The organism is Gordonia sp. UBA7860 (genome assembly GCF_002500165.1).
GTDB lineage: Bacteria > Actinomycetota > Actinomycetes > Mycobacteriales > Mycobacteriaceae > Gordonia > Gordonia sputi.
The window spans coordinates 1-51,080 of record NZ_DLSO01000204.1 but is presented as its reverse complement, the minus strand read 5'-3'; the positions used below and the strand labels follow the sequence as shown (position 1 = coordinate 51,080).

The window sequence follows — 51,080 nt, the reverse complement described above, 5'->3', positions numbered from 1 at the left end:
GCAGCTCGATCAACGGTGGGCGGCTCGATCAGCTGGGGCAGCTCGGTCAGCCGCGGGCGAGGCTGATCAGCGGGCCGCGGCGGGGGCGAGGCCAACTTTGCCCGCCAGCTTGGCCAGGTAGGCCGTGGCACGTTCGACGCTGTCGTCGGGCAGCCCGTAGAGCACCGTGGTGACGCCGAGGTCGCGGAACTCCTCGAGACGTTCGGGGATCGGCTTGAAGTCCAGGACGACGATTTGCGGCTCGCCGGAGCGTCCGGCGTCGGCCCAGAGCTGTCGCAGCAGTGCGACGGAACCGGCGATGTCGTCCTCGCCGGGCGTCGTGATCCAGCCGTCGGCGCTGCGCGCGATCCACCTGAAGTTCTTCTCGTTGCCTGCGGCACCGACGAGCGTCGGAATAGCTCCCTGCGGCGGCTTGGGCCACGCCCAGCTCGTGCCGAAATCGACGAACTCGCCGTGATACTCGGCCTCGTCGGCCGTCCACAGCTCGCGCATCGCCTCGAGATACTCCCGAAGCATCGTTCGACGACGCTTCGACGGAACGCCGTGATCGGCGAGCTCGTCGAGGTTCCACCCGAATCCGACGCCGAGAGTCAGCCGACCGTCGGAGATGTGGTCAAGTGTGGCAAGCGTTTTCGCGAGCGAGATGGGATCGGACTGCACCGGCAATGCAACGGCCGTGGCGAGCTTGATACGCGAGGTGACCGCGGCAGCGGCAGCCAGCGTCGTCCACGGGTCGAGGGTGCGCATGTAGCGGTCGTCGGGAAGTGACGAATCGCCGGTCTGCGGATGCGCGGCGTCGCGTCGGGTGGGGATGTGACCGTGCTCGGGAACGAAGTAGGAGGCGAATCCCGCCTCCTCGATGAGCGGTGCGAGCACCTGCGGCTTGAGCCCGCGATCACTGGTGAACTGAACGATCCCGAAATCCATACCGCAAGAATAGGCAGACCACTGGACACCTGTCTAGAACATGTTCTAATTTCTGCGGCACCGAGAACCGGCGCTCAGAGCACTCCCGCCTCGCGGAAGATTCCGTTGGCCTCACTGCTTCTCGTGACCGCGTCGACGGCGAGGACAACCGCCGCCGACGTCCAGCAACTCTTCTCGACCGGCCAGCGCTTGCCGTCGTCGAAGACGAGTCCGGTCCAGTACGAGCCGTCGGGGTCGCGCAGGTGTTGGATCGACGCAATGAGCTTCACGGCGTCCGCGGTATCACCCAGCGCGTCGAGTGCGATTGCCAACTCGCAGGTTTCGGCCCCGGTCACCCAGGGTCGGTGGTCGACGCACCGCGCGCCGAGACCGGGTACGACGAACTCGTCCCAGCGTCGAGCGATCATCTCCTGACCGGCACGGCCGCGCACCGCACCGCCGAGCACCGGGTAGTACCAGTCCATCGAATGCTCGGACGGCTTTTCGAAAACCTCTGGTCGACAAAGAAATGTGTCGCGCAGCGCGGCACGTGCGCGCACCCACTCGTCGTCGGGTTGCTCCACCTCGGCCGCGATGCGCACAGCACAGTCGAGCGCCTGAAAGATGCTGGCATTCCCCGTGATCAGCGCTTCGTCGAACATGGCGCCGGTCGCGTGGTCGCCCGCCCAGCGGAAGGCGCCGTCGGGACGCTGAAAACGCAGGACGAGGTTGATCGCCGACCAGACGACCGGCCACATGCGTTCGAGGAACACGACGTCGCCGGTGATCTGATAGTGATGCCACACGCCGACGGCGATGTAGGCGCAGAAATTGGAGTCGGTGCCGTGGTCGGTCACGACACCCGAGTCGAACCGCAGCGGCCACGATCCGTCGTCGCGTTGCGTGTGCAGACTCCAGGCGTACGCCGCCTCAGCTTCTGCGTGAAACCCGGTGACGCTCAGCGCCATTGCCGATTCGATGTGGTCCCAGGGGTCGGTACGTCCGCCGGGGAACCACGGCAGCGCGCCGGAATCCTCCTGCATGGCGGCGATGGCGGCGCCGGTGGCACGCATCTGCTCACCGGTGACAACACCGGCGATGGCGAGCGCACCGACGTGCGCCTGTGCGGTCATCGACCTGAGGATGGGTCGACGACGCTCGACGTCGGGGTCACGACGCCGCGCTCTCCGGCTTCCGCAGATACAACGCGACCGACTTGCCGATCACAGGGTTGAGAACCTGCTCACCCACGCGGGTGAGAGCCGGTGCCGACATCATGTCCCACACCAACAGCTTGTGGTACGCCTGTACCAGCGAGTTCTTGTTGTTCTCAACGCCCACAGCACATTTGAGCCACCAGTAGGGCGCGTGCAGGGCATGTGCGTGATCGGTTCCGGTCACCTCGAGGCCCGCCGCCCGCAGTTTGTCTGCAAGCTCGGAGGCCTTGTAGATCCGGACGTGACCACCCTCGACCTCGTGGTAGGCGTCCGAAAGCGCCCAGCACACCTTCTCGGGCCAGTACCGCGGCACCGTCACAGCACCGATGCCACCCGGCTTGAGAATGCGTGCCATCTCGGCGATGGCGGCCTCGTCGGACGGGATGTGCTCCAGAATCTCCGACATCAGCACAACGTCGAAGCTGTTGTCTGCGTAGGGAAGTCGCAGAGCGTCGCCGACCTCCGCGCGCGCCTTGGCGTCGGCGGGGACCTGCCCCTCTGCCATCATCGCGTCGAACATCTCGGCCACGTCGGCCATGTCGCTCTCGGACTGGTCGAACGCGATGACATCTGCACCACGACGGAACATCTCGAACGAGTGCCTGCCCTGCCCCGCACCGATGTCGATCACCTTCGTGTGCGACCCGACACCCAATCGGTCGAAATCAACTGTGAGCATGACTCCCCTTCTCCGAATCCATCGTTACCCCACGCGGTTTCGCGCCCTCACGATCCACCCGCGCGAGCACCGTCTCGTAATGCGCCGCCGTCTTCGCCGCAACGGCAGCCCAGCTATAGCGATCTTCGACCCGCTCACGCGCGGCCACACCCATTGCGGCACGGGCGGATTCGTCGTCGAGCAAGGCTCCGATGGCCTGCGCGAGTCGCTCGGAATCGCGTGGAGGCACCAGCGTAGCCGACCGGCCGTCGGTGCCGACGACCTCGGGGATCGCGCCCGCGTGCGTGGCGACGAGCGGCGTGCCGCAGCTCATGGCCTCCACGGCAGGTAGCGAGAATCCCTCGTACAGCGACGGCACGCAGGCAACCTCAGCCGACGCGAGCAGCTCCGCCATCTCCGAATCCTCGAGCCCGGACACCACGCGTACTCGCGACGAAATGGCGAGGTCGTCGATCATCTTCGCCGACGGTCCGTCGGGGTCGAGCTTGGAGACCAGCGTGAGCTCGACGTCACGCTCAGCACTCAGCTTGGCGATCGCCTCCAGCAGATACGACACGCCCTTGAGAGGGGCGTCGGCGCTGGCGACGCAGACCACGCGCCCCGGCACACGCGCCTGCGCGGCCTCGGGACGGAAGATCGCGGTGTCGACGCCGAGCGGGATGGTCGTGATCCGACCGGCCTCGATGTCGAAGGCCTTCCGGATGTCGACCTCGCTGCTCCGCGAGACCGTCAACAACTCCGGAATGCGACGCGAGACCCGACCCTGCATCCGCAGGAACGAATGCCACCGCCACGCGCTGACCTTGCGCCATCCCTTGGCCGCCTTGACCGCCAACGAACGATCACGCGTGATCGGATGGTGGATCGTCGCGATCAACGGATAGCCCTGCTTCTGGATCTGCAGCAGGCCGTAGCCGAGGCACTGGTTGTCGTGCACGATGTCGAAGTCGTCACGACGGTCGGCGAGCAGCCGCGCGACACGAAGGCTGAACGTCAGCGGCTCGCCGAAGCTCGCCGTCCACATCGCGCCCACCTCGAGGACGTCGATCCAGTCGCGGAACTCACTGGGCCGCGGAGTACGGAACGGGTCGGGTTCGTCGTAGAGACCGAGGCTCGGGACCTTGGTGAGCGTGACGCCTGCGTCTATCGCCGACTGGTCGAGCTCGGGATACGGCTGTCCCGAGAAGATCTCGACCTGATGCCCCAGCAGCGCCAATTCCCTGCTGAGATGGCGTACATAGACGCCTTGCCCACCGCAATGCGGCTTGCTGCGATACGACAGTAATGCCACGCGCACCTTGTGGTTCCACCTCTCCATTCACGGACCTTCGACGGCCCGATGCTGCTGCACGGCTCGCCGGCCAATCGACGACCGAGTGGTCTGACGACACGGGCCGAATCGGCACCGCCCTCACGATCGCGATTCTGCGGCCTCTCGGGACGCCGACTCGAGATCACCGATATGCACCAGTTTCACACGACGACGCCCAGCCGACTTGCCTGCGCTGCGTTCGGTGGCGTCGATGTTCTTCCATCCGGCGAGGTCGATGCGATGTGCGCCGTGGTCGGCCACCAGGTCGGCGACGTCATCCGCCGAGGTAGAGGACTGCGGCAGGACGCCCGCGACGAAGTCGGCGATCACCGATTCCGCGGTCTCCTGCCCGCACAGTCGGTTACGTCCGATGCCGCCGGTCGCACCGCGCTTGATCCATCCGGTCACGTACAGACCCCTGACGATCTCGCCGTCGACGCTCGACTGCACCCTGCCCTCGACGTTGGGCACCACGCAGCGCACCTCGTCGAACGGAACGTCGTTGATGGGCACGCCGCGATAGCCGATCGCACGCAATACGAGCCCGGTCTCGAGATCGAAGCCGTCGTCGGTTGGCACGATCGCGACGTTCTCACCGGCCTCGGTGTACACGTTGCGCACGGCGTGCAGTGCCTCGGCCTTCCCGTCGCCGGTCAGCTCGGTCGGTGAAGTCATGAAGCGGAAGACGATCCGCTTGTTGCCTTCGGTGGTCGGGCGTGCCGCGAATTCCTGCGCGAGCCGCAGTTTGGTCGCGATCGTCGAATCCAACTCATCGTCGGATTGTGCGGCCTCCGACACCGGGTCGAGCGTGAGCTCGGCCGGATCGATGATCACGTCCACACCGTCGACCTCACCCAGCGCGAGGAACTCGCTGTTGGTGTAGGCGGCCTGTGCGATTCCGCGTCGCGCGAGGAGCACAACCTCGCGGATGTTCGACTCGCGCAACGCGGCGAGGGCGTGATCGGCGATGTCGGTCTTCGCGAGATCGTCGGGATCGGTCACCAGTATGCGTGCGACGTCGAGCGCGACGTTGCCGTTGCCGACGACGACAGCGCGCTCCCCGGACAGGTCGAAGGTGAGGTCGGCGAAGTCGGGGTGGCCGTTGTACCAGGCGACGAATTCGGTGCCCGACACCGAACCGGACAGCCCCTCGCCGGGGATGCCGAGCCGCTTGTCGGTCGGCGCCCCGACGGCATAGATGACCGCGTTGTAGCGGGCGGTCAGTTCGTCGTGGCTGATGTGCTTGCCGACCTCGACGTTGAGGAAGTAGCGAAAATTGCGCTTGGCCGAGGTCGCCGCGAAGGTCGACTCGACACCCTTGGTTGCAGCGTGGTCGGGGGCGACCCCCGCGCGCACCAATCCGTATGGCGTCGGCAGACGGTCGAACATGTCGACCGAGATCTGCGGTTTGCGGACCAGTTCCTCCGCGGCATAGAACGCGGCAGGTCCGGCGCCGACGATGGCGACACGGACGTCTCCTTCGGGCAGCTTGGGGGCCTTCTTCGGGGGAACCAGACCACCTTCGACGTCGTGGTCCTTGTAGTAGTCGGCGTTGATCTGCAGGTAAGGCTCGTCGCGCTCCTCGAGCTGATCGTCGGGGATGATGGCCTCGACGGGGCATTCGTCGATACATGCCCCGCAGTCGATGCAGGTGTCCGGGTCGATGTAGAGGCTCTCGGCGGTGAAGAAGGTGGGCTCGTCGGGCGTCGGGTGGATACAGTTGACCGGGCACACCGCGACGCAGCTCGCATCGTTACAACAGGGGCGTGTGATCACATGGGCCATCGGCGCTGTCCTCGAAGTTCAACACGTAGAACGTGTTCTAGTTTTGTGGTGACTGTATCTTAACGACCGGTCCGTGAGCTACCCGATCGTAACCACAGCGTGTGAGCCAGCCGACACCGCCAACAGAGGACATCTATTGACCCGCGACAACAGCCAGGCCACCGGCACAGCCCTCCCCGAGCGCAAGGAGGGTGCGCGCTTCTTCGAGGCGACCTACCGCGTACGCACCGGCGACGTCGACCAGGACATGCGCGTGCGGCTTGACGCCGTCGCCCGGTACCTGCAGGACATCGCCAACGACAACATCGAAGCGACCGATCTCGGCGACTCAGACCCGTTCTGGATCGTGCGGCGAACCGTCGTCGACGTCATCGAGCCGATCTCGTGGCCTGCGACCGTCACAGCACAGCGGTGGTGCGGGTCACTCTCGACACGGTGGACCAACATGCGCGTGCGGCTGACCGCCGAGCACGAGACCAACCGGTTCAACCCCGAACCGCGCAAGTCGGGATTGATCGAGACCGAGGCGTTCTGGATCAACGTCAACGACCAGGGGATGCCGTCACGAATCTCCGACGACGCGTTCGAGCTGTTGTCGTCGATGACCGACGAGCACCGACTCCGCTGGAAGTCGATGAACCCGGAGAAGGCTCCCGACGCCGAGGGGGCGTCGGCCGACGACCGCGAACACGTGTTGCGCAGCACCGACTTCGATCCGTTCAAGCACCTCAACAACGCCGCGTACCTCGAGGCCGTCGAGGACGAACTCGTCGAGCACCTCGACCTGATCGACGGACCGCACCGGCTGGTGATCGAGTACCTGCGTCCGATCGTCCCCGGCACGCCGATCACGTTGCGGCGCGTCCGGGAGCCGCAGCGACTTCTGCTGTGGATGCTCATTCCCGGCGACGACGGCGAGCACCAGGTCGCGGCAACCGTATCGGTGACGAAGCGCCCAGCAGACCAGGTGGCCGGCGATCAGGAAGTCGGCGGTCAGGCCGTGGCGGATGAGTCAGTGACCGCCTGACACGCAGAACTCGTTACCCGCGGGATCGGTCAGCGTGGTCCACCCGAACCCGCCACCAGGGATCTCCCGGTCGCCGAGCTTGGTGGCTCCGTTCGCGACGAGAGTGTCGACGATGGCCGGATAGTCGGGCGACGCGAGGTCGAGGTGGATGCGATTCTTGCCGGGCGTCGGGTCGTCGACTTTCTGAAAACCGATCGCGGGCCCGCCGTCGCGAAGTGCGACGACGACGAAGAATCCGTCATTCTCCGCGACGATCGTGCCGCCGAGATTGGTCGCCCACCAATTGGCGAGCGTGGTTGGATCGAGCGTGTCGACCGTGATCATGGCTACCGAGAGAGTCATGGACTCACCCTAGCCACGATTCGGGCGATAGTCGAACATACGTTTGCCTTGTGTTCACCCGGCGAGGTGTACGTCAAGCAGGGCGCCGGTCTCCGACGCGACCACCAGCGCACGCGTATCCGAGGGTTGCACAGCGACGGCCGTCGCCGGCGCGCCGAGTGCGATGGTGCACCGCGCGCCCGTCCGCACATCGACGAGGGCGAGCGAGCCGAGCGTCGACGTGACGGCCACCGTGTGCGGATCCAGTGCGGTGAGGTCATCGAGCAAGCCGGGCAGTGGAGCCGTGAGGTCGGCGACGACCCGAATCGAGCCGGGATCGTCGAGCGGTAGTGCGACGACGCGGCCCGTCCGGCTTGCCGTGAAGGTCAGGTAGAGGTCGTTGCCGATGGCCACCGCGCCATTGGGGCTGATCCCATTGACAGCCGGCGACGCGGTGAGCGCGGCGCGGGCTCTATCCGTCCATTGCTGGTCGATGGCGCCACCCGGCGCGATCCTAACCACGCCGCGCACACTGTCGACGACATATCCGAACCCGCGCGCATCGAAAGCCAGACCGTTGGGCATCGCGAACCCTCGTGCGTAGACCGTCGGATTCGGTTGCGGCGCAAGCGGATCAAACTTCACGACGACGCCGTTGCGTTCGGCGCCGAACGACAATTGGTCGCCGGAGTTCACATACAGGTCGCCGCCAGGACTCATGCGCAGCGCGCCCGGCGCCCGCACCGGGACGGTCGCGGTGCGTCGGCCGGACCGGTCGTAGCGCTCCACCGAATTCCCGTAGAGACGTGAGACCCACAGGTTGCCCGAGTGATCGAACGTGAGGTTCTCAGCCCACCCCGTCGGAGACGGCGAGGCAGTCCTGGTGGTGACTGTCGCGCCGGCGCATCGGTTGCTCGGGGCCGCGTCGGCAACCGACCCGACCCCTACGATCGCAAGCGCCGCCAGCGCTGGAACGCATACCGCACGGAGGATTGGAAACCCGGAGTGTCCCATGGGCATAGATCATGCCCCGGCGCGCGCTGTAGTGCCCGGCAGCGACTATTGGCCACCGTCGCGGCAGCGACTATTGGCCACCGTCGCGGCAGCGACTATTGGCCACCGTCGCGGCAGCGACTATTGGCCACCGTTGAGGAGTAGCTCCATCAGCTTTGTCGGAGCGGTGCACGGGTCTGCCGCTGCGGCGCCGCCGATCGGTTCGACCCAGAACGTGTAGACGCCGCGGGTCGGCGCGCGGGTGGTCACACCGCACACAGCCGGGCGCTTGGGGTCGCGTTGTGTGAACGCCGCCTGACTCACGATCCGGACGTTCTCGGTGGTGTAGCCGAGCCGCTTGGCGGTGTCCTTCTCGACGTTGAAGTCGCCCCATTCGAACCAGTTGAACGTGACATTCGCGGTGACCGGCCCGTCGACGATCCACCGGCAGATCGCGCCGTTGAAGGTGCCCCGTGCCGATGTCCCGCCGACCGCCTTGGCGAGCTGGGCGGTTGAGAGCACCTGGCATTCGAGGGTCAGCTTGTCGAACCGGTCGGTGTCGACGTTGCCTGATTGATCGGCGTTGGCCTGCTCGGACGACACCGCCTGACCGTCGATGGTGCAGCCCGACAGCGCTCCGACAAGCAGTGCCAGAGCGACAAGCAGTGGCACGACGACGCGTCGCAGGCGCCTCATGATGCACGCTCGATCGACATCGTGGACAGTTGGCGCGTGGCGTCGCAGATCTGTTCGGTGTCGGGACCCTGCGCGTTCAGTGATGACGTCCCGGCGCTCACCGACCACTCGAAGAAGTCGGCGCCGAAAGCGATGCCGATCTCGCAGATGCCCGTGTCGGAGGCGATGAATCCCTTGTGGCCGTTGATCTCTATGTCTTTGGTCGACTCGCGGGAGAGTTGCTCGGTGGCGCGCTCACGTCCGATCGGTGATCCGCGATACCAGTTGAACGATGCCACCGGCCCGGTGCGATCGACGCTCGACGACCACTCACACACCGACGAATTGTTCACCGTGTTGGTCAGCGTTCCCAGCTTTGCGAGGCTGTTGACCTCCTCCGTGGTCACGCCTCCGCATTCACCGAAGAACGGACCCGACCCCGCCTTGGCCGGCGGCGCCGCAGCGTTGCCGTTGCTGTTGCCTCCCGAATCGTCGGAATCCGATGAGCACGCACTACCGATCAGCGCGATCACCACCGCCAACGACACGAGGAAGCCCCCGCGCATCAGCTTGTCGATCTCGCGTCGCTCGCGTTTCGTCGGCCGACCGGCACCACGATCGCGTCGTGGCTGACTCGCCAGGATCTCCTTGGCCGGCGGCGGTGGACTCTTGTCGATGTAGCAGGCCGACGCCGCGGCGGGCGAGACTCGCTTGGTGATCACCTGGGTCACCTCGACGATGCGTTCTCGACCACCCAACCTCAGCCGCACCTCGTCGCCGACGCTGACGTGCTGCGCGGGCTTCGCGGTCGCTCCGTTGACCCGAACGTGGCCACCTCGGCATGCGTCACCCGCAGCCGAACGTGTTTTTGTGAGCCGGATGGCCCAGATATAGGCGTCGACGCGTGCGCTCAACGTCGGGGCCTCGTTGCCCACGAGTGAACGTCACCCGTCCGCAGTCGTTCTCGCACCGGTTTATGCCCTGCTCACTTCTGTCGCGTCAGCATGTAGTACCCGCCCGCCACCATGACGACGCCGAGCACGATCGCCAGAAACCAGTTGGCGAAGAACCCCACCAGGAGGAAGACCACGATGCCTGGCGAGATCGCCACGAGGCTCATCCCCGGATGCTCGCGCACCACCTGTGAGACTGCCTTGCTCTTTGCGGGATCGATCGCCATGACTTCCTCCTAGCGCGCGCCGCCGTCGGCCGCTGGACTCCGATGAGAGAGCGGTCGGCGACACCATTGGGGCGAACCTGCGTCGGTGGCTCCACTGTAGCCAATCGGGCTCTGGGAGCTATCGGCGTTTCAGGGTCAACGCGCAGCATTTCTGGGCGCCGCATTTCCGGGCCGCCCCCGGCTCTTTCGGCCCGCGGTGGTTCTGGGGTCAGTCGTCGCGCCTGGGTGGTTCCACCTCGTCGACGTCAAGGTGCTGGTCGACGTAGTCCGCGCTCGGAACGTCGTCGGATTGTGGTGGTTCGACGCCCGCGAGCGGGTCAACGAATTCGTCGAGCGGCGCATCGTCGGCAAGCGATTCGCCCGGCTCGTCGTCGAGTGGCGCTTCGGGGTCGACGACGCCGTCGGGCAGGTCTTCGCCTGAGATCGGTTCGCTCATTGTCGTCTCCTCGCGTCGAGTGATCGGCCTCTTCCGTTGTAACAAACGCCTCAGTTCGTGCGGAAGGAACAGGCCGATCTCGTGGCGCGGAGCCGGGCCGGTACTACTGACTGCTCGCGGCGTTATCGGTCGAGTGCGCTGACTCCGACGAAGTCCCGGTGTCGTGTGTGTGGGTATCGGTGGTGTCGGTTGCGCCCTCGGTACTCGCGACGCCGTTGGACGCCGTGCCGGCTGGGCTCCCGGTGCCATCCGTCGAACGATGCTTACCGACGTAGTCATCGAGCGAGCGGTGTCTGCCCACGTACCCTGATGCGCTGGAATCGCGCGAATCTCTCTGCGCGGCAACGGCTGTCGATTTCGGTACTGATGTAGCGTCGACTTGTTTTGTCGCCGTGTCGGTTTCGGTCGTTGCCCTCGGTGCGTCAGCGGTGCTCGACGCCGCGGTCGTGTCGGTGTCGGTGTCCGCGGGAGCGATGGTCTCGCTGGCGTTGGCACGCAGAGCGCTCACCGACGATGAGGCCGTCGACCTGCTGACGGCGCTGGTAGACCCGTCGAACGGACCCAACGACGGCACCCCGAACGGGAACGTGATTTCGGGGATGTCGACGGTCGGGAGCAACTGCGCGGTGTCGACGTCGGCGAGGGTGACCACGGGAAGTCCCAGATGGTTCGGCTTGACCTTGCCGTTGACCGTCACCGTCGGATTGAACGTCACCGACGAGCCGAGCCAGTGCACCACGATGGGCGCCTGCGTGCCGTAATCGCTTGTGAGCGTGAACAACACGGGCAGACCGTACGCATCCGTCCGGTCGCCCCCGACGGTGAGCCTGGTGAAGTCCTTGCTGAGAGTAGGAGTCTCCCCCTCCAGCAGGTCGCTGATCACGTCCGCGAAAACGCCGGCCGGATCCGAGAGCACCGCGGTCGGGTCGGTGAGCGCGAACTGAACCTCGGGAGTCGACAGCTTGTGCTTGGACGCATCGAGCTCGGAGTAGCGGAAATCGAATGTTCCCAGGACATTGCTACAGGCGCCCACGCCTTCGGCGTAGGCAGCGGTCAACCCTCCGTAGCAGCCAACAGACTTCACGCCCGGGATGCTGGTCAATCGCAGTCCGTTGTGCCACGCCGTGACATCCGTGGCATCCGTCGTCCATGCGTTCGCCATTCCGAGCACGGCGAACGACCAGGCAGTGCGTCCATCTGTGGCTCCCGCTGTCGCGAGACTCACCGGCAGGTAGGCGATCGCCGTCGCCTTGCCTTCGCGGCCCGCCAAAGCGAACTCGTATCCCGACCCCTTGACGACGGCAGACCCATGCGCCGTGTTGGCGCTGCTGGGAATCACCGAAATCTCGTCGGGCAGGACAACTGCGACACCCAGCTTTGTCGCATCCTCGCAGTTGGCGCTTCCCTTCGTCCCGCCGGTGGCGCAGACGTCGATGTTCCACGTGCCCGCGACCGCTCCGGCCCCATCGACAATCGAGTTGACGATGTCGTCGGCGACCGCGGCCTCCGCGTGCCCCGCCCCGACCGTCTGCCCGAAGCCGAGCGTGGTTGCGGCGGCGACCGCCACGGCGCCGGCTGCGGCGCGCTGACCGGCCTTGCGCTTGCGGCGTCGATCCTGTTTCTCCGCTCGACGAACTCCACCGCGCCGCGCACCGTTCACCGCCGATTGAGCCATGTGGCTTACCCCTCCGAGACATCCGCCCGAGTACCGTCCCCGAGCTAGGAGGATTGAATCACCACAGTTCACCCAGAGCGGACGATTTCAGTAAAACGCTCGAATGCTGACCGTGTTGGGGAGTCCACTCAACGTCTTGCCAGAATGCGCCGGGAGAGAACATCTTTCAGCGCACGACCGTTCACAATTTAGCGCCGCGAACGTCCGCTCGTCGGCGATCACCACCGCGTGCGCTCGAGCGGGCGGCCCGATTCCCCGGCCTGAGCGTCACATCCGAATCCGACCACCCAGTCGCCGTCGGCGAGCTCGACCTTGCCGAGCATCATCGGCTGCGGCAGCGCGGCGAGGAACTCCCCGACGGCGGTCGGCGACAGCACCCAGCTCTCCCCCTCGATGACCCGCCCCGCATCGACGTCGCGAATCAATCCGGGCTTGGGCGGCGTCGTGTCCAGTGCCACAAGGCGATACGACGACGCAGTGCGTACTTCCCTACCCCAGCGCGCGCCACGACCGCTGAGCTCGTGCGTCAGCGGTCCACCCGCCATATGTGCACCGAATACGGCCAGCTCGACCGATGGCGCGACACGCTCGGGCCACGTCGGCATGGTCAATGATGCGCTATCACGAGTGTTGGTCGCCGAAACCCGCAGTCGCCGAGCAAGATTGATGAGAACGGCGTCCTCGTGTGCACCCGCGAGGAGCGTGATGCCGAACTGGGATTCGGTTCCGTCGGCCTCGTCGACGACGCCTGCCGGGACCGCCAGCCCGCACAGGTCGAACAGATTGCAGAAGTTGGTGTAGGTACCCATCCGACTGTTGACGCCGATCGGGTCTGCGGCGACCTCGTCGATTCGTGGATGGAACGGCGCCGTCGGCACCATCAGTGCTGTCGCATCGCCCCACTGGTCCATCGCCAGCGCCCTGAGTTCTGCGAGTCGACGTCGAGCACGGAGCAGATCGACCGCGGTGTAGCCGGATGCCTTCGACACGATCTGCGCCACAACGGGATCGAGACCGACCTTGTTGGAATCGGCTGAGTTGTCGGAATCGGCTGCGCTGTCGATGAACTCACCGACGGCGTCGTATCGCTGAGAAACGAGGGCGTCGTCGTAGAGCAGTCGTGCCGCGGCGAGGAAGGGCGTGAGGTCGACGGTCTTGATCGTGAAACCAGCAGCCTCGGCCGCGGCCACTGCATCGCTGAAGGCGACGCGCCAGCCGTCGTCGAGTTCGGGGAGTTCGGCGGGCACCGCAATGATCGGGGCCTCGGGCGCTGCGAACCTGGTTGCACTGTCAAAAGATCGCTCGCCATTTGCCTCTGCCATCACTCCGGTGGCCAGGTTCGCAAGCTCGAAATCGGCGGAAAAGATCGTCGGGACGTCGTAGTCGGCACACGCGGGCACGATCCCGACGGTGGAGATCGCACCGACGGTCGGCTTCACGCCGACGATCCCCTGCAGACCCGCCGGGACACGACCCGACCCGGCGGTGTCGGTACCGATCGCGATGTCGGCGAAACCGAGTGCGACGGCAACCGCCGACCCGGAACTCGACCCGCCGGAGATTCGATCAGCTCGCCGCGAATCACGCACGGCGCCATAGGGACTGCGGGTTCCGACGAGGCCGGTGGCGAACTGGTCGAGGTTGGTCTTTCCGATGACGACCGCACCCGCCTTGCGCAGCGCGGCAACAGTGGGCGCATCCGCGTCGGGCACGTAGGCGTAGCCGGGACATGCTGCCGTCGTGGGCAATCCCGCGACGTCGACGTTGTCCTTGACGGCGAGGGTCATCCCGGCCAGCGATCCACCGCTCGCCAGAGACTGCTGGTAGTCGCGTGCGACGTCGGCCTGCGGACGAAGCGTGATGAACACTTCCGGCCGATCGGCGTCGCGGATCGCGGCGTAGATATCGTCGATCTTCGTCATGCGACCTTCCCCTTCGGATTGGAGTTGCCGGCCTCGTTCTGCTCGGTCGTCGTGAACTCTCCTGCCAGAGACCATCGTTCACGCTCTTCGGCTCGCGCGTACTCCATCGTCGAGCGGGATGCGGCGATGGCGTCGGCGTTGTCGGCGAGGAAGCGCTCGTGTTCTGCCAGCGAGAAGGTGCCTTCGGTGATGCGCACGCTGTCGCCGCGGCCAGCCGCGACGTCGGCCCGCATGTCCAGCAGTTCGTCGGCGCCGACCGGGTACCACTTGATGCGGTCGAAGAAGCGCAGCAGCCAGGGATGTTCGGGATCGAATCCCGGAGCCTGCTGCGGATAGCGATGGTTCCAGACCTGCGTCGTGCGGCCGACGAACTGGTAGCCGCCGGGCCCCTCCATACCGTAGATGCAGAGGTAGGCACCCCCGATGCCGACAGCGTTCTCGGGGGTCCAGGTACGTGCCGGGTTGTACTTCGTGGTGACCAGTCGATGCCGCGGATCGAGCGGAACCGCCACGGGCGCACCGAGGTACACGTCTCCGAGACCGAGAACGAGGTAGTCGGCGTCGAACACGATCCGGTGTACGTCGTCGACCGAGTCGAGACCATTCATCCGTCGGATGAACTCGATGTTCCACGGACACCAGGGAGCATCGGAGCGGACGCCGAGCATGTACCGTTCGATCGCCTCACGCGTGGCTGGATCATCCCACGACAGCGGCAGATGCACTGTGCGGCTGGGTACCACGAGTTCCGACGCTGCCGGGAGCTGACTCTCACACTCGATGAGCCAGTCCCGCATGGCGTGCTGCGACCACTTCGTCGGATCTGCTTTCACCTGAAGCGATCTGATTCCGGGTGTCAGGTCGACAAGGCCCGCGGGGTTCTCCGCTTCAATCCGCTCGGCGAGCGCATGCACGCGGGCACGAAGCGCGAGGTCGAGGCGCATCTCGCCGTACTCGACGAGGATGTTGTCGTCGCCGCTGCGGCGGTAGGTCACCGATGTGGTGCCGTCGGCCGTCGTCGTGGTTCCCAGAATTCCGCTGTCGGGATCGCCTCCGCGAGAAAGGACATCGACGAAGCTCGCTCTGCGTGCGAGACCCAGTTCTGCGGGCGACGCCGCCTCTGCCGCCTTGACCGCGACGAACCGCACCGTGTCACCGGGCTTGAGCTGCCCCAGCTTCCATCGCTCCGCCGCCGTCACCGTCACCGGACAGACGAACCCGCCGAGACTCGGTCCGTCGGGGCCGAGCAGGATCGGGGTGTCGCCGGTGAAGTCCAGTGCTCCAACCGAATACGCGTTGTCGTGGATATTCGACGGATGCAGCCCCGCCTCGCCGCCGTCGGTCCGTGCCCACTGCGGTTTGGGGCCGACCAGGCGAATCCCCGTGCGGTCGGAGTTGAAGTGCACCTGATAGTCGGTGCCCATGATCTCGGCGATGTCGGTAGGAGTGAAGAACTCCGGGGCCGAGTGCGGTCCGACCGTCACCCCGAGCTGCCATGCGTTCGTGAACGCCGGCTGCTCCTCGGTGAGAATCCGCGTCGAGTTCACGGTCGGGAGACCCGCCCGCGCCAGAATGTCACCGTCGGAAAGGACGCGACCGTCGAGTCCGCCGAACTTGCCCATCGTGAACGTCGAACGGCTGCCCAAATACTCCTCCGCCTCGACACCCTCGGAGATCGCGATGTACACGCGCAGTCCGAGGGAACCCACGGCTCCGATGTCGAGCACGCCGCCCGCGGGCACCGTGAGTGGGACCCATTGGGGCACAACGACTCCGTCGAGAGTCAACTGGACCGGGGCGCCGGTCACGGCAACAGTTGCCGACGTCGAGAAACGCAGGCGTGGTCCGAGCATCGTCACCTCGAGTCCCGCGGCATCGACCGGATTTCCGACGGCCATGTTGGCCAACCTGAAGGACAGGTCGTCCATCGGACCCGACGGCGGGACACCGACCTTCCAGTAGCCGACGCGGCCAGGCCAATCCTGGATGGTGGTCATGGGTCCGGCGCGCAGCACCTCGATGCCGTCGAACTGTGTTGTCTGGCTGTTCATCTCGTCTCCTGGCGGTCGGTACTCGGTCAGCCCCGCGGCCGCGTGACGATCACGCGGACGGCAGTCGGGTCGAATCCGTTGCAGGGGTTGTTGATCTGGGGGCAGTTGGACACGAGCACGAGAGTGTCGACTTCGGCGCGCAGCGCGAGGCGCTTGCCGGGCGCGGACAGGCCGTCGACGATCCCGAGTGCGCCGTCGGGGTCGACGGGCACGTTCATGAAGAAGTTGACGTTGCCGACGAGATCCCGCTTGCCGAGGCCGTGTCGTGAGCCACCGATGAGGAAGTTCTCGACGCACGCGTGCTGGTGCTTGGTGTGATGGCCGTAGCGCAGCGTGTTGGACTCCTGCGAGCACGCGCCGCCGAGGGTGTCGTGATTGCCGACCTCGTCGGCGACGATCGTCATCATCGGCTGCGACTCCTGGTCGCGGATCACCGTGCCGGTGGTCAGGAAGATGTTCCCCTGCGCGGCAATGGTTGTCTGCGCCGAGTAGCGGACCGAGTGGTCGTGGCCGCCGAAGAACAGCGTGTCGACGGCCTGGTTGCCGTGGAGGTCGACGATGGTCGCAACATCGCCCGCGGCAACGACTTCCGACCAGGGAGCGCGCTCAGCGACGATGCCGTCGTAGATGACGTCGCCGGGCACGAGCGCGAGGTCGGCCGCCGGGGCGGTGGTGGGGTTGATCGTGGTGGTCATCAGTGGTCCTTGCGTTCGGATGTGTGTAGTTCGGGGATGGGTGGTGGTTTCGACACGCCGCTCGTTCCTCGCGGCTGCTCAACCAGCGAGAAACGGCTCGTTCCTCGTGGCTGCTCAACGGTTCCGCTGGTTGAGCCGGGCGCGAGCACCTTCCGCTGGTTGAGCCGGGCGCGAGCGCAGCGAGCACCCGAGTCGAAACCACTGGCATCCGCTGGTTGAGCCGGGCGCGAGCGCAGCGAGCACCCGAGTCGAAACCACTCGCCGTCAGAAGCGCGCTGCGCCGTAGACGTCTTCGCTGTTGGCCACGGCGCGCTGGTATTCGGGGTCGCGGTCGGCCACGCCGGCGAGCAGAGCATCGAGGTCGTCGGTGGCACGCCACGCGAGCACCTCGAGGGGCCCCGAGCGGAAGTCCGCGCTTGGGTCGAGCGGGTGTGCGGTGTTGGCGATTGCCACGATGCACGGCAGGTGCAGAAGCAGGTCGACGCTCTTGTCAGCGCCCGCGCTCCCCTGGAACTCGAACGATCCCTCGTCGTCGACCTTCACTCCCTCGAAGAGCGAGAGCGACGGCGCCACATCGGTGGGCGTCAAGCCGTTCTTGGCCGCGGCCAGCTTGAGAAGCTCACGCCCCGCGGGAGTCGTCGAATATGCCTCTCCGTGGCCGTATTTGGCGGCATTGTCGGCGAGTGTGGTTGTGCCCGTGAGCGCGTCGTGGTGCCCACTGGTGTCGTCGACGATGGTGGCGAGCACCCTGCCCTGATCGCTCAGCAGGGGGTGGCCGGTGGTGAGGTAGGCCTGCCAGGGCACCTTGACGGTGTCGGCGACGTTGAGGCGTTCCCACGGGGCGTCGACGCGCCACAGGAGCAGGTGTGCGCACGCGTCACCGGTGATGTCGCGCAATCGGATTCGGGTCCCGCGGGCGAGCACCTTGGTGGTGTACCTGCCGCCGGGAACCGTCTCTGCCCAGGTGAGCGTCGACGAATCAACGTCGGTGATCGTCGTCGGCCAGTCGGTGGCGGGCACCACGGGCATGGAGTCGGTGATGGCGCCGGCCTGCGAGCGCGCGTGGGCTTTGGCGCCTGCGGTCGAGGCAGTCGAGGTAGTTGTCGAGTTGGTCATGATGACCCCTTCCGGGAATGTGTCGATGAATGTGCCGTCGCAAGAAGCGATCACACGGGTGCGGTAACCGGCTTGGGATGCGCTTTGCCGCGCGGGTAGCACGCGATGCCCACCAGAACCGTGGCCACGATGCAGATGGGGCCGGCCCACCGCAGGATCGGCATCTCCCCGGTCGGGTCGAAGACCTCGGCGCGCGGCCACGCCAGATTGATCACCATGAGCGACCCATAGGCGACGGCGAGCAGGTTGACCACGATGCCAAACGGTCCGAGCCCGAACAGCTTCTTGCCCTCGGCGTCGACCTGCACGCCTCCGGAGGGCCAGCCCTTGAAGCGGCGGTAGAGCATCGGGGCGGTCACCGCGAGGTACGCGAGGTAGATCAGGATGATGCAGACACTCGCGAGTGTGGCGAAGATTGCCGAGTTGCCGACGTTGACGACCAGGATAGCGATGCACAGCACACCGATGAGGATCGACGGCAGAATCGGTGTCCCGGTTCGGCTGTTGACATAAGCGAGTCTGGCCGAGAACGGAAGTCGTCCGTCACGCGCCATCGAGAACATCAGCCGCGAGCACGCCGTCTGGATGGCAAGGGTGCAGATGAAGATGGCCACCGCGACGTCGCACAACAGCACCTTGCCCCAGAAACCGCCGAGGACCGAGTCGAGTACGTACGGCAGACCGCCCGTCGCGAGTTCGTCGTCGAGTGTCGGCGCGGCCATCAACGCACCGAGAAGCATGAGTCCGCCGCCGATCGCCGACACGGTCAGTGCCATTCGGATGGTGCGCGGCGCGACGCGGCGCGGGTTGCGGGTTTCCTCGGCAAGTTCGCCCGCCGAGCCGAATCCGACCATCACGTAGGCAGCCATGAGACCGGAAACGATGAACGCCCAGATGTAACCCGGTTGCTGTCCCGGCGCGCCGGTGTCGAAGACGACTCCCGGCCCACGCTTGGCGTGAGTGAACAAGGCGAGCACCACCGCGACGACACCCACCAGTTCACAGGTGACACCGATGCTGTTGACCCGGCTCATCCACCTGACGCCGATGCAGTTGATCGCGGTCACAGCGATCAACAGGACCGAGCCGAGCAGGACGGCGTTCGCCGCGCCCGACGTGGAGGTGAGGGTGGGGTCGTCGCCGAGGATCTGGAAGCCGCTCCACACACTGGGCAGCACCACCTGCAGCGCAATGGCCGCAGCCGAGGCGGTGACAATCTGAGCGATCATCATGAACCAGCCACCGAACCAGCCGATGACCTCGCCGCCCATCCTGCGCGACCACTGATAGATCGCCCCGGAGATCGGATACCGCGCAGCGATCTCAGCAAAGCAGAGCGCAACGAGGAACTGACCCGCGTAGACGATCGGCCAGGTCCAGAAGAAGGCGGGGCCGCCGAAGCCGAAACCAAGTCCGAAGAGCTGGAAGATCGTCGTCAGGATCGAGACGAAGGAGAACCCCGCCGCGAACGAGGCGAACTTGCCGAGCGAACGGTGCAGTTGTTGGTCGTAGCCGAACTCTGAGAGATCGTCGGCGTCGGCGCCTGATGTCGGGGTGGGAGCCACTGTGAATGTCGAATCCGCGGGCGGTTGTGCGGTGGAGGTCATCGATCCAGTCCTTTGCGGTGAGGCTCCACATTGAGCGGGTTTATCTGCCAGTTGATAGATAACGCCTGTGCTTTTTCTATCGGGTGACAGATATGTTGCCGGGATGGAAACTCACGCTACGAGCGTGTTACGCGGCCCAGGTCACTTCACTTCCGCGCAGCGCGGACCGCGTTTGACCGCGAGATTCCCGTGATTTGGGCGGACTAGACTTGATGACGAACTTGCCGCAACCCACGCCCCAGCACGAATGAAAGAGCGTCCGAATGAGCACTGCGTCCCGGTCGGGCCGAGTGGCGGCAGGCCCCGGCCGACCGCGCCTCGTCGAACAACGCAGACGGGGAGCCACCGCGCGTGAGGAAATCCTCGACGCCGCAGCCGAACTCTTCTGCCGCCACGGTTACACGGGGACGTCGACGCGCATGATCGCCGAGGCCGTCGGCATCCGCCAGGCATCGATGTATCACTACTTCAAGAACAAGGACGACATCCTCGCCGCGCTACTCGACGCCACCGTCGTCGGATCTCTCGAGCGCGCAAGAGAACTGCTCGACGACGACCGCGCCCCCCTCGACCGACTCCTCGACCTCGCCCGGTTCGACGCCGCACAACTCGTCGACGAGCGCTGGAACCTCGGTTCGCTGTACCTACTTCCGGAGGTGGGCGACGACCGCTACGCCCAATTCCGCACAGCGCGAAGCGAACTCGCCTCCGCCTACGAAACACTCGCCGCCGCCGTGCTCGACGACCCCTCAGACACCCGCAGCCTGCTCCCCTTCCGCCTCGTCGAATCGATGATCATGCTCCGCTCCGACGAACAGCGCGACGAACTCGACGGCCGCACCGCCGCCGACCTCGTCGACACGATTGTGGGCGCGATCGAGATGCTGCTCACGCACCGAAGCGGCGCCTGACGTTCACGAGCGTGGGCGCGATCGAGATGCTGCTCACGCACCGAAGCGGCGCCTGACGTTCACGACCGTGGGCGCGATCGACATGCCGCTCACGCACAGGAGCCGCGCCTGAAGTTCACGACCGTGGGCATGTGTTGGGTCGACGCGCATTCTCGGCGAGCCGGCCCCGCGCACTCGCGTGCGGACCATCAATCGGTCTGCCGCCGATGGCCTTGGCCAGACCCCACGGCGGCATCGCGTAGCTGATCGTCTCGTGATCACCGATGACGTAGGTCTCGTGCCAGATTCCGACGTCGTCTCGTCCACGGACAGTGGAATTGAACCACCGCCACGCCGGTAGATGCGGGGCAGCAGCATCGGCGGCGAAAGCCTGCAACGCTTCGGGAGACCGCCAGTAGGACAGCACCATCGGCGAGGGTCCGAGATACAACCGATAGAGCAGCATTCCAGAATCTCGGCGTCTACTCAGGTAGAGCAACATCCGGGGCATCGCGAAGAAGACGTACAACCACGACTTGAGCCTCAATGGATGGTTCACGCGCATGCCGATGAGGAACAGCGAAGTACCCTCCGGCGGCGGCATGTTGGTCATTCGCGAGATCTTGTGAGTCTTCGGCATGGTCGTCCCCTGTTTCGTAACGGTGTTACGAAACGATGTTATGAAACAATGAGCGGCATGGCAAGACCCAAAGTGCACACCGCAGATCTGCGCAGACGACTCCTCGACGTCGCCGTGGCCATCACCACGTCCGACGGATTCGGCGCGTTGACCGTCCGGACCGTCGCGCAGGCTGCCGGGACGTCGACCACCGCGGTCTACTCACTGTTCGGCAGCATGGCGGACCTGCAACTGGGCGTAGTCATTCGCGCGTTCAAGAGCTTCGCGTCGGCGCAGGAGTCGGTCGGATCGTCGGCCGATCCCGACCACGACATCGCAGGCCTCGGCATCATGTATGTGCAATGGGCACTGGATAATCCGCGGCTCTTCGAGGTCATGTTCTCCCCCACCGCCTCGGGACTGACACCCACACCGGAGTTCGAGCAGAGCGCCGCGCGCGCGATGACTCCCCTGGCCGACGCCGTGCAGCGTGCCGTCGACTCGGGCCGGTACAAACCGGGCGAACCGTCGACGATCGTCGTATCGCTGTGGTCGAGTGTGCACGGACTCGCCCAACTGCTGCTGGCAGGCCTGGTCCCACCCGACGCCGACCCGGCCCGGGCTGCCCTTGCAACACTCCACGGTTGGCGAGCAACGCCCGGGACGTCACCAGAGGGTGGGGACGACCGATAGGCTGACGTCCATGGCAGGGCACAGCATGGAGTTCGACCCGATCGCCGAGGCGAAGGCCAATTGGACCTCGGCCGGGTGGGGCGACGTCGCAGACGGGATGGTCGCGGTGACGTCCGTGATGCGAGCCCACCAGATCCTGCTGGCCCGCGTCGAATCAGCGCTCCGCCCATACGATCTCACCTTCTCGCGCTACGAATTGCTTCGGCTGCTTGCTTTTTCACGCAACGGTGCGCTCCCCATCACCAAAGCCAGCGACCGCCTGCAGGTGCACGTCACCAGCGTCACCCATGCGATTCGACGCCTCGAGGAGGCGCAACTCGTTCGACGTCTCCCCCACCCCACCGACGGTCGCACCACGCTCGTCGAGATCACCGACCTGGGCCGCTCGACGGTCGAGGACGCGACGTCGACTCTCAACCGCGAGGTGTTCGCCGACGTCGGCATGCCCCCCGAACACATCGCAGGACTCGTCGACGCGATCCACGAACTGCGCCACAACGCGGGTGACTTCTGAGCGCAATGACGGGCCGACCATCCGTTCGGGTTATCGACCGGATTCCGGCACAAAAGCCGTACGGATCACGCGGCAGTCTTTTGCAGTTCGGCCATGATCGACTCGAGTACGTGTTCGGGCCGCTCGATCAGGTCGGCCCACGTGAAGTTCAGCACCGTCCACCCCTTGGCGATCAGGGCGTTGCGGCGAGTCCGATCGTGCTGGAAAGCCTTGGCGTCGCGGTGGAAAGCGAAGCCGTCGACCTCGACGGCAAGCATCGCTGCAGGAAAGGCGAAGTCGATCTCGTAGTCGCCCTCGGCCAGGCCCGCCACCCAGGCAACGCCGAGTTGTTCGAGCAGCGGAGCGAGGATGCGCTCGACCGCTGACCGGGTACCGTCTCCGAGCAGATCGAGGTAGGTGCTGACGACCGCGCCGCCATGCCGTTTCGGGTAGCGACCATGCGCGTCGCGCAAACCCTGCAGTGTGACCCGTTTCGTGAGTAACCCTCGATCGAGCACGTCGATACCTCGCTCGATGGCAGCATCAACCAGTGACAGCTCGACCGACGTAGCCCGGAGGCCGTCTTTACTCACGACGTCCACGTCGTCGAGTCGTCGGAACCGCGGCATGGCCGTCGACGACCGTCGTGTGTGTGTTCCGCGATGGCCGGTCAGGACGAGTTGCTTGGTTGGTGGCGATGCCTCGATTCCGTGCCACCAGGCCGCGGCCACCCCGGCGAGGACGGCGTCGGGACCAATAGAATGCACCGCAATCCTCGCCTGCGCGCGGTCTGACCGGAAGTGTCCCGCGACCAGGAACACGCCGCGGGCGACCCGCGTCCACCGCGCTGCCTTGACGTGACGCGCTATCGCGGACCGCGTCACACCGCACTGCAGAGCCAGCTCCGTCGTGATGACCCCGTCGTGGCGCACGATGGCTTCGTTGATGTCCATGCGGTCTTTGACGTCTCGGGCCCGTCGTGGGTTCCGATGAACTCGTGTCCAGCCATCAGTTCGGGCTTTGTGCCGGATTCCGGCACAAAGCCCGAACAGATTCAGCGCAATGTCGTGATGATCGCCGAGAAGTCCAGGTCGGAGTGCTGTTCGGCGAAGGTGCGGTACAGCGCGGCGGCGTGCTCGCCCAGGGGTGCGCGCGACCCGGTGTCGGCGATGGCGTCGAGCGCGAGGCCGAGGTCCTTGTTCATCAGCGCGGTGGCGAATCCCGGCTTGAAGTCGTTGTTCGCGGGCGACGTCGGCTGCGGGCCCGGGACCGGACAGTTCGTCTCGATGGCCCAGCAGTTTCCGGTCGCGCCGGTGACCACGTCGTAGAGCGCGTCGTCGGAGAGCCCGAGTTTCTCGGCCAGCACGAACGCCTCGCCGACCGCGATCTGCTGGACGGCGAGCAGCATGTTGTTGCACACCTTGGCCGCCTGACCCGCTCCGGAGTCGCCGCAGTGAATGATCTTGCCCGCCATCGGTTCCAGCGTCGGCCGTGCCGCGACGAACACTTCCTCGGTGCCGCCGACCATGAACGCCAGCGTGCCGCCGACCGCGCCTTTCACGCCGCCCGAGACCGGGGCGTCGACCTGCGCAAACCCGTGATCTGCTGCGCGCGAATTTATCTCGCGCGCGTCGGCGACGGAGATCGTCGAACTGTCGATGAGCAGCGCGCCCGTGGCGGTGGCCGGCAGGATCTCGTCGTAGAGCTTCTTGACGATGGCTCCGCTCGGGAGCATCGTGATCACGACCTCGGCGATGGCGACCGCCTCGACCGCAGTCGGAAAGGTCTGCACGCCTGCGGCTTCGGCGGTTTTGACCGCTTCGGGGACGGGGTCGTAACCGTGCACGGTGTGTCCGGCCTTGACGAGGTTGGCGGCCATGGGGCCGCCCATGTTGCCGAGTCCGAGAAAGGCAATCGTCGTCATTGTCGATTCTCCCTGTGTTGAAGTGAGTGTGGTCAGGTGGAGTTGGTCAGGACTCGCGGAACCGTGCGGCCACCGACCGACCCACGACGACGCGCATGATCTCGTTGGTCCCCTCGAGTATGCGGTGCACGCGCAGATCGCGGACGATTTTCTCGATGCCGTATTCGGTGAGGTAGCCGTATCCGCCGTGGAGTTGCAGCGCCTGGTCGGCGACGGTGTAACAGGCGTCGGTGACATATCGCTTCGCCATTGCGCACTGCTCCACCTTGTCTGGCGCATTCGCGTCGAGAGACGACGCCGCGTGCCACAGCATCAGGCGAGAGCTCTGCAGCGAGGTGGCCATGTCGGCAAGGGTGAAGCGGATCGTCGGCTCGTCGATCAGGTTGTTCCCGAACGCCTTTCGCGACGCGACGTACGACGCCGCTTTGTCGAAGGCGGCCTGTGCCCCACCAAGAGACGACGCCGCGATGTTGAGTCTTCCCCCGTTGAGCCCGTTCATCGCGATCCCGAAGCCGATGCCCTCCTGCTCACCGAGCAGGTTGGTGGCGGGAACGCGCACCTCGTCGAGGATGACCTGCGCTGTCGGCTGCGCGTGCCATCCCATCTTGTGCTCCTGCGCCCCGAAGCTCAGTCCGTCAGAGCCGTTTTCGACGAGGAACGTCGAGATACCCTTCGGTCCGTCGCCACCGGTGCGTGCCATCACGACGTAGAGATCCGACGACCCGGCGCCCGAGATGAACTGCTTGACGCCGGTCAGCACATAGTGGTCGCCGACCTTCTCCGCGCGGGTCGACAACGCCGCGGCGTCGGAGCCGGCACCCGGCTCGGTCAGGCAGTAGCTCGCGATGGTCTGCATACTCGCCAACCGCGGAATCCAGTGTGCACGTTGTTCATCGGTGCCGTAACTGTCGACCATCCAGGTGCACATGTTGTGGATGGAGAGGAATGCCGCAACGGCGGGGTCGGCGTAGGCGAGCTGCTCGAAGATGCGCACACCGTCGAGTCGCCGCAGGCCGCTACCGCCGACGTCGTCTGCACAATAGATGGCTCCCATGCCGAGTTCGGCAGCCTCACGCAGTTCAGCGACCGGGAAGTGATCAGTCGCATCCCACTCCAGTGCATGCGGCGCAAGCTTTTTGGCGGCAAATGCCGCCGCGGTCTCGACGATGACGCGCTCGTCGTCGTCGAGGCCGCCGGTCGGTATGGCGGATGTCGTGGTGGTCATCGCCCTCAGTCCATCGTCGGGATCACGAACTCGGCGCGGCCGTCATACCCCGTCGCTCCGCTCGCCCCGTCCTTGACGCCCGACGGCCAGCGCGACGTGACCGTCTTGGTCTTGGTGTAGAACTGGATCGAGCTGGGTCCGTGCTGGTTGAGGTCGCCGAATCCGGAGCGCTTCCAACCGCCAAAGGTGTAGTAGGCCACCGGAACCGGAATCGGCACGTTGACGCCTACCATGCCGACGTCGACACGCGCGGTGAAGTCGCGGGCGGCGTCACCGTCCTGGGTGAAGATCGCAACACCGTTGCCGTACTGGTGATCCGACGCGAGTGCGAGTGCTTCCTCGTAGTCGCCCGCGCGCACGATCGAGAGCACCGGCCCGAAGATCTCGTCGGTGTAGATCGACATGTCCTTGGTGACGTGATCGAAGAGCGTGGGGCCGATGAAGAAGCCATTCGACAGGTCGTCGTCACCGTAGGTCTGTTCGTCGTTCGCACGCTCGCGACCGTCGATGACGAGCTCTGCGCCCTCCTCGACTCCCTTGCCGATGTAGCCCTTGACGCGCTCGAGTGCCGCTGCCGTGACCAGCGGACCGTAATCTGCCTTGGGATCGAGACTGTGGCCGACGCGCAGCGCGTTGACCTTGTCGATCAGCTTGGCGCGCAACCGTTCTGCGGTCTGCTCCCCGACCGGAACGGCGACGCTGATCGCCATGCATCGCTCGCCTGCACTGCCGTAACCTGCTCCGATCAGCGCGTCGGCTGCTTGGTCGAGATTGGCGTCGGGCATGATGATCATGTGGTTCTTGGCGCCGCCGAAACACTGCGAGCGCTTGCCGTTCGCCGCGGCGGTCGAGTAGATGTACTGCGCGATGTCGGAGCTACCGACGAAGCCGAGCGCCTTCACCTCCGGATGGTTCAGCAGCGCGTCGACGGCCTCCTTGTCGCCGTGCACCACCTGGAACACTCCGTCGGGAAGACCTGCCTGCGTGAACAATTCGGCGAGACGCACCGGAACCGACGGGTCACGCTCGCTCGGCTTGAGGATGAAAGCGTTGCCGCATGCGAGTGCGGGCCCGGCCTTCCACAAGGGAATCATGGCCGGGAAGTTGAACGGGGTGATGCCCGCGACCACGCCGAGCGGCTGGCGGATCGAGTGCACATCGATGCCCGAGCCCGCACCCTCGGTGAACTCACCCTTGATCAGATGCGGTATGCCGATGGCGAACTCGATGACCTCGACGCCGCGCTGAATGTCACCGAGGGCGTCGGCGTGCGTCTTGCCGTGTTCGAGCGACAGCGTCGTCGCTATCTCGTCGGCGTTCTGATTGACCAGGTCGACGAAGCGCATCAGCACGCGGGCGCGACGCTGCGGATTCCACGCGGCCCACTCCTTCTGCGCTTCGACGGCGGTTGCGACAGCGGCGGCGACGTCGTCGGTGCTCGCGAGGGGGACGGACGCCTGGACCGCTCCGGTGCTGGGGTTGAAGATGTCGGCGTGACGTCCGTCGGCCACCTCGACGCGCGCACCGTTGAGGTAGTGCGGAATGGACGGTACGGATGCAGCAGCGGTCACCGGTGATCACCTGTTCTGGGTTGTCGAGAGTCGTGGAGGTTTGCGGGGCCCCGGAGATGTGAGCCAGCGGACCCTGTCCCACACATACTAGGACATCCAAGTAATCTCGTAAACGCTTTCGACAAAGACTCCGATGCACCCCAGCGGCCAGTTAGGGTAGCCTTTGTTTGGTTGCGGTCGCGTGTCGATCGCACTCACAGACCCAGCAGGGTGAGAGCCCACCAGCGAAAACAAGGGAGCAGATCGTGTCCGTCGTCATCCTCTACGGCACCGAGACCGGCAACGGAGAGCTCGTGGCCGACGCCATCGCCGATGTCCTGGCTGCCGAGCACGATCCGTCGATCTACGACATGAGCGAGTTCGCCGTCGAGGATCTCGATCCCGACGACTTCCTCGTCATCGTCTGCTCGACCTACGGCGAGGGTGAACTACCGACAGGGGCCGAGCCGTTCGCCGAAGAGATCACCGAGACCACCCCGGATCTCTCCGGCGTGCGATTCGGCGTATTCGGACTCGGCGACACCATCTACGGCGAGACATTCAACCGCGGCGGCGAGCTCATGGCCGAACTCCTGACCCGTCACGGAGCAACCCAGGTCGGCGAGCATTTCCGCCACGACAACTCGTCGTCGATCAAGCCGGCGAAGGCTGCTGCCGAATGGGCGCAGGGCATCGCGAACGTGATCGAGCGCATCGACGCCTGAACGCACGCGCACGACGCCCGGCGTCGAACACTCCCGTCAGGCGACACTGCGGATCGGCGAGACCCTCGACTCACGCAGTTGCGCATCGCGTTCTTCGCCCCGCACCGCCGAGGATTTCGCGAGTTCGACGACGGAGCGGACCATCGCGGCGAGCACGATCCCGAGGAACAGCGCGGTGGGCACGGACACCTTGAGGTTTTCACCGAGGAGCACCACACCGAGCGCCATCGCCACGGCGGGCTCCATCACGTTCATGGCAGGGAACGACGTCTGCAGGTCGCCCGCGCCGAACCCTCTCTGCTGGGCCACCACGGCTCCCGCCGCCACCAGAACCAGGAGGTATATCTCGGGCCTCGCGAAGGTGTGGATGCCGTGGTGTGTCGCCTGGTACACCACCGTCTTGACCAGAAGCGCCGACACTCCGAACAGCGTTCCCGCTGCCAGCCCGTAGAACAGCGCTCGGTAGTGCGGGGTCGATCGCTCGGCAAGGACGACACACGCGATGACGACCGCCGCGACCACCGCCACAGTCCCCCACACCACCACGTCGTTGGGTCGTCGAAGCGACGGCTCAGGGCGAGAAATCAGCAGGAATGTTGCGACACAGCCGACGAGGATCGCACCCCATGCCCACTCCTTGAGCTGCGGATGCCGGTGGTCTGCCCACGCTTCGAGCGGCAACGCGAACAACACCGCGAGCACGACGAGGGGCTGGACCAACAGGATGGAACCCAGCCCGAGCGCCGACGCCTGGAGCACGAACCCGATGATCGCGATCACCGCACCGAGCCACCAGCCAGGAGTGATGGCCCCCGACGCGCGGGAAGCACGCTGCCGAAGCACCGTGCCTCCAGCGATCAGCAGTGCTGCAAGAGTAGCCAGCAGCGCGGGAAGCCAGGAGTGCACGGGAACCAGGCTAATGGTGTCGCAGCCGCTTTGCGTCGGTCTACCGCACTAATCTGAAGAGATGCGGGGCACACAACACAGCACTTCCGGGCACGACGACGCACGCGCCATCGCGTGGTTTCGGACCGAACTCGAACAACTCGCAACCCTCGACGCAGCCACGATCACCAAGGTCCTCGACGCAGCGCACACCGACCATTCGACCGTGCTGTCGATCATCGCCGACTGCCTCGACGAGGCCTACGAGTTCGATGCCCAGGCCGACGAGGCGTCGGTGGCAGGCAACGACGACCACGCGCAGTTCTGTCGGCAGGAGTCCGCGGCGTGGCGGGCGACCGTCACCGTGCTGCGTATCGCCGACGCCCGCCTGCGCGGCGATCACCGCGCAGGCCGGTCACGGAACATCGCATGAGCTGCTCGCAGAGCCTCTCATGAACACAGCACCCCGTACCTTGATTCTGATGCGGCACGGTAAGTCGGGCTACCCAGCGGGCGTCGTCGACCACGACCGACCGCTCGCCGAGCGGGGGCGTCGAGAAGCGGCCCTCGCCGGCGAGTGGATTCGCTCCGAAGATCTCCGAGTCGACGCCGTGCTCTGCTCGACCGCGACACGCACCCGCGAAACGCTCGAACGCACCGGGATCAGCGCGCCGACGACCTTCCTCGACGAGATCTACGGCGGCTCACCCCTCGACATCCTGGAGGTCGTGAGGGTCTATGCACCGGCAGATGCGTCGACCGTTCTGGTCGTCGGACACGAACCGGGCATGCCGGAGACGGCGCTCACCCTCGACCCGGGCGGATACATCGATCGCTTCCCGACCTCGGCATACGCCGTCGTGGCGGTGACCCTCGACTGGGATCGCCTCGGCCTCGACGCCGATCCCGACGCCGAACTCCTCGGCGTCCGAGTACCGCGCGCCGAGGCGTAGTTCGTCACACCCGACTCGACCCGAGTGGCCAGAAGTGCTATCAATGGATTGCGCAATTGCGTAATCCATCATTTCACCGCCCGCATATGTCAACACCGAGGAGGTCGGGCACATGACGACCAGCTGGCCGCAACCGCTCTACGAGATCAAGGCGAACCTGTTCAAAGGGCTCGCACACCCGGTTCGGATCCGCGTGCTCGAGGTGCTCAGCTCCAACGGTGGGCCGACGCCCGTCAGCGAACTGCTGACGATCACCGGTCTCGAACCGACGACGATGTCGCAGCACCTCGCGGTCTTGAAGCGTCACCGCGTGGTGCACAGCGAACGCGTCGGCAACGCCGTCTTCTACAGCCTGGCGAACTCGAAGGTCGCGGACCTTCTCGTGACCGCGCGCGGTTTCCTCGCCGACACGCTGGGTGCCGAACGCGACCAACTCGACTCGATGGCTGCGCTCCCGCCCGTCGTCGCCCAGTGAGCGCGACGGCCACAGGGTCGAGGCGTCCAAGCTCAGCGTGGCTGCATGCGATCACCCCGCGCCGCATGCTGCGACTCATCCCCACCACCGGCGACTACGCCGGACTGCGTCGGTCCTGGAAGTCAGACCTCATCGCAGGTGTCACCGTAGGCGTCGTCGCCCTCCCGCTGGCACTGGCCTTCGGCATCAGTTCGGGTGTCGGGGCAGCCGCGGGTCTGATCACCGCTGTCGTCGCGGGTCTCGTCGCCGCGATCTTCGGCGGGTCGCACGTACAGGTCTCCGGCCCGACGGGTGCGATGGCCGTGATCCTCGCGCCCATCGTTGCGGCGCACGGTATCTCGTCGATCGCGTTGGTCACGGTGATGGCCGGGATCATCGTGCTGATCGCGGGAGTCGTAGGTCTCGGACGGGCTGTCACGTTCATCCCGTGGCCGGTGATCGAGGGGTTCACACTCGGTATCGCCGTCATCATCTTTTTGCAGCAGGTTCCCGCGGCGTTCGGCGCCGATGCCCCGAAGGGCGAACGCACCCTGCCGGCGGCCATTCACGTTGTCGCACATGCCGACTGGAGCGTCGCGCTGCAGACACTCGGCATCGTCGCCGTGATCGCCGTGCTGATGGTCGGATTGCCGCGCATCCATCGGAGCATTCCCGAGTCGTTGACCGCGGTCATCCTCGTGACCGTGGTCGTCGGGTTCATGCACCTCGGGGTGCGTCGAATCGGCGAACTCCCCTCACACCTGCCTGCACCCGCACTACCACACCTCGACGTCTCGACCATGAAATCCCTTGCGGGAGCAGCTGTTGCCATCGCTGCGCTCGCGGCGATCGAGTCGCTGCTGTCTGCGCGGGTCGCCGCAACGATGTCGCCGACGGGACCGTACGATCCCGACCGCGAACTCACCGGCCAGGGACTCGCGTCCGTGGCGTCGGGGCTGTTCGGCGGTATGCCCGCGACCGGAGCGATCGCGCGGACGGCGGTCAACGTGCGCTCGGGAGCACGCACACGCGTGTCTGCCATCGTGCACTCGATCTTCCTGCTCGGCGTGGTCTATCTGGCGACGGGCCCGGTCTCGCAGATACCGCTGGCAGCGCTGTCGGGTGTGCTGATGGTGACCTGCTTCCGGATGATCTCGTCGTCGACCGTCCGAAAGATCATGCGTTCCACACGATCCGACGCTGTGATCTTCGTGGTGACAGCAGTCATCACCGTCTGCTTCGACCTCATCGAGGCGGTGCAGATCGGGATTGTCGTGGCAGCATTTTTCGCACTGCGGCAGGTCGCCAAGCGGTCGAGTGTGACGCGTGAGGAGCTACCGGGTCCAGCACAACCGGGCGATGACGCGATCGCACTGCTCCGCCTCGACGGAGCGATGTTCTTCGGTGCGGCAGAACGCATCTCGACGGCAATATCGTCCGGCGCCCACTCCGACACCACGGTGCGTGTGGTGATCATCCGGATGTCGCACCTCGGAATGCTCGACGCGACGGGGGCGCACACGCTCGCCGAGATCGTCTCCGATCTCGAGAGCCGCGGCATCACCGTCATCATCAAGGGTGTGCAGGACGACCATCTCAAGCTGCTCGAAGGCGTCGGAGTGATCGACGAACTCCGTCATGAGAATCACTTGATGACCAACCTCGACGACGCGATCGCCCATGCCCGCGAACATGTCTCGAACGAGAGCGTCTCCCCTGCAGGCTGCTAACCACCTGTGACGGGCGGCACGAACACGCACGGCACCGGTCGCGGATGCGCGGGGTCGAGTGCGTTGAGGACGTGTGCGACTGCTCGGCGGTCGGCCACGATCGACAGGTGGTCGGCGAAGTCGCGGTTGCATCCGTCCTGTAACTCGATGTTGCGCACCGACGCTCCCGGACCGCCGGGCGCAATACCGACCCAGTAGGGCGTGACGATGTCGTCGAATCGGGTGACGATGTTCGTGTAGCTCACTCCGGGAAGGTAGGGAGTCGGCTGTCGCACAGCGTGGTTGAAGTCCAGATCGCGCGGCGGCGCAACGCAGTCCGGGCAGCTCGGGCGTTTCGGTGTCGGTACTCCCAGCGCGCGTCGGAACCCGGCGATAGCCTCACCGCGCGCATCGTCGTCATCGGGTCCCTGGCGCCAGTACGGGGCGAGTGAGATGTAGTGCGCCACGTGGCCACGACCACCGAGGTACTTCATCCAATACGTGGGGATCTCAGTACCGAGTGAATGCCCGACGACGTCGACCTGGTCGGTGTGCGTCGCAGCCATGACCTTCGACATGAACGACGCGAGTTGCCAGGCGCTGTCTTCTTTGGGGCCGAGCCCACCGAGTGCCGACGCGGGCCACTGCGTCGACAAGGCTCCGTACGTCGGCGCGAAGACGCAGTAGCCCTCGTTGGCCAACACGGGTGCGAGCGTTGCCCAATTCGTCTGCTGTCCACCGCCACTGCCGTGCACGAGGACGACGGGTCGAGGGTGGCGCGGCGTCGGACGGCAGGAGAAGTCGTTGGTGCCCGGCAGGGAGCCGCCCGGATGCGCGAGTTCTGCGCGTGCGCCGTCGAGAAAGTTGTAGGTGACGGGAAGTCGGGGCGCGGCGTCGGCCGATGCTGCGCCGAACACAAGTGCGAGCACAGCCGCCAACGCCGCCGTGATCGCCGGCCACACTGCGCGAATCCTGTTCTGCATCAGGTCACCTCGAGGTCTAGATCGGTATCGGCGGTCGTCTCGGCGTCGAGGGGTACGAGATCCATGCGTACTCCGAGTAGTCGCACGGGGCGGTCGGCGTCGAATCGGTCGAGAAGATCGAGGACCACCGGTGTGAGTTCTGCGATGTTGACCGTCGGCGCGGCGAGCTTGCGCGATTTGGTCCTGGTGTAGAAGGTCGACGTGCGCACTGTGACCGCAACCCGGAACGGCACGCGGTCTTCGTCGATCACCTGGTCGAGCAGTTCCCGGGTCAATTGTTGTGCCGCGGAGTGCTTCTCGGCGACCGATGTCAGATCAGCGGGGAAGGTCCGCGACTTCGAGTGCGAGCGCGCCTCCCACGGTTCCGCGGTGATCGTCGAGTCGCCGTGGCCCCTGCACAGCACGTAGAGCCAATTGCCCTGGTGCGGACCAAATGTCGCGATGAGGTCGTCGCGCGGCGTGGCGATCAGATCGTCGACGGTGTCGATGTGATTGGCGCTGAGCTTCTGCGCGGTCTTGGGTCCGACGCTCCACAGCTCCCTGGTGGGACGCTGCCCCATGAGTTCTATCCAGTTGCGGTCGTCGAGCAGAAATACCTTGTCGGGCAACGGTTGCACCGGCAGGAAGGTCGACGACTCCACGGTCGCTTGGGGGGCTCGTGGTGGGAGCCTGTCGGGCTTCTTGGCGAACTCGGTGGCCATCTTGGCGCGCTGCTTGTTGTCGCTGATCCCGACCGACGAATCGAGGCCGGTTGCACCGAGAACCGCGGTGCGCATGCGGGCCGCGATCTCGGTGATCGCGGCGTCGTCGACGGCGTTGTTCGCGACGGATGCGGCGTCGTGCAGAGTTTCGGGGCCAACTGTTTCGGTGCCAACTGTTTCGGTGCCAACTGGTTCGGGGCCAACTGGTTCGACTCCCACGTATCCCTCGTCCCAGCCCCAGACCTCGACCGGGTACCCGAGTCCGCGGATCGTGTCCATGACCTCTGCCGACGCGGCGTCGTATGCCTCGGTGTCGAGGGGGACGAAGACGGCGTCGGGAAGCTTGCGGTGGGCGGCGCGCAGCGGCATGCCCGCGCGGACGCCTTGTGCGCGAGCCTCGTATGACGCGCACGTCACGACTTTGCGTGGCTCGGTCGGATCGCCGTTGCCACCGACGATGAGCGCGACGTCGGCGAGCTCGGGACTCCGCAGACGCTCGACCGAGACCTGGAATTGGTCGAGATCGATGTGCAGGAGCCACCGGAAGCGTTGCGGCCGATCCGTGCTCACGTGTCAAAGCCTACGGTCGCGCGCCGCTCCGCGCCGCAAGAACCACCGCCGACGCAATTCGCGGGCGCTGCTTATCAGCCCAAGCCGGCGACGCGGACAGCGCTGCCGCCCAACCCGATGTGCTGGCAGCTGGTGCGCAGCGCGTGCGGGTTGTAGCGAAGGATCGCGAGGTCGGTGGCGCCGTCGTTCTCGGGCGTCTGCGACGCCGGTGCGGGGACGGCGAAAAACGCGCTCGCCTTGCTGACGTAGACGGCGAACAGGTCGCGGTCGCGCGCTGTGAAGGTGGGTAGGGCGTGCGCCATGACCCTGCCGAGCACAGCACGGTCGCGGTGCAGCGGCGGCGGCACGAGGTTGAGGTTGCGCGAGGCTGTCGCGCAGTTCGTCGGGTCGGTGAGTGCGTGAACCGCAACGAAGAGGAACGCCAGCCGCACCATGTCGACCTTCGCGACGTCGTTGCCGTCCCGGTAATCGTCGACGATGCTCTGCAGTGCCCGAACCGGCAGCACTGCGGGAGCATTGTTGAGCTGATCTGCGGCGCTCGCGTCCTCGCCGATCGAATCGATCAGCATGCCGATCAATACGTCGACGGCGTTCTCGTGCCGAGTGACCGCCTGACGCAGCGCTGCCGACGTCTCGTCGATCAGGCCGAAGCGTTCCGGCTCGGCGAGCAGAACGTCGAGTCCCGGGATGACGATCAGCTTTTCGACCTCGATCGCCTCGATCAACACCGCAGGCCGCAAGAAGCTTCGCGCGCGTTGTTGTCGCCGCACACCTCGTCCCTGCCGCTGCGCTTCGGACGAGCGCGAACCCCTCGAACGCGCTTGTCCTATATGCGTGGACACTCCGAAATCCGTAGCCGCCTCGGTCATGAACCCGCCCCCCTTTTTTTCGACACTCGATTTTGTCGACACTCGATCGGATGACAGATCAGCATGAAAAAAGGGGTCACTACCGCCGAACTGAGCGCACGCTCTCGCGAACACCATCGTGGTGAAAGTGACCCCAAAAAGCATGACTACCAGCCGGTAGCTTACTGACCCGTAGGTAACGGTAGAACACGTGCCCACGTCATGTCCACACCCGAACGTGACTATCGACACATTCACCAAAGCGTCTCAGCAGGGGCTTCAACCTGCATCGATGCACATGGCGGATGTTGCTGAACCAAACTTCACATTGACTTCAGCGCATGGTGTGGCGGGTCCGAGGGGAAGTCGCGTTACGACAGCAAATCCGTGCGACGGTCGGCGAGGTAGGTGAACCGCTCGCGAGCGTCGTCGAGTGCTTTTCGCTCGACGTCGACGATCAGTAGTCCTGGTTCGCGCTCGGCACGCGCGAGCACCCGGCCATCCGGCCCGATGCCTTCGCTGAGGCCCCCGTACGCGAGATCGCCCTCGACGCCGCAGTAGTTCGCGTAGGCCACATACACGGTGTTCTCCAACGCGCGCGCCGGGAGCAGCACCGTCTGGACGGCGTCGTACTCGGGCATGTTGGCGGTGGGAACGCAGATCACCTCGGCGCCCCGGACGGCGAGATTGCGCACCAGTTCCGGGAACTCGACCTCGTAGCAGATGAGCAGCCCCAGACTCCAACCCCCGACGTCGATCACGGGAGGTGGTGAGACACCTACGGCCACGGCGTCGCGGTCGATGTCGCCAAACAGATGCGTCTTCCGGTGTGAGGCAAGGGAAATACCGTTGGCGTCGACGAGTCTGACGGTGTTGTAGACGCTCGAGTCGTCGAGTTCGGCGCATCCGTACAGGATCGCGATCGCGGTGCGTCGGGCGATGTTGCCGACGGCGTCGCCGAGTTTGCCGTCGACCGGGTCGGCCAGGCGTCGTGCGGTGCTCGGCGAGATGTTGTAGCCGGTCAGGTACATCTCCGGCGTGATCAACAGGTCGGCGTCGGCCTCCGCCGCCTCGGAGGCCGCTTGCTCGAGTCGGTCGAGATTGCCCTCGACGTCGTCGGCGACGGACTGGCACTGCCACAACGCAATTCGTAGTCGATCAGCGGGCATCTGAATCCTCTTTCTGCGGCGGGACGTCCTCCAGGAGCGCGATAGGGCTCACGGGCCTATGTCGATGGGTCCGAGCTCGGCGAACACATCTCCGGGCCCCGGGTTGGACGGGTGCGAGGCGCCGCCGAAGTGTGCGATCACTCCCCAGACCGCGTTGAGTCCGGTCTGCACAGCACCCTCGACCCACGCGGGCGTGAACGAGACGTCGTCGCCCGCGATGAAGATGCCGCGCTCGGCGTCGGGCAGATGCTCTTGACCGTGAAAGTGGTTGTACATCCTGGTGTTGTAGCGATAGTGCCCGGGCAGCGCGCCCTTGAAGGCACCGAGAAAGTTCGGGTCGTCCTCCCACGAGACGGTGATCGGGCGGCCGACGATGTGCGACGCGATGTCGAGGTCGGGGTAGATCTTCTTCAGTGCTGCGAGCGAGAGTTCGACTCGTCGGTCGACCGGATGCGGCAGCACTTTCAGCGCATCGCTCATCCACGTGTACGAGAGGCAGATGACGCCGGGACGGTCGGGGCCGTTGTCGAAGAGGTAGGTGCCGCGGGTGAGGCGATCGGTGAGCGTCATGCTCAAGACGTCGCGGCCGGTCGTCGGGTCGGTGTCGGTCCAGAAGGGACGGTCGACCATGACGAACGTCTTCGACGACTGCATGTAGCGGGTGCGATCGAGCGCCATCCAGAGGTCCTGACTGAACAACGATTCGTCGCACTCGATCTCGGTCGACAACAGCCACGCCTGGCAGGTGGCGACCACCGCGGAGAACACCCGCGAGTCGCCCCAGCGGTCGGTGACCTCGATGCGGTCGGGGCCGAGTCGTCGGATCGCGGCAACACCCGCGCGTGGCGCGCCGCTGTGCAGCGACGACAGACTCGTCCCGACCGGCCAGTGCGCGATGCGGTGCGGCGTGGCAGACCACAGTCGATGCGGAACCTGTTCTGCCCCACCGACGATCAACCTCTGCTCGGTGTCGCAATTCGTCACGACGACGCGCAGGATCTCGAGCATCGAGTTGCCGAAGTCCGAATCCCAACCGCCAGTGCCGAATCCGACCTGCCCGAACAGCTCTCGATGCCGGAAGGTCGCGTTACCGAACTCCTTCGACGTCGCGAGGAAGTCGTAGAAGCTGCGGTCGTCCCACTCGCGGACGAGTTCGTTCCACATCGATTTGAGCGTGGCGGTGTCGCGCGCGCGGATCGCATCCTGCAGTGCCGAGAATCCCGCGATGCGTTCGAGCGCCGAATCCCAGGCGTCGGAGATCTCGCGATAGATCGGCGGCAGGTCGTCGAGCGTCTTGGCGTAGAACGTCTCACCACCGAGATCGATGACGGTGCTGCCCGCGGCCTCGGTCAGCGGGTTGGGAAATGGGCGCGAACGCAGACCGAGCGCGTCGACGTAGTGGAAGAACGCGCTCGACGAGACGGGGAACCGCATGCCGCCGAGCTCTGCGACCTCGGGCTCGCCCGGCACGAACTGCTCGGAGCGCAGCCGTCCGCCGATGCGATCGGGCTCGTACACGACGGGCCGCAGACCGACCCTCATCAACTCGTACGCGGCGACCATGCCCGCCATACCCGCGCCGATGACCGCGACCTCCGCGCCCAGCGCGTCGTCGGGCACGCGACCGAGACCCGCGGGGTTGCTGATCCAGTCGTCGTATGCGAACGGGAAGTCGGGGCCGAAGATGGTGACAGGTGCGTCTGGCTGCACGTGTCAACCCTATGGTCTGGCGCGCTGACGTGCGTGACTTCGGCTCGGCGCGCATGGTCGACGGTCTCGAGCGCACGGTCGGCGGTCTCGTGCGCACGGGCGATGTGACCCACGTCGCCCGAAGTCCGCGGGAACCGTATGCGGGGCACAGGCGACTACTCCTCACAGTGCCGTCGGAAAACCGACGGCATGCAGCCTCCCGACGAAGGAAGTCACCGAAGCCGTGGTCAGCCCTCCACCCGTGGATTCCGCGCCCGACAAGCCAGCCGAGACCGACAAGCCAACCGAGCCCGAGACCGTCGAACCAGATCGCGGCCCGCGGGCCGCGCGCCCAGCTCCCTCGGCGGCGCAGCGGTGGCGTCCGCTCCTACTTCGCTGGCATTTCTACGCGGGAATCCTGATCGGCCCGTTCCTTCTGGTCGCGGCCGTGACCGGCACGCTGTACGCCCTGATCCCTCAGATCGACCGGGCTGTCTACAGCCATGAACTCACCGTCGAAAACATCGGCGCACAGCGGCTTCCGCTGGGCGACCAGGTCGCCGCGGCGCGTCGAGTTCATCCGGAGGGAACCATCGCGTCGGTGACGCCTGCGCCGAAAGCTGACTCGACGACGCGGGTGACGCTGAGCGTCGACGACCTGCCGTCGGACCGAACGCGCACCGTCTTCGTCGATCCCTACACCGGCGAGGTGCGCGGATCGCTGACCACGATGGGCGAATGGCTGCCGGTACGTACGTGGTTCGACGACCTGCACCGCAACCTGCACCTGGGTGTCGTCGGTCGCAACTACAGCGAGATCGCCGCGAGCTGGCTGTGGGTGACGGCGCTGGGCGGGCTGGTCCTCTGGATCGGCTATCGGCGACGGACCCACAAGCGCAACCGCGTCCTCGTCCCTGACCGCGACGCGCCGAAGCGGCGTCGAACACTGACGTGGCACGGAGCAGTGGGCACCTGGATCATCATCGGTCTCGTCGCGCTGTCGGCGTCGGGACTGAGTTGGTCGCGGTATGCGGGAGCGAGCATCGGTGAGTTGCGCACCGAACTCTCGTGGACGACGCCCGCGGTCTCGACGTCGCCCGCGTCGTCGAACGAAGGCCATCACCACGGGGGTGACGCAATGGCCGAAGCCCCGCCGACGATCACGCCGTCCGACTTCACCGCCGTCGACAACACCGCCACGCGAGCGGGTCTGCGCGCACCGATGGTCATCACGCCGCCATCCGCGGAGGGCACGGCGTGGTCGGTGAACGAGAACAATCGCGGGTTTCCCACGCGGTACGACGCGATCGCGGTGGACCCCAAGACATTTGCTGTCACCGATCGGGTGAACTTCGCGCAGTGGCCGTTCATGGCGAAGATGACCGACTGGGCCATCAGCGCACACATGGGCCTCTACGGCATTCTCAACCAGATCATCCTGGCGCTCTTGGGAATCGGTCTGATCAGCGTGATCGTCCGCGGCTACCTCATGTGGTGGCGGCGGCGTCCGACAAGAGGTGGACTACCCAAGGCCCCGGGGCGAGGATCGCTGAGTTCGCTCCTGCCAGCCGAGGCGGTGGCGCTCATCGCCGTGGTCGCGGTACTCGGGTGGTTTGCGCCGTGGTTCGGAATTCCGTTGGCGCTGTTCGTGATCGTCGACGCCGGGTGGGGCATCATTGCCACGCGCCGTGGTTCGGGGACCCCTCCGCATGGACACGAGCACGGCCCTTCCGATGAGCAACCAGCCCCCACGGCAGCCGAGAGTGCCCGATGATCGACAATCTCGCACTCCGCTGGGTCGTCACGATCCTGTTCGCGATCTCCGCAGCGTTGACCGTGTACGCGATGGTGCGCCAACCGCTTCGCTGGCCCGCTTACGTCGGACACGTGCTGCACCTGATCATGGCCGTAGCGATGATCGTGATGGCGTGGCCGTTCTCGATGAGCTGGCCGACCACTGGCCCGATGGTCTTCTTCATCGTCGCTGCCCTCTGGTTCCTGGCGACTCTCGCATTCCCGAGTTCTGTTCTCGCCGAACCGGAATGCGGGTGTGGCGATGTCTGCACGTGCGGGGCGAACTGTGGTTGCGTCCCCGCGACCGACTCGGTGTTCGGACGATCTGTCGCCGTGTATCACGCGGTCATGATGGGCGCGATGGCGTGGATGTACGCCGTGATGAACGGGATCCTGCTCCCTGGAAGCACCTCGGCAAGTGCTTCGGGCACAGTCGAATACACGTCGGCGCTCGAATACAAGTCTGGGCTCGGTGAGCTCGTCCTCGCCCACGACCACGGTTCCGGCGGCATGGATATGCCGGGAATGGACATGATCGGCAGCAGCCAACCGGCGTACATCACCCCGGTCAACTGGATTCTCACGATCGGTTTCGCCATCGCCGCCGTGGTGTGGTTGTACCGCTACCTCGATCGACGACGACGCGCGGGCACGACGTCGGACGTACTCGCCTTCGCGGGCGATATCTCGCAGATCTGCATGGCCGCGGGGATGTCGATCATGTTCGGCGTCATGCTCTGAGCGTCATGCTCTGAGAATTCGGGTGAGGCGGCGGCGTGCAGGGCTCTGCTGGAACGTCGTTGGCTGGTGTGCGGTCGTCTCGATCCGCTCGCGGCACCAGCATCACACCAACGAGACAGGTGATCACGAAGCAGCACAGCGTGACCGGGGGCCACGCGGACACCTCGACGGTATCTGTCTGGACGTCGACGGCCGCGCCGAAGACCGACGAATGCGCCGCAGCATCGGTGAGGAACCACTCCACCGCCGCGATACCGACCGCCGACCCCCCGATCGCGGCATAGCCCCCGCGGGCGCGCCGATAGCCGGGGCTGACGGCCCACAGCGCGAGCGCGGCGAGGAGGCATGCTGCGACCAGTGCGACTGCTCCGGCCAGACCGACGACGCCACGCGCGGCGAGCTCTACGGGCGCTCCCGATCGTGTGACGGCCCGGTCGGTCAGATCGGTCGACGACGGAATGACCGAGCCCTGCGCCCGAACCCACGTCATCGTCGTGGCAACGCCTCCCACTGTTGCCACGACGAGCAGCACAACCGACCAGCGGCGTCCGCCCGGGGTGGTTGTGCTCATGGTGTGGGCCGCGCGGGTGCGACGGGGGCCTGACCGCCCGTGCCGTCACTCCCCTGGTTGCCGTTGCCCTGGTTGCTGTTCCCCTGAGTACCGGCGCCTTGGCTTCCGGCGCCCGCGTCGCTCTGCGTGAGATTCGGGGTGCCGCTGCCCGACGAGCCGTCCTGCGCCGCGCCTGCGATCCCGGCGACGTCGGTGATCAGCCAGTTGCTGTCGCGGTCGAGCGTGATGGTGTAGGGGGTGACGGTGTTGAGTCCCTTCGGATTCTGTGTGCTCGTCATGTGCGTGGAGACGAAGACCTGCACGATGAACTGCCGATCAGCCCTGATGTCAACGGTTTTCGCCGCTATCAGTTTCGCGGTCTGCACCCACTGGACCTCTTGGATGAGTGGTGTCAGCGTGTTCACCGCAACGTCGAAGCGCGAATTGAGTTCCGGCGCAGTGCCGTTCTTCAGCGCTGCCGACCACGATTGCAGGTTGTTGAAGTCGAACGTCGCCGCGCCGACCGCGTACCTACCAGCGACGGTTTCGGCTGTCTGCTTGTCGGCAGTGAGTTGACGTTCGGCAGCGAGGTCGTCGGATCTTTGCACGAGGAGGTAGGCGAGCACGCCGACCGCGACCAGCGCGGCCACGCACAGCATGCTGACTGCCGCGACAACCGGGTGGCGACGCACCGACAGGTACTCGGTCAACTGAGCACGCCCAGAAGGCATCGAGACAGAAGGCTTATCGACAGCCGGCTTCTCGCCGGGCGGATTGGTGGTGCCAGTCGCGCCGGCGGCATCGTTCTCAGGCTCGCCGTCGTTCTCCGGCTCGACGTCGTTGGTCGTGGTGTGCAGGTCGGTTGTCATGGGCTGGCTCCTACTTGGCTCGGGCTGTCATCTCGGCGGGGTCACGGTTAGTTGCAGGCTGTCGCCGGGCAGGACCTTCATTGCCTGCTCCAGCAGCGTCGCGATGTTGATCTGGGCCAGCACCGAACCCGACTGCCGTGCGGCCGGGAGCAGTGTGTCGGCGATGCTGCCCAATGGGGGCGCGATGGTGTTCACGAACTCAGCGGACCGATTCAACGACGGTTTCCAGCGATCCCTGATCTTCTTCCCGCCGTCGGTGGAGACGGCGAACGGCTTGACCGCGGTCACGACGTCGCGGACGCTGGTGCCCGCGTACACAAGTTGGGGAGCAGTCGGACGCAGCGAGCGGCCGACCCAGTCGCCGTCCTGCAGCATCGTCGTCGAGTTTCCGATGATCTTCTCGATGGCCGGTTGCGAGTAGATCATCGTCGCCGCAAGTACCTGCGCGGCCGGGGTGAGGCGTTCGACGTCGGACTCGGTTCCGGCGAGTGCTGCCGCGAGTGTGTCGACGAGATCGTTGACGAGCGTCGGGTCGACCTGATCGAGCAGTGTCTGCGTCGAGCCGAGAAGCTCCGGTACCGTCGCCGGGACGTCGACCACGGTTGCGGTCAGGGTCTGACCGCTACGAATTGTCTGTGCCGCATCGTCTTTCGGGGGAATGAGGAAGAGTCCCGACTCCCCGATCATCGATTGGTTCTCGATGACGAGTTTGCTGTTCGACGGTATCTGATGCGCGGCGTCGTAGGAGATCTCGATCTCGATGTCGGTGCCGCCGGTGTAGGTCACCGACGACACACTCCCGATCGACACTCCGCGGAGCAACACAGCCGAACCGGCATGCAGGCCATTGGATTTGGGTGCGGTGATGGTGACCGTCGTCTGGTCGGCGATGACCCGCATCTTCAGGACGCCCACCGAGAGGTAGGCGACCGCGAGGATGAGCACCGCTATGGTCGCCACGATGGAGAACAGGTAGCGCGCCTTCATCGGATTGCTCCGATCATGCGCAGCACCGCCGTCACCGATCGGGTTGCTTCCCGACGGTCTGCACCCACGGTGATCTTGTCGACGGAGACTCCACCGTTCTTGGCGAACGGGAGGAGCTTTGTCTGCGTCACATCGACGACCTTGCCGATGTTGCCGTTGAATTCGGTCGACGTCGCGGAGTAGCTGCGCAGCAGAGGCGTGATCTTCTCCAGGAACGGGTTGAGCTCGGCGAGCCTCGGCGTGAGCCAGCTCAGACCGATCGCGAGCGCACTGGAACCCGCGACGAGTTTGAATCCCTCACTGATCGCGTCCATGACAGACCCCAGGGTGAACTGGCCCTGCGGACCCATCGACATCGCGAGAAGAGCTGGGTCAGAGGCTATCTGGCGGCTTGCATTATCGAGGGTGTCGATCATCGAGTTCAACTCGTCGGTGCCGCGTGCGAGATCCTGGATATCGTGAGCGCCTACCCGGGATGCCGCGGGGAGGTCTCCGTTCCTGATGTCGACGGACTCGTTGACCTTGCGAATCGAATCCTGCACCCGCATCACCGAGCCACCCGCCATGAAGTCGGCGAGATTGGTGATGATGTCTTCGATCTGGGGGCCGGGGTCTGTGTCGCGCAGGCCGATGACGTCGCCGTCGTGCAGGAGTGGCGCACTCGAGGCGGCGGGCGGGATCAGCGCGACGTAGATGTCGCCGAGCATCGTCGACTGTCGCAGTTCGGCTTTCGAGCCGCGCAACACCTGGGCTTCCGGAGTGATGCCGAGTGTCAGCCGCGCGGCGTTGGGGACGAGTTCGATGGATTCCAGGGTGCCGATCTGGGTGCCGCGTGAGAGCACCCGTGCACCCAGCGGGAGATTGACGACCGACGCGAAGTCGACGAAGAGCGTCGTCGAATCAGACGACGACGAGGTCAGTCTCGGCAACAGATTCGCGGGATTGGTCCCACGGCCGACCGCGACGACGACAAGCGCTGCCACCACGGCCAGCACACACAGGACAAAAGAGACTCCGCGACGCATCATCGGCCGAGACCTCCCTGGATCGCTGCGCCCACCAGTCCGGTGAGATCGACGACCGCCGTCTGCCCGGTGCGGACGTCGCAGCGCCCGGCACCGCTGCGGTCGAGGAGTCCGCACAGTGCCGCGCTACTCGGAGTCCTGGCGAGCACCTTCGGCCCCGACACAGACACCGGGACCCCTCGCGCGGACCGGCTCATCATCGCCGACGCCGACGTCGCTATCCCCGGGATCTCGCGGAGAAGGACAAGCAGGTCAGGGGTTTTGGCGATACCGAGATCGATCAGCGGTTTCGCGACGTCGGCCGTGTCGAGCAGTGGCGGGAGGAGGTCGCCGAGAAGGTCGTCGATCGCGGGCGCGGCCTCCGACAATCCGTTGAAGATGTAGACGAAGTCTTCGATCAACCTGCCCATCATGAACGTCAACGACGCCGAGTTGGTCCCGATATCGCGCAGATCATCCCAGTTCTGGGTGGTGACGTCGGTGAGCGTCGCCAGGTTGTCGAAGATCGAACGCATCTGCGCGAGAAACTCGTCGGGTGCTGCCATCAGGCTCGACATGTTCTTGATGGACTTGTTGATATCGCCGCCGGTACCGTTGATCTCCCTCGAGGTGGCCGAGATGAGCTCTCCCACCGGCTTTTTCGTATCGGTACCGACTCCCCCGACCTCGTTGAACATCGTCGTGAACGACTGCAACGCATCGCTGACCGAGATGGGAGTGAACGTTCGAGAGAGCGGGACGCATGTCTGTGCGTCGAGTTGGGAGCCGCCGTGCGTCGGTGCCCACGAGTTCGAGACGACGGTCGGCGAGCACGGAGTTGTTGATCGCGACCACTTTCAGATCGGAGGCCAGCGGCCGGTCGTCGACCTTCATGTGCACAGTCACGTAACCGTTTTCGGGGCTCAGCGAGGTCACTGTTCCGACCTTGACGCCCCGGATGTTGACCGCATTTCCCGCATAGAGGCCTGCCGAGTCGGGCAGCTGGGCGCAAAGCGCACGCGCGTTGTTCGACGTCGACCTCAGGTAGACGACCACCGCACCCACAAGCAGCGCGACGACGAGGGTCGCGGCGACCAGTGCGATCACCCTGCTGTCGATTCGGCGTGCTCGTGCGGTCAACATGTGCGGCCCGCGATGGGTATGCAGATCGACGAGTCGTCGATCACCTGGTCACCGAAGTCGAGTGCCACCCCATTGGGATGCAGTGTGCGACTGAGCTTGTCGGCGATGCCGCGCAACTGTGTGATCGCGACACTCATCTTTGCCGCGATGTCTTTGGTCTCGCCCGCGGAGGCGATGATCCTGCGCAGGGGCGGCTTGATGCGCGCCTGATACGGCTCGCCGAGGACGTCGCCGACGTAGAGCACGAGCGACGCGAGGGCGTCGTAGGTGATGATGCCGCGATCCTTGTAGCCGATGATGAGCGGCAGTACGGCGTGAATGCGTTTGATCATCTCGACGAGAGTGGCTCGTTGTGCCGCCATGGCGGTGCTGTATTCGCCACCGATGTCGGCGACGCTCTTGATCTGATCCTGCTGCTTGTCGAGCAAGCTCGTGAGGGTGTCGACGTCTGACATGATGCCGCGGATGGCGCCGGGCGCGGCGTCGAGGCTGTTGGTCAGCGCCACCGCCGTGCCGCGCATCGTCGGCGCGTCGATGCCCGATGTGGTCTTGGCGGCGGCGTCGAGCACCTCGGAGATCGAGTAGGGCACGGAGGTGCGCGAGACGGGAATCACTGAGTCGCCCAACGGTTTGTCGCCCGCAGGCAACAGCGCGACGTATGCTCCACCGACCACCGTCAGCATCCGGACGTCGAGGGAGGTCTGGTCGCCGAGGAACACCTTGCGGTCGACGGAGAGCGAGACGTCGACTTTGTCGTCGGACAATGCGACGTCGGTGACCTTGCCAACTGTCACGCCTGCGATGCGTACCTCGGTGCCGCCCTTGATGCCGCCGCTCTCCGACATCACCGCGTGCACGGTCGCGCGCCCGGGAGGCGACATGTAGAGGAAGCCGACGACGACCACGAGCACAGCCACGACGGCGACAACTCCGACGGCCCACGAGATCTCGGCTCTACGGGAGACCTGGTCGCGGACAGCGAAGTCGGACACTCGGCTCAGGCCTTGCACAACGTCACCTTCCCTCCGCCGAGCAGGACCTGCCCCATCTCCGGCAGCGACACCTCGCCGCGCGAGCACGTCGCGTCGAAGCCCAGGTGACTCATCGACGCGTTCACCGTTGCCAGGAATGTCGGCAATGCGCCGAGCACCTCGGCGAACTGGTTGGTGTCGGGAACGAGTTGCATGATGCGCGCAGAGACGTTGTCGTGGCCGCCGAGTGTGAGGTCGAACAGGTTCGAGAGCAGGTCGACGATCGGCGGAAACACCTTGGCGCCGTTGCCGAATGCGGATTTCAGCAGATCGAGCTTGGTCTCGAGAGTGTCGAAGAGTACGCCGAGGCCTTTCATCAGCACCCCGATGATCTCTGACTTGCCCTGCAACGCGGCGGAGACAACGCCGAGGTTGTTGACGATCGTGGCGATCAGCGCCTTCTTGTCGGTGGCGAAACGGGTGAGACGTTCGACGTCGGCGAGGACGTCGCCGAGGCCCACGCCATCCTCGCCCTGGAGCAGATGGAGCATGTTGGTCGCGAAGGTGTTGAACACCTCGGGGTCGGCGCCCTGCAGCAGCGGCCGTAATCCGTTGAACAGCTTGGTGATGTCGAAGGAGCCACTCGTCTTGGCCGCGGGGATCACCTGATCGGGGTCGAGTGGCGTCACATCCGTTGGCGCGCTCGAGCTGGCGGCGCCGGCGACCCCTGACTCCTCGCTGTCGTCTGACTTCTCGGGGACTTCTGACTTCTCGGTGACTTCGGACTTCTCGGCAACTTCTGCTTTGGTGACCGCGAGGTAGCGCTGTCCGACGAGGTTCTGAAATCGAATCGCGAGCTGATCGCGATTGGTGAGTCGATTCTCCTCGCGCACAGTGAAAGTCACCAATGCGACGCCGGTGGGCTGGAGATCGATGTCGGTCACCTTGCCCACCTGGACGCCGCGCACGCGGACGTCGGCGTTCTTGTGCAGCCCGAACACGTCGGAGAATTCAGCGCGGTAGGTCTCGACGTCGCCGCCGACGGGCCGATTGATCGCCTGCACGATCGCATAGAGGGCGAGGATCACGACGGCCGCCACGAGCAGCAGTCGTTTCGTCGCCGACGACGCGTTTCTCACGAACCGCCACCCACTCTCGACAGCAGTTGGTTCAGCGGCGCCGATGCGCCGGGCACGACGTCGAGGTGCGCCGTTACCGACAGGGTGGTCCGGCCCGTCGTCGGATCGGTGTGGAACGCATTGCCGAAATGATCGATCAGCGTGCCGACCTGGGCGGGGGTGACGCCCGAAAGCCCCTGCCCGAGCGGCGTCGTGAATGCGTTGGTGAGGTCCATGAACGCACCGAACGGCGCGAGGCCGTTGAACAGTGATCCCATGCCGCCGAACAGATCTCCGATGTCGCCGATCATCTGCGCCACCTGAAGCACATAGCCGTGGTCGAGCAAGAGCGGGTTGGAGTTGAAGATGTTGAGCCCCTTGATTCCACCTGCCGCAGCGGCACCGACACCGCTGAAAGCGTCTGCGGCAGTGGGCAACAGTGCATTCAGACGTGTGCGCTGCCCCTGCTGCACCGTTTGCAGGGTGACGGTTGCCGCAGTCAGAAACGGTGACAGACGAATCGTCGTATCGCTCACCTGCTTGAGCAGGTCACTGAGTTGTGGGGACAGCACGGGCAGGGTGAAGGAGCCCGCACTGCGCACGGTCGCCGTCACGGTGTAGTCCGACGGGGGCTGTGCAAGCGTGATGGTGCTGCCACTGGTGACCGACGAGCCCGAACCCGTCGGATGCAGGCGCACGGCGTCGGAGCCGAAGAGGTTGCGCGACACGAAGCTGACCGCCGTGTTGTCGGTGAGCTCGCCCACGGCATCACGGTTGACGCAGACCTCCATGCGCGTGACGTCGCGGCGCGAAATGTCGAGGCCGCAGACCTGTCCGACGGTCTCGCCGCGGATATCGACCGGGACGCCCTCCTGCACGCCGTCGGGAAGCGACGGTGCGTCGATGGCGAAGCGTACGGCGTCGTCGCCTCCGCTGAAGGGTTTGATGACGACGAGCGCAACAACTGCGGCGGCTACGAGCACGGCGAAGATGCCTCGCTTGCGCAGCGCGGCCGGGGAGAGTTCGCGTGCCCTGCTCATGCGAAGTTCAGCCCCGAGTTCAGGCCCCAGAACATCAGCGACATCACCATGTCGGCCGCGACGATCAGCACGAGACTGGCGCGGATCGCCCGCCCGGAAGCGATGCCGACGCCCTCGGGACCGCCGCTCGCGAAGAAGCCGTAGTAGGTGTGCGCGATGATCACCAGGACCGCGAAGACGACGACCTTGATCGTCGAGTAGACGACGTCGACCGGACTCACGAACGCCTCGACGTAGCGATCGTAGGCGCCTGCGGAATTGCCGTAGACGACGCTGACGACGAGCCGCGACGAGAGGTAGGCCAGGCAGAGCGAGATCAGATAGAACGGCACGATGGCGAGGACGCCCGCGATGACGCGCGTGCCCACCACGAACGGGATCGGCCGGATCGCCTGCGCCTCGAGTGCGTCGATCTCCTCCGAGATGCGCATCGATCCGATCTCGGCGGTCATCCGGCATCCCGCCTGGGCCGCGAAACCCACAGCCGCGACGATCGGGGCCATCTCACGCGTGGCGGCGTACCCAGTGATGAGGCCTGCCATCGGCGACAGGCTGAGCGACGAGAGCGAGGTGACACCGAGGATGCCGATCATGCCGCCGACCGAAACACCAAGGATCGCAAGCACACTCGCGATCCCGCCGCCAACGAGGATCGAGCCGTTGCCCCAGGTGGTCTCGGCGAACGCCGCGAGCATCTGGTTGCGATACGCGCGCACCGTGTGCGGCAGACCCGCGATGGTGTCGAGCACGAACGTCACCTGGCGGCCGATGTGCTCGAAGGGTCGGCCCGCGTTGTCGACGGCCCTCTCCAACCGCGGGAACTTGGTGCTCGGGATGTAACTCCCGGCGCGCTGCGCCATCTCAGATCACCGCCATCTCAGATCACCTGCGGCGGGATGAAGAGCGTCGTGACCTGGGTGATGATCACGTTGATCACCATCGACGCGACGATGCCGAGTACGACGGCCGCGTTGACCGCGTCGGCGACGCCGCGCGCACCGCCGGCGGCCTCGAGCCCTCGTCTACTCGCGATGACCACGACGACAAAACCGAAGATGACTGACTTACCCAGACAGATCCACAGGTCCGTGGTCGACGCGTAGCTGCCGAACGACTGCCAGTACGACCCCGCGATGACCCCCTGTCCGACGATCGCCACGATGAAGCTCGCGGCCACCGCGATCACGATGATCAGGATCGAGAGAACCGGAGCGACCAGCACCATCGCGACCATGCGGGGTGCGACGAGCCGGCGCGTGGGGTCGATGCCGAGGACTCGCATCGCGTCGATTTCTTCGCGGACCGTTCGTGCTCCCAGATCCGCAGTGATCGCCGACGCCCCTGCGCCGCCGAGCAGAAGGGCCGCGGCCATCGGCGCACCCTGCTGGATGACACCCATACCGCCGACGGCTCCGGCCATGGAGGTGGCACCGAGGTTGCTGGTGAGGCCGCCGATCTGCACGGCGATGATCACTCCGAACGGTACGGCCATCAGCAGGGCCGGCAAGACAGTGATGCTGAGCAGGAACCACGCCTGAACGGTCGCTTCGCGGATCGGGAACCTGCCGCCAACGATGTCTGTCGTTGCGATGACAGAGGTGCGCACGCCCAGCCTCACCGTGCGGCCGAAGCCCTGCACACTCTGCGCCATCGGCACGCGCAACCCCCATACTCAATCAAGCATTTGTTTGGTTTTGGAACGCATGAGACATCCCGGTTTCATTCTTCGCGCCGAGCCGAGTATCACACATCCATGTGTCCGCTGTCACACCCCTATCCACGAGCGCGCTTTCAACTGCGGAACCACAAGCTCGGTGCTCGCTCGATGCTCGATACCGTCGGTGTCGAGTGTTTGCGATCGTGAAACGTTGCAGTGAGTTATGGTTCACGAGTGCCAGAAGTAGGCTCAGCCTCGACCGCGGCGTCGACCCACGCGGGTTCGGCGATGACGATGCTCGGTGCGTCGCGTCGTCGACGCGCCGAGGAACAGGAGCGTCGGATCATCGACGCGGCGTCGTCGGAGTTCGTGCGCTCCGGGGTCCGTCGAGCCAACATCGATCGCATCGCACGCGACGCGGGCGTCAGCCGCAGCACGCTGTATCGGCGTTTCCCCAGCAAGGACGCGTTGCTGGCCGAGGTCGTGCTGCAACTGCGCCGAGACTTCTTCTCCGAGATGCAGCAAGCCGTGCGCGACCTCGACCCGCGCGAGGCGGTGGTCGAGGGGTTTCAGGTGTCCATCACGCGCGCACGCAGCAACGAACTCGTCACCCGCATTCTCGCCGACGAACCGGGCGCCGCCGACCTGATCATCGGATTCGACGGCCCTTACGTGGTGGAAATGGTCGGCCAGTTCAGTCAGAGCATCGTCGACTCCCTGCGCGCCGCGGGCGCCAATATGCCCGACGCCGACCTGCGACTCGCGTCGGAGACGCTGTTCCGGCTGATCATGTCGTTCGCGCTCACGGACTCACACACCGTCGACATCGACGACGCCGACGCGCTGCGCGACTACGCGTCGAAGTTCCTCGCGCCGATGTTCTGGTGATCGCTTTATCGCGCCGGCTGGGCGGCGTCGGCTTTCTATTGCGGACCAGATATGACCGCAATGGCTGCGATGCTCGGTCTGTCAGGTGATCGGCACTCGGCTCGAACCTCGAAGCGCCCTACCCAACAGCGCCCCACCTGAACGACGCCCTATCTAAAAGCCGCCCCATCCGAAAGGTCACAGTCATGGATTGGACACTCGAAGTCGCGTTTCTGCCCGTCTCCGACGTCGATCGAGCAAAAGACTTCTACACCAGGATCGGGTTCAATCCCGACCACGACTCGTCCCCCACCGACGAGATCAGGTTCGTGCAGATGACACCGCCCGGCTCGCACTGCTCTATCGCTTTCGGCAAGGGCATCGTCGACGCCGCACCGCCCAACGCCGGGACACTGATGCTCTGCGTCTCCGACATCGAGGCTGCTCGTAAGCAGCTGCTCGACGCTGGCGTCGACGCCAGCGAGGTCGACGTCCAGTCGTGGGGCCACTTCGTCTACTTCAACGATCCCGACGGCAACCACTGGAATGTTCAGTATTTGCCCTACCGGTACGAGTGAGCTCCCGACACCTCGTCACGACGCGAAACGGCCCCGCACCTCGTGGCGGTTTCAAGGGGTCGTCGCAACACTGCTGTTAGTTGG

The 51,080-nt window shown here is 65.5% G+C and carries 51 protein-coding genes and 1 pseudogene; 13 read left to right on the top strand and 39 right to left on the bottom strand.

The window, feature by feature from the left end:
• Nucleotides 1-66: 66 nt before the first annotated feature.
• The 5 genes from B3T59_RS24055 to B3T59_RS24035 form a co-directional block, all read right to left on the bottom strand.
• On the bottom strand, nucleotides 67-927 hold the full coding sequence (locus tag B3T59_RS24055) for an LLM class F420-dependent oxidoreductase (protein WP_287005319.1): 861 nt from the start codon (nucleotides 925-927) through the stop codon (nucleotides 67-69).
• Nucleotides 928-1,001: 74 nt separating this feature from the next.
• Nucleotides 1,002-2,039: a prenyltransferase gene (locus tag B3T59_RS24050; protein ID WP_287005318.1), complete on the bottom strand. Its 1,038-nt coding sequence runs from the start codon at nucleotides 2,037-2,039 to the stop codon at nucleotides 1,002-1,004.
• 37 nt (nucleotides 2,040-2,076) lie between these two features.
• Nucleotides 2,077-2,802, bottom strand: a complete 726-nt coding sequence (locus B3T59_RS24045; RefSeq protein WP_287005317.1) for a class I SAM-dependent methyltransferase — start codon at nucleotides 2,800-2,802, stop codon at nucleotides 2,077-2,079.
• Entirely contained in the window at nucleotides 2,789-4,099 is a 1,311-nt protein-coding gene (locus B3T59_RS24040; protein WP_287005321.1) for a glycosyltransferase family 4 protein, read from the bottom strand. The genes B3T59_RS24045 and B3T59_RS24040 overlap by 14 nt, the downstream gene beginning before the upstream one ends.
• Before the next feature lie 114 nt (nucleotides 4,100-4,213).
• Nucleotides 4,214-5,899: an FAD-dependent oxidoreductase gene (locus tag B3T59_RS24035; protein ID WP_287005316.1), complete on the bottom strand. Its 1,686-nt coding sequence runs from the start codon at nucleotides 5,897-5,899 to the stop codon at nucleotides 4,214-4,216.
• Between the two features lie 136 nt (nucleotides 5,900-6,035).
• Here B3T59_RS24035 and B3T59_RS24030 point away from each other — a divergent pair, with 136 nt between their 5' ends.
• On the top strand, nucleotides 6,036-6,926 hold the full coding sequence (locus B3T59_RS24030; RefSeq protein ID WP_287005315.1) for an acyl-[acyl-carrier-protein] thioesterase: 891 nt from the start codon (nucleotides 6,036-6,038) through the stop codon (nucleotides 6,924-6,926).
• On the opposite strand, the gene B3T59_RS24025 is transcribed toward B3T59_RS24030, so the two are convergent.
• The 12 genes from B3T59_RS24025 to B3T59_RS23970 all read right to left on the bottom strand — a co-directional run bounded on the left by B3T59_RS24025 (nucleotide 6,912) and on the right by B3T59_RS23970 (nucleotide 19,597).
• Nucleotides 6,912-7,268 (bottom strand): VOC family protein, encoded by a 357-nt coding sequence (locus B3T59_RS24025; protein WP_064864892.1) that lies wholly within the window; start codon nucleotides 7,266-7,268, stop codon nucleotides 6,912-6,914. The two genes, B3T59_RS24030 and B3T59_RS24025, sit on opposite strands and share 15 nt — an antisense overlap.
• A 54-nt stretch (nucleotides 7,269-7,322) precedes the next feature.
• Nucleotides 7,323-8,036: a hypothetical protein gene (locus B3T59_RS24020; RefSeq protein WP_287005314.1), complete on the bottom strand. Its 714-nt coding sequence runs from the start codon at nucleotides 8,034-8,036 to the stop codon at nucleotides 7,323-7,325.
• A 345-nt stretch (nucleotides 8,037-8,381) separates the two neighbouring features.
• Nucleotides 8,382-8,936: a DUF3558 domain-containing protein gene (locus B3T59_RS24015; RefSeq protein WP_287005313.1), complete on the bottom strand. Its 555-nt coding sequence runs from the start codon at nucleotides 8,934-8,936 to the stop codon at nucleotides 8,382-8,384.
• Nucleotides 8,933-9,829, bottom strand: a complete 897-nt coding sequence (locus B3T59_RS24010; protein ID WP_287005320.1) for a DUF3558 family protein — start codon at nucleotides 9,827-9,829, stop codon at nucleotides 8,933-8,935. Before B3T59_RS24010 ends, B3T59_RS24015 begins: the two co-directional genes overlap by 4 nt.
• Nucleotides 9,830-9,900: 71 nt before the next feature.
• Nucleotides 9,901-10,095 (bottom strand): hypothetical protein, encoded by a 195-nt coding sequence (locus B3T59_RS24005; protein ID WP_005206552.1) that lies wholly within the window; start codon nucleotides 10,093-10,095, stop codon nucleotides 9,901-9,903.
• A gap of 208 nt (nucleotides 10,096-10,303) precedes the next feature.
• A complete protein-coding gene (locus B3T59_RS24000; protein WP_064864902.1) occupies nucleotides 10,304-10,531 on the bottom strand; it encodes a hypothetical protein in 228 nt (75 codons plus the stop codon).
• A gap of 103 nt (nucleotides 10,532-10,634) precedes the next feature.
• The gene (locus B3T59_RS23995) at nucleotides 10,635-12,206 is read right to left on the bottom strand and encodes a hypothetical protein (protein WP_287005312.1); all 1,572 of its coding nucleotides are present in this window, start codon (nucleotides 12,204-12,206) and stop codon (nucleotides 10,635-10,637) included.
• Between the two features lie 218 nt (nucleotides 12,207-12,424).
• A complete protein-coding gene (atzF, locus tag B3T59_RS23990) occupies nucleotides 12,425-14,128 on the bottom strand; it encodes an allophanate hydrolase (RefSeq protein WP_287005311.1) in 1,704 nt (567 codons plus the stop codon).
• Nucleotides 14,125-16,179: a 5-oxoprolinase/urea amidolyase family protein gene (locus tag B3T59_RS23985; protein WP_064904180.1), complete on the bottom strand. Its 2,055-nt coding sequence runs from the start codon at nucleotides 16,177-16,179 to the stop codon at nucleotides 14,125-14,127. The genes atzF and B3T59_RS23985 overlap by 4 nt, the downstream gene beginning before the upstream one ends.
• Before the next feature lie 26 nt (nucleotides 16,180-16,205).
• Nucleotides 16,206-16,874, bottom strand: coding sequence for an urea amidolyase associated protein UAAP2 (locus tag B3T59_RS23980; RefSeq protein ID WP_064864915.1), 669 nt, complete (start codon nucleotides 16,872-16,874; stop codon nucleotides 16,206-16,208).
• Between the two features lie 264 nt (nucleotides 16,875-17,138).
• Nucleotides 17,139-17,990: an urea amidolyase associated protein UAAP1 gene (locus tag B3T59_RS23975; protein ID WP_064864919.1), complete on the bottom strand. Its 852-nt coding sequence runs from the start codon at nucleotides 17,988-17,990 to the stop codon at nucleotides 17,139-17,141.
• A gap of 50 nt (nucleotides 17,991-18,040) precedes the next feature.
• Nucleotides 18,041-19,597, bottom strand: a complete 1,557-nt coding sequence (locus tag B3T59_RS23970) for an amino acid permease (protein WP_064864922.1) — start codon at nucleotides 19,595-19,597, stop codon at nucleotides 18,041-18,043.
• 263 nt (nucleotides 19,598-19,860) lie between these two features.
• On the opposite strand from B3T59_RS23970, the gene B3T59_RS23965 reads away from it, so the two are divergent.
• Nucleotides 19,861-20,508: a TetR/AcrR family transcriptional regulator gene (locus B3T59_RS23965; protein ID WP_064864925.1), complete on the top strand. Its 648-nt coding sequence runs from the start codon at nucleotides 19,861-19,863 to the stop codon at nucleotides 20,506-20,508.
• A gap of 115 nt (nucleotides 20,509-20,623) precedes the next feature.
• Here the strand turns inward: B3T59_RS23965 and B3T59_RS23960 are convergent, their stop codons facing one another.
• Nucleotides 20,624-21,100: a DUF4188 domain-containing protein gene (locus B3T59_RS23960; protein WP_231895175.1), complete on the bottom strand. Its 477-nt coding sequence runs from the start codon at nucleotides 21,098-21,100 to the stop codon at nucleotides 20,624-20,626.
• An 84-nt stretch (nucleotides 21,101-21,184) separates the two neighbouring features.
• On the opposite strand from B3T59_RS23960, the gene B3T59_RS23955 reads away from it, so the two are divergent.
• Complete coding sequence (locus tag B3T59_RS23955) at nucleotides 21,185-21,799, top strand: TetR/AcrR family transcriptional regulator (protein WP_313316408.1); 615 nt, start codon at nucleotides 21,185-21,187, stop codon at nucleotides 21,797-21,799.
• A gap of 10 nt (nucleotides 21,800-21,809) precedes the next feature.
• Nucleotides 21,810-22,313: a MarR family winged helix-turn-helix transcriptional regulator gene (locus B3T59_RS23950; RefSeq protein WP_005206543.1), complete on the top strand. Its 504-nt coding sequence runs from the start codon at nucleotides 21,810-21,812 to the stop codon at nucleotides 22,311-22,313.
• A 65-nt stretch (nucleotides 22,314-22,378) separates the two neighbouring features.
• On the opposite strand, the gene B3T59_RS23945 is transcribed toward B3T59_RS23950, so the two are convergent.
• The 4 genes from B3T59_RS23945 to B3T59_RS23930 form a co-directional block, all read right to left on the bottom strand.
• Entirely contained in the window at nucleotides 22,379-23,245 is an 867-nt protein-coding gene (locus B3T59_RS23945) for a type IV toxin-antitoxin system AbiEi family antitoxin domain-containing protein (RefSeq protein WP_287005309.1), read from the bottom strand.
• A 101-nt stretch (nucleotides 23,246-23,346) separates the two neighbouring features.
• Nucleotides 23,347-24,216 (bottom strand): 3-hydroxyisobutyrate dehydrogenase, encoded by an 870-nt coding sequence (gene mmsB, locus B3T59_RS23940; RefSeq protein WP_287005308.1) that lies wholly within the window; start codon nucleotides 24,214-24,216, stop codon nucleotides 23,347-23,349.
• Between the two features lie 46 nt (nucleotides 24,217-24,262).
• Complete coding sequence (locus B3T59_RS23935) at nucleotides 24,263-25,441, bottom strand: acyl-CoA dehydrogenase family protein (RefSeq protein WP_287005307.1); 1,179 nt, start codon at nucleotides 25,439-25,441, stop codon at nucleotides 24,263-24,265.
• Between the two features lie 5 nt (nucleotides 25,442-25,446).
• A complete protein-coding gene (locus B3T59_RS23930; RefSeq protein ID WP_287005306.1) occupies nucleotides 25,447-27,012 on the bottom strand; it encodes a CoA-acylating methylmalonate-semialdehyde dehydrogenase in 1,566 nt (521 codons plus the stop codon).
• Between the two features lie 245 nt (nucleotides 27,013-27,257).
• Between B3T59_RS23930 and B3T59_RS23925 the strand changes: the two genes are divergently transcribed.
• On the top strand, nucleotides 27,258-27,716 hold the full coding sequence (locus B3T59_RS23925) for a flavodoxin domain-containing protein (RefSeq protein WP_287005305.1): 459 nt from the start codon (nucleotides 27,258-27,260) through the stop codon (nucleotides 27,714-27,716).
• A 36-nt stretch (nucleotides 27,717-27,752) separates the two neighbouring features.
• Here the strand turns inward: B3T59_RS23925 and B3T59_RS23920 are convergent, their stop codons facing one another.
• The gene (locus tag B3T59_RS23920) at nucleotides 27,753-28,622 is read right to left on the bottom strand and encodes a DMT family transporter (protein WP_287005304.1); all 870 of its coding nucleotides are present in this window, start codon (nucleotides 28,620-28,622) and stop codon (nucleotides 27,753-27,755) included.
• 61 nt (nucleotides 28,623-28,683) lie between these two features.
• Between B3T59_RS23920 and B3T59_RS23915 the strand changes: the two genes are divergently transcribed.
• The 4 genes from B3T59_RS23915 (at nucleotide 28,684) to B3T59_RS23900 (ending at nucleotide 31,738) form a co-directional block, all read left to right on the top strand.
• A complete protein-coding gene (locus B3T59_RS23915; RefSeq protein WP_287005303.1) occupies nucleotides 28,684-29,034 on the top strand; it encodes a hypothetical protein in 351 nt (116 codons plus the stop codon).
• Between the two features lie 19 nt (nucleotides 29,035-29,053).
• The gene (locus B3T59_RS23910) at nucleotides 29,054-29,554 is read left to right on the top strand and encodes a SixA phosphatase family protein (protein WP_287005302.1); all 501 of its coding nucleotides are present in this window, start codon (nucleotides 29,054-29,056) and stop codon (nucleotides 29,552-29,554) included.
• A 112-nt stretch (nucleotides 29,555-29,666) separates the two neighbouring features.
• Nucleotides 29,667-30,029 (top strand): ArsR/SmtB family transcription factor, encoded by a 363-nt coding sequence (locus B3T59_RS23905; protein WP_064864963.1) that lies wholly within the window; start codon nucleotides 29,667-29,669, stop codon nucleotides 30,027-30,029.
• 65 nt (nucleotides 30,030-30,094) lie between these two features.
• Nucleotides 30,095-31,738, top strand: a complete 1,644-nt coding sequence (locus B3T59_RS23900; protein ID WP_287005301.1) for a SulP family inorganic anion transporter — start codon at nucleotides 30,095-30,097, stop codon at nucleotides 31,736-31,738.
• On the opposite strand, the gene B3T59_RS23895 is transcribed toward B3T59_RS23900, so the two are convergent.
• From B3T59_RS23895 to B3T59_RS23875, 5 genes are all read right to left on the bottom strand, one after another.
• A complete protein-coding gene (locus tag B3T59_RS23895) occupies nucleotides 31,735-32,700 on the bottom strand; it encodes an esterase/lipase family protein (protein WP_197501514.1) in 966 nt (321 codons plus the stop codon). The genes B3T59_RS23900 and B3T59_RS23895 overlap by 4 nt on opposite strands.
• Nucleotides 32,700-33,971: a DNA polymerase IV gene (locus B3T59_RS23890; protein ID WP_287005300.1), complete on the bottom strand. Its 1,272-nt coding sequence runs from the start codon at nucleotides 33,969-33,971 to the stop codon at nucleotides 32,700-32,702. The genes B3T59_RS23895 and B3T59_RS23890 overlap by 1 nt, the downstream gene beginning before the upstream one ends.
• A gap of 74 nt (nucleotides 33,972-34,045) precedes the next feature.
• A complete protein-coding gene (locus tag B3T59_RS23885) occupies nucleotides 34,046-34,741 on the bottom strand; it encodes a hypothetical protein (RefSeq protein WP_287005299.1) in 696 nt (231 codons plus the stop codon).
• A 449-nt stretch (nucleotides 34,742-35,190) separates the two neighbouring features.
• Nucleotides 35,191-35,988, bottom strand: a complete 798-nt coding sequence (locus B3T59_RS23880; protein ID WP_287005298.1) for a carbon-nitrogen hydrolase family protein — start codon at nucleotides 35,986-35,988, stop codon at nucleotides 35,191-35,193.
• A gap of 48 nt (nucleotides 35,989-36,036) precedes the next feature.
• Nucleotides 36,037-37,698, bottom strand: a complete 1,662-nt coding sequence (locus tag B3T59_RS23875; RefSeq protein WP_064864984.1) for a flavin monoamine oxidase family protein — start codon at nucleotides 37,696-37,698, stop codon at nucleotides 36,037-36,039.
• A 241-nt stretch (nucleotides 37,699-37,939) separates the two neighbouring features.
• Here B3T59_RS23875 and B3T59_RS23870 point away from each other — a divergent pair, with 241 nt between their 5' ends.
• Complete coding sequence (locus B3T59_RS23870) at nucleotides 37,940-39,451, top strand: PepSY-associated TM helix domain-containing protein (RefSeq protein ID WP_287005297.1); 1,512 nt, start codon at nucleotides 37,940-37,942, stop codon at nucleotides 39,449-39,451.
• A complete protein-coding gene (locus B3T59_RS23865) occupies nucleotides 39,448-40,212 on the top strand; it encodes a DUF5134 domain-containing protein (protein WP_287005296.1) in 765 nt (254 codons plus the stop codon). The genes B3T59_RS23870 and B3T59_RS23865 overlap by 4 nt, the downstream gene beginning before the upstream one ends.
• On the opposite strand, the gene B3T59_RS23860 is transcribed toward B3T59_RS23865, so the two are convergent.
• From B3T59_RS23860 to B3T59_RS23810, 11 genes and pseudogenes are all read right to left on the bottom strand, one after another.
• Nucleotides 40,202-40,783 (bottom strand): hypothetical protein, encoded by a 582-nt coding sequence (locus tag B3T59_RS23860; protein ID WP_287005295.1) that lies wholly within the window; start codon nucleotides 40,781-40,783, stop codon nucleotides 40,202-40,204. The genes B3T59_RS23865 and B3T59_RS23860 overlap by 11 nt on opposite strands.
• Entirely contained in the window at nucleotides 40,780-41,631 is an 852-nt protein-coding gene (locus B3T59_RS23855) for a serine/threonine protein kinase (protein ID WP_287005294.1), read from the bottom strand. The genes B3T59_RS23860 and B3T59_RS23855 overlap by 4 nt, the downstream gene beginning before the upstream one ends.
• Before the next feature lie 27 nt (nucleotides 41,632-41,658).
• Complete coding sequence (locus tag B3T59_RS23850; protein ID WP_287005293.1) at nucleotides 41,659-42,618, bottom strand: MlaD family protein; 960 nt, start codon at nucleotides 42,616-42,618, stop codon at nucleotides 41,659-41,661.
• Nucleotides 42,615-43,646 carry an MlaD family protein gene (locus tag B3T59_RS23845; RefSeq protein WP_251722061.1) on the bottom strand — a complete coding sequence of 344 codons (1,032 nt, stop codon included), beginning with the start codon at nucleotides 43,644-43,646 and terminating at the stop codon, nucleotides 42,615-42,617. The genes B3T59_RS23850 and B3T59_RS23845 overlap by 4 nt, the downstream gene beginning before the upstream one ends.
• Nucleotides 43,643-44,275 carry a hypothetical protein gene (locus B3T59_RS23840; RefSeq protein ID WP_287005322.1) on the bottom strand — a complete coding sequence of 211 codons (633 nt, stop codon included), beginning with the start codon at nucleotides 44,273-44,275 and terminating at the stop codon, nucleotides 43,643-43,645. Before B3T59_RS23840 ends, B3T59_RS23845 begins: the two co-directional genes overlap by 4 nt.
• Nucleotides 44,276-44,489: 214 nt before the next feature.
• Nucleotides 44,490-44,765 (bottom strand): annotated as a pseudogene (locus B3T59_RS23835) (MlaD family protein); the annotation flags it as partial.
• Nucleotides 44,759-45,775, bottom strand: coding sequence for an MlaD family protein (locus B3T59_RS23830; protein WP_064865002.1), 1,017 nt, complete (start codon nucleotides 45,773-45,775; stop codon nucleotides 44,759-44,761). The gene B3T59_RS23830 and the pseudogene B3T59_RS23835, both read right to left, overlap by 7 nt.
• The gene (locus B3T59_RS23825) at nucleotides 45,763-46,875 is read right to left on the bottom strand and encodes an MlaD family protein (RefSeq protein WP_005206521.1); all 1,113 of its coding nucleotides are present in this window, start codon (nucleotides 46,873-46,875) and stop codon (nucleotides 45,763-45,765) included. The genes B3T59_RS23830 and B3T59_RS23825 overlap by 13 nt, the downstream gene beginning before the upstream one ends.
• The gene (locus B3T59_RS23820) at nucleotides 46,872-47,894 is read right to left on the bottom strand and encodes a hypothetical protein (protein ID WP_005206520.1); all 1,023 of its coding nucleotides are present in this window, start codon (nucleotides 47,892-47,894) and stop codon (nucleotides 46,872-46,874) included. The genes B3T59_RS23825 and B3T59_RS23820 overlap by 4 nt, the downstream gene beginning before the upstream one ends.
• The gene (locus B3T59_RS23815; protein ID WP_251722062.1) at nucleotides 47,891-48,754 is read right to left on the bottom strand and encodes an MlaE family ABC transporter permease; all 864 of its coding nucleotides are present in this window, start codon (nucleotides 48,752-48,754) and stop codon (nucleotides 47,891-47,893) included. The genes B3T59_RS23820 and B3T59_RS23815 overlap by 4 nt, the downstream gene beginning before the upstream one ends.
• A gap of 17 nt (nucleotides 48,755-48,771) precedes the next feature.
• Nucleotides 48,772-49,551, bottom strand: coding sequence for an ABC transporter permease (locus B3T59_RS23810; RefSeq protein ID WP_005206518.1), 780 nt, complete (start codon nucleotides 49,549-49,551; stop codon nucleotides 48,772-48,774).
• A gap of 234 nt (nucleotides 49,552-49,785) precedes the next feature.
• Here B3T59_RS23810 and B3T59_RS23805 point away from each other — a divergent pair, with 234 nt between their 5' ends.
• Entirely contained in the window at nucleotides 49,786-50,439 is a 654-nt protein-coding gene (locus B3T59_RS23805; protein WP_231894684.1) for a TetR/AcrR family transcriptional regulator, read from the top strand.
• 185 nt (nucleotides 50,440-50,624) lie between these two features.
• Complete coding sequence (locus B3T59_RS23800; protein ID WP_287005292.1) at nucleotides 50,625-50,996, top strand: VOC family protein; 372 nt, start codon at nucleotides 50,625-50,627, stop codon at nucleotides 50,994-50,996.
• Nucleotides 50,997-51,080 lie beyond the last annotated feature (84 nt).

Coding starts and splice junctions, on each gene's coding strand:
- B3T59_RS23855 (WP_287005294.1), bottom strand. CDS start 41,631: ATGACAACCGACCTGCACACCACGACCAACGACGTCGAGCCGGAGAAC.
- B3T59_RS24045 (WP_287005317.1), bottom strand. CDS start 2,802: ATGCTCACAGTTGATTTCGACCGATTGGGTGTCGGGTCGCACACGAAG.
- B3T59_RS23960 (WP_231895175.1), bottom strand. CDS start 21,100: ATGACCAACATGCCGCCGCCGGAGGGTACTTCGCTGTTCCTCATCGGC.
- B3T59_RS24035 (WP_287005316.1), bottom strand. CDS start 5,899: ATGGCCCATGTGATCACACGCCCCTGTTGTAACGATGCGAGCTGCGTC.
- B3T59_RS24050 (WP_287005318.1), bottom strand. CDS start 2,039: ATGACCGCACAGGCGCACGTCGGTGCGCTCGCCATCGCCGGTGTTGTC.
- B3T59_RS23955 (WP_313316408.1), top strand. CDS start 21,185: ATGGCAAGACCCAAAGTGCACACCGCAGATCTGCGCAGACGACTCCTC.
- B3T59_RS23970 (WP_064864922.1), bottom strand. CDS start 19,597: ATGACCTCCACCGCACAACCGCCCGCGGATTCGACATTCACAGTGGCT.
- B3T59_RS24015 (WP_287005313.1), bottom strand. CDS start 8,936: ATGAGGCGCCTGCGACGCGTCGTCGTGCCACTGCTTGTCGCTCTGGCA.
- B3T59_RS23860 (WP_287005295.1), bottom strand. CDS start 40,783: ATGAGCACAACCACCCCGGGCGGACGCCGCTGGTCGGTTGTGCTGCTC.
- atzF (WP_287005311.1), bottom strand. CDS start 14,128: ATGACGAAGATCGACGATATCTACGCCGCGATCCGCGACGCCGATCGG.
- B3T59_RS23845 (WP_251722061.1), bottom strand. CDS start 43,646: ATGATGCGTCGCGGAGTCTCTTTTGTCCTGTGTGTGCTGGCCGTGGTG.
- B3T59_RS23945 (WP_287005309.1), bottom strand. CDS start 23,245: ATGGACATCAACGAAGCCATCGTGCGCCACGACGGGGTCATCACGACG.
- B3T59_RS23820 (WP_005206520.1), bottom strand. CDS start 47,894: ATGAGCAGGGCACGCGAACTCTCCCCGGCCGCGCTGCGCAAGCGAGGC.
- B3T59_RS23985 (WP_064904180.1), bottom strand. CDS start 16,179: ATGAACAGCCAGACAACACAGTTCGACGGCATCGAGGTGCTGCGCGCC.
- B3T59_RS23895 (WP_197501514.1), bottom strand. CDS start 32,700: ATGCAGAACAGGATTCGCGCAGTGTGGCCGGCGATCACGGCGGCGTTG.
- B3T59_RS24000 (WP_064864902.1), bottom strand. CDS start 10,531: ATGAGCGAACCGATCTCAGGCGAAGACCTGCCCGACGGCGTCGTCGAC.
- B3T59_RS24025 (WP_064864892.1), bottom strand. CDS start 7,268: ATGACTCTCTCGGTAGCCATGATCACGGTCGACACGCTCGATCCAACC.
- B3T59_RS23995 (WP_287005312.1), bottom strand. CDS start 12,206: ATGGCTCAATCGGCGGTGAACGGTGCGCGGCGCGGTGGAGTTCGTCGA.
- B3T59_RS23905 (WP_064864963.1), top strand. CDS start 29,667: ATGACGACCAGCTGGCCGCAACCGCTCTACGAGATCAAGGCGAACCTG.
- B3T59_RS23980 (WP_064864915.1), bottom strand. CDS start 16,874: ATGACCACCACGATCAACCCCACCACCGCCCCGGCGGCCGACCTCGCG.
- B3T59_RS23900 (WP_287005301.1), top strand. CDS start 30,095: ATGCTGCGACTCATCCCCACCACCGGCGACTACGCCGGACTGCGTCGG.
- B3T59_RS23935 (WP_287005307.1), bottom strand. CDS start 25,441: ATGACCACCACGACATCCGCCATACCGACCGGCGGCCTCGACGACGAC.
- B3T59_RS23950 (WP_005206543.1), top strand. CDS start 21,810: ATGGCAGGGCACAGCATGGAGTTCGACCCGATCGCCGAGGCGAAGGCC.
- B3T59_RS23850 (WP_287005293.1), bottom strand. CDS start 42,618: ATGAAGGCGCGCTACCTGTTCTCCATCGTGGCGACCATAGCGGTGCTC.
- B3T59_RS24055 (WP_287005319.1), bottom strand. CDS start 927: ATGGATTTCGGGATCGTTCAGTTCACCAGTGATCGCGGGCTCAAGCCG.
- B3T59_RS23800 (WP_287005292.1), top strand. CDS start 50,625: ATGGATTGGACACTCGAAGTCGCGTTTCTGCCCGTCTCCGACGTCGAT.
- B3T59_RS23975 (WP_064864919.1), bottom strand. CDS start 17,990: ATGACCAACTCGACAACTACCTCGACTGCCTCGACCGCAGGCGCCAAA.
- B3T59_RS23815 (WP_251722062.1), bottom strand. CDS start 48,754: ATGGCGCAGCGCGCCGGGAGTTACATCCCGAGCACCAAGTTCCCGCGG.
- B3T59_RS23910 (WP_287005302.1), top strand. CDS start 29,054: ATGAACACAGCACCCCGTACCTTGATTCTGATGCGGCACGGTAAGTCG.
- B3T59_RS23880 (WP_287005298.1), bottom strand. CDS start 35,988: ATGCCCGCTGATCGACTACGAATTGCGTTGTGGCAGTGCCAGTCCGTC.
- mmsB (WP_287005308.1), bottom strand. CDS start 24,216: ATGACGACGATTGCCTTTCTCGGACTCGGCAACATGGGCGGCCCCATG.
- B3T59_RS24005 (WP_005206552.1), bottom strand. CDS start 10,095: ATGGCGATCGATCCCGCAAAGAGCAAGGCAGTCTCACAGGTGGTGCGC.
- B3T59_RS23915 (WP_287005303.1), top strand. CDS start 28,684: ATGCGGGGCACACAACACAGCACTTCCGGGCACGACGACGCACGCGCC.
- B3T59_RS23865 (WP_287005296.1), top strand. CDS start 39,448: ATGATCGACAATCTCGCACTCCGCTGGGTCGTCACGATCCTGTTCGCG.
- B3T59_RS23965 (WP_064864925.1), top strand. CDS start 19,861: ATGAGCACTGCGTCCCGGTCGGGCCGAGTGGCGGCAGGCCCCGGCCGA.